Source organism: Shewanella sp. DW31, assembly GCF_015767295.1.
Classification (GTDB): Bacteria; Pseudomonadota; Gammaproteobacteria; order Enterobacterales; family Shewanellaceae; genus Shewanella; species Shewanella oncorhynchi.
This window is the reverse complement of sequence record NZ_JADWMP020000008.1, coordinates 115,344-173,014: the sequence shown is the minus strand read 5'-3', so window position 1 is coordinate 173,014 and position 57,671 is coordinate 115,344. Positions and strand designations below refer to the sequence as shown.

Below are 57,671 nucleotides of genomic sequence, written 5' to 3'. Positions count from 1 at the left end.
ATCTATCATTGGGAGGGAATAATAAGGAGCGTTAAATAAAAAATGAACACGAATAGCTTCAAAAAATGCAGCCATATACGCATATTGAAAACAACATTGAAGTGTAATCATAACGACAACGAGTTGGAGTACAATAATAATGCTTTAGATGACACCCTCCAAGAGGGTAAATACAAGCAAATAGCGAGTAAGCACTCAGAAATAAAGCTCAACCTAACAGAGAGTTTAAAAACACTTAGTTTGTCCATCAAAATGTAAGTCGTTATGCCATACAGATTTTCACTTTAACAGACGAAAACAATTCTGACGCGTAAAAAAAACGTAAAAAAATACGAAAATTAACTTTAGATAGACGAAATTAATAACATTATACGTTTGAAATCCCCAATCAATTTAACTGGGGATGGCTAGTATCAATATGCTTAAATGGCTAAGGCTTGCTCAAGATCGGCAATCAAATCTTGAGGATCTTCCACACCAATGCTCAATCTAATCAGGTTGTCATTCACCCCTGAAGCTAGCCGACTCGCAGCATCCATAGCAGCATGGGTGGTACTTGCTGGGTGACAGGCAAGGCTCTCTAAGTCACCTAAACTGACCGCTTGAGTAAACAAGTTCAAATGATCTAAAAACTGCGCCGCTCGATTAAAGCCCCCTTCGAGCTCAATACTCACCATACCGCCAAAGGCGTTGATTGTTTCACTCAGAACTTGGTGACCTTGATCCTCTGCGAGCCCAGGGTAATAGACTTTTGTAACGCTCGGATGGGTTGCAAGAAAAGCGGCGACCTTAGCCGCGCCCGCAAGATGGGCATCCATTCTAAGTGCTAAGGTACGTAAGCCTCGCTGTAATAAATAGGCTTCCTGTGGCCCAATCGCGGCGCCGATATGTTTAAGCGCTATAGTGCGAATAGGTTGCATTAATGCCTTAGGTCCAGCGACAACACCTGCAATTAAATCGCCATGGCCACTTAAATACTTAGTGGCACTGTGCATCACAATATCAATGCCATGTTCCAGCGGTTTGAATAAATACGGGGTTAAAAACGTATTATCACAAATGGTTATAGCGCCCACTTTTTCGGCGGCAAGCTTAACCTTACGGTAGTCACTGACTTTTAAGGTCGGATTGGTGATGGGCTCAAATAAAATCATTTTTGTTTCGGCGGTAATCTCTGCCAATAAATGATCATCATCTTGATAACGGCGCACAGTAATACCCGCGCGGGTTAACGTTTGGATTAAAAATGCCGCAGTGCCACCGTATACGGGGTCGATAAATGCGATTTCATCACCTTGACTCGCTAAGGCATAGAAAATACTGCTGATTGCCGCCATCCCACTCGCAACAACGAGTGCTTCATCAGCCCCTTCCAGTTGTGCTAATTGATATTCAAGCGCCTGCACTGTTGGATTCGCCATGCGACTGTAGATAAAGCCCGGTTGCTCACCTGCAAAACGGGCTCGACCATCCTCGGCACTACCGTAGGCGAAGGTGCTACTTTGATAGATAGGAGTTGTAAGCGCGCCCGTCGAGTTATCAGCGGCATAATGGGTGTGAAGTAATTTAGTTTTAAATTGCATAATAGATCCTAATAACCATTAAATGGCATGAGCGAATGAGGCGTAATGCGCTTGAGCAACGTCGGGATGAGAGCGTAAACGCCCTTTTAATACGTTCTGGCCCACTTGGTGGAAAAGTGGATTTAATGGATCGCTTGCCGGTCCTTGAGCTTGGTTCGCCAGATGCTTTGGCAAAGGTAACAAAGGGACTGTCGCATTCAACTGCGCCGCCATAAAAAAGGCGCACGAGTAGCGCTCGACCCCAGCAGGCGGGCTTGTCACCCTATGGTTGGTTGCCTTTAAATACCCATTAGAAGCCAACTCAAGTAATTCACCTATATTCACCACAAAGGCGTCTTCTAATGGCGGTATGCTTAACCAACCGTTGTCAGTCTGAACCTCTAAACCGGATTGCTTATCTTGCAGCACTAAGGTCAAATAGCCAGGATCTTTGTGTGCCCCTACGCCTTGGCCTGAAGTCTGTCCATCCGCGCTGGGATAGCGAATAAGCTTCATATGCTGATAAGGACCCGCTTCAATCGTGGCATCAAAGGCGCTTTCTGGCTGCTCCAACGCAACAGCTAAAGCCCTCAATAGTGTGACACTGGTATCGGCTAAATCCTGTTGCCATGCCAATAAAGTCGATTTCATCTGTGGTAATTGTGACGGCCATTGATTAGGCCCCTGTAGCAGCCACCATATAGGCACATCAGACTGCTGAGGGTTAGCCACTTCTTCTTGCATGATATCAAACTGTTCCCGCAAGTCCGGTTTCCCTAAGGTCAATTCACCTTGCAAACGGGTATAACCGCGAAAATGCGGTGTATTAGCCATTTTCACCGCAAGTTTATCTACGACGGGCAGCGCAAAGAAATCTGCTGCTAACTTAAGTACTTGCTGCTGTCTAGCAAGCTCAATGCCGTGGCCGGTGAGATAGAAAAACCCTATTCTTCTGGCTGCATCGGCAAGCTTAGTAATAAAAGCGTTACGACGTTGTCCACCGGCATGCCAATCACTTAAATTCAATATCGGTAATTGTTCCATCAATGACTCCCATTTAATGCATTGTCTGAGCCGGATTCTATGCCTTTATGGGTCGATGGATAATGAATTAATAACTATTTGATATATTAAACGGTAATAATAGATCATTTGGATATATAGACATCTAGGCTTCTATACTGCTAGATTTGAATTTCAAAGGTTAAAACAGCGCTAATTATTAGGCCAACTCAAACCGCACCACTCAGATAAACATCATAAGCCATACTGCTTAATGATATTTATCTAGTTACTTTTCAATATATTAGTAAAATTAAGATATAAAAATAAAAGCGAGTCCACTTTTGCGGCACTCGCTTTTTAAGGTTTCGAAGTTTTAACGTTTCTAAGTCATGTCAGTTATAAACCTAGATACTTCTACAAATGACATTATTGATCATGCCAAATCAGCACTTGGGCTGGCTCACCATTACTACGGGTGGCGCGGTACATACCTTCGGTATTAAATGGCGTAGCAATATTGCCACGCTGATCGACTGCAATCACACCACCTGAACCGCCAGCAGTGATAAGACGTTGATTAATAACTTCATCTGCTGCCTGAATGATAGATTTTTGCTGATATTTCACCTTGGCACAAATATCCCCCGCGACGAGGTAACGGATAAAGAATTCACCATGACCCGTTGCCGATACGGCACAAACACCGTTTTCAGCATAAGTGCCAGCACCGATGACAGGAGAGTCACCAATACGACCAAAGCGTTTTGCCGTCATACCACCGGTCGATGTACCTGCAGCTAAGTTACCCTTTTTATCTAAGGCGACAGCACCAACGGTACCAAATTTGTAATCGAGGTCCTTCATCTCAACATTAGCAACTTGTTCAGATTTAGCCGCAGCTTGCAGTTTTTGCCGTGCATCGAGTAATTGCTGATAACGCTCGTCAGTATCAAAATGACGGTTTGGCACTAAAGTAAAACCTTGAGTCAGTGCAAATTCTTCCGCTCCTGCGCCCGAGAGCATCACGTGCTCAGATTTATTCATCACGGCCAAGGCTAAGTCAATTGGATTGGCAATATGACGCACTCCAGCAACAGCACCGGCATTCATGGTTTTGCCATCCATAATGGAGGCATCTAATTCATGTCCGCCGTCATAGGTGTAAACCGCGCCTATACCTGCATTAAACAGAGCGCTATTTTCAAGGATATTAATTGCGGTTTGTACTGCCACTAAGCTGTCACCGCCCTCCTCTAAGACTTTTGAGCCTTTATCGACCGCTTCCTTTAACTTATCTTTGTAGGCTTGGCGTTGTTCAGGGGTGAGATTAGCTTTAGAAATCGTCCCCGCACCGCCATGGATCGCAATGGCGAACGGTTTATCATTGGCAAAGGTGTTATGTGACATAAAAAGTAGGCCCGAAATAATTAAACTAAAGGTGGCTAATTTTGTTTTCATTCTTTACATCCCCTTAAAAAGTAGCGTCCTTTGTAACCATTTCATCGTGTAATTTCAATCATCTCCTTGCCTGTTGGTTTTATTCTGGCGACAATGATGCCAAATCACAGGGACTATAAAGTGCAGCCATTTTTGCAAATCACCTCACATTACATTCGTCTTTGCTTGTTTCTGAGTCTGATTTCAGTCACATCAGTCGCGGCAGCAGATGATTTTATCAAATTATCTGTTACAGGCGTGAATGAAGCGCTTCGAAGCAACATAGTTGCTCACTTAGGCGCTTTACCTGAATCTGAGGTGCAGCGCCGTGCCTTTTTGTTTAATGTCGATGACAATATCAGCACCGCCTTAGAATCCATGGGCTACTATCACGGTGAAGTAGAAGAAAAGCTGATTGAGCATGACAAGGGACCGTGGGAATTAAAACTTGAAATCAGCCCCGGCGAGCCAACCATTGTTCAGTGGGTCGATATTAATTTTAGTGGTGAAATGCTTGATGACCGAGCCTTCGATCAATGGCTCGCAAAGGTCAACATTAAACCCGGCGATGTGTTAAATCACGGTGTTTACAGCGACGTAAAATCGCAACTGGTCACCTTAGCCTTGGCACGAGGTTACTTCGATGGCGAATTTACTGAATCACAAATTAAAGTTAACCGCGATATTAATACCGCACAGGTAAGTTTGCATTTTGATTCAGGCAAACGTTACCGATTTGGCCAAGTCAGTTTCGATGGCCATAACTTAGAACCCGATATATTAGAGGATCTTATCCCCTTTAAAGAAGGTGCTTCATACTCAACTCGCCGTGTAAGCGCCTTGAATCGTCAGTTATTAGATACTGGTTATTTCGCCAATATCAAAGTGATCCCGCAAATCGATAACGTCGAAGATAACCATATTCCAATGCGAGTCGAATTAACACCTAAGGCAAGTCACGCAATTGAACTCGGTTTTGGTGGTGATATTGGCAAAACAGATCAAGCCTTTGATCCGAGGGTGCGCGTGACTTGGCGTACACCACAAATCAATAAATACGGGCATTCCCAAGAAACCAGTCTCGAATGGTCGCCCGATAGACCAAAGTTATTAACCACTTATACGATTCCGCTCACGCATCCCTTAGACGATCAATTGAAGATCCGCCTCGGTTTGCTGCGGGACAAATACGGTGTGACTCAGGTATATGATGCCGAGAATCGTGATTTTAGTAACACAGGCCAGCTCGAGTCGACTAAGTACCTTCTGGGACTATTACGTCAGCAAAGACTAGAAAATCAATGGCTAATGAGTTATTCGTTGGAGGCCATACGCGAAGAATATACTCAGTCTGACGTCGATTATATGCCGTCGTTTTATCTGGCAGGAATTAACTTTTCTCGGACTAGCCGGGGTGATAACTCACTGGATCCTAAATCCGGGTTTAGACAAATTTACAGCCTAGACTATGCCGATCCCTATTTAGGATCAGAAACCCGCCTAGCCCGCTTGCAAGCTAAATTTAAATGGATTGATACCTTCTTCGATAACCACAGAATCGTCGCTCGTATTGATTTAGCTGCCAACTTAGCTAACGAGAATGATCTTGCCTCTATCCCACCATCACTACGCTATTTTGCCGGTGGCGATCAGAGTGTCCGAGGTTATGGTTATCAAGAACTCGGCCCCTATTTAGACTATGTTGCTGACGATGGAAAAACCAATCGCGAGGTTATCGGTGGCCGCTATTTAATGGTTGGTAGTTTGGAATATCAATATTATGTAACCCCCACTTGGCGGGTCGGCACATTTATCGATGCGGGTAACGCCTTCGATAATAATCAATTTGAACCTGTCGTCTCTGTCGGTGGCGGTATCCATTGGATCTCCCCGATTGGTCCAATCAAATTAGATTTAGGGGTCGGATTGAAAGAAACTGAGACCATTGAAAGATCATGGCGAATTCACCTAACCATGGGGACAGATCTATGAGCCAGCCCCCAGAGCATAATAAGCCAAGCGAACAAGATATCGTTGATAATCCCATCACTGAAGTCAATGAAGCCGAGGCCACTGAAACCATAGTGACCTCTGTCACCCCATCGGTGTCATTCATTCAAAGACTATGGCGGCAGTTCAAACTCTGGACTCGAATTATTATCTATGTGCCATTAGGGCTTTTAGTGTTAATCGCCCTATTACTCGGCACTGAATTTGGCTCGCGCATTACCGTGGGTTTAGCCGATCAATTTGTACCCGATCTTGAACTGACTTATACCTCTGGTTCCATTAACAAAGACTTAGCCCTATCTCACGCGGCTTGGTCTATGGCCGGAATGAACGTTCAACTTGAGGATCTGCATTTACTGTGGCAACCCGCCTGTTTTCTACAAAAACGCTTATGCATTAATAGCTTATCTGCGGCTAAAGTCGATGTCACTATTGATACCCTAGCGCTTTCTGCAGACTCAAACGAAGCGCCAGTCGCGCCACTTGATGAAGAACCCAGCGAGCTTCTATTACCCTTTGATATTGTTTTAGATTCTGCTGAACTCAATGGTGTTAATATCCAAGTGGATGATATGCAATTTACCGCTAATCGCCTTAACGCAGAAGCACAATGGTTTACCGAAGGTTTGTCGGTTAAACAGCTATCCAGCGAAGGATTATTCATACTGATCCCTGCATCAACCGATGTAGCAACGCAAGCCAGCACGGCAGCGGTAACGAATGCAGCAGATCCCAGCACTGCTACGAATACAACACCGACACCATCGGCCAGTCCGTCGCTAACAAAAGAGGCTGAGGCTGAATGGGCTTTAGCACAATTGCCACAAGTATTTATGCCTTTCCCTGTGACAGTCAATGCCCTAACGTTAGACAACACCACACTGCAAATCGGCGATCGTAAAGATGTTTTTGGCCATGCAGAACTACAAGGCAGTTTCCGTGAATACCAATTGACCTTAGACCATCTTGCCATCAGCCACACCGATGGCAGCGTCGATATCACTGGCAGCCTAACACTTGATAAAGATTATCCACTCGATTTAGAGGCAAATCTCACCCTTAACCAACTAGTCGAATTGCCAGATCTCACTCATCAAGTATTAACGTTAAAGCTGAGCCAAAGTTTAGGGCAACTTCAGGTGAATGCCGTCGCCAAGGGCGATACCGACTTTACGCTAGATGGCCAAATAACACTGCAAGACCCTAACCTGCCCTACAAGGTGAAACTTGAACAGACACGGCTTCAGTGGCCACTGAAGAACCCTGAATACTCGGTAAGCAATGCCACACTCGATAGCCAAGGCGACCTTAATCGGCAAGAGGCGAGTCTTACTGGCCAACTGATCACACCCTTTCACAAAGTGCTCGACATAGACACTGACATCCAACATCAAGATGCTAAGTTAACCATCAATAATCTTGATGTAATGGGCGCGATTGGTAAGGTCAAGCTCACGGGCGAACTCGATTATCAAAAAGCCATTAGCTGGAACGCCAATCTCTGGATCAATGACGTCAAATTACAAGAAATACAGCTGCCACAAACGGATACAGCGCAAAGTACAACGGGTTTACCGGACAGTTTGATTTCAGGAAAATTACGCACTAAAGGCTCATTTGCAGACCCCCGTTGGCAAGTATCCCTGAGCGATACTGAGCTCACTGGCACTTTGCAAGGTTATCCCTTCGACATTACAGGGGATATCAGTGTGAATGACTCCCTGTATGTCAGTGCTAAAGGGCTGAACGCCAAAGTACTAGGTTCAACTCTGGCACTCAAAGGCGAAGCCAATGCCAACTGGGATCTCCAAGGTGAATTACAAGTGCCCGACTTTGGCCTGTGGTTACCTAAGGCCAGCGGCCAACTACAGGCGCAGATCAATGTCACTGGTGACGAGAAACACCCCCAGGTCGAGCTTACAGCGCAGCTGGCAGAACTTTACTATCAAAACATTAAACTGCAGGAATCTAATTTAAAGGCCTATTACAAGCCGCTAGATCAACATGAATTTGCTATTTCGCTAAAATCAAAAACCTTACAGATTGCAGAACAAAATTTAGATACAGTGACACTCGGGGCGAAAGGTACCATTAACGCTCAAAAACTCACTCTCAACGCCACGGGCGATCTTGGGCTCGATGCAACGATGAGCAGCCAATACGATGTGAAGAAGTCACGACTACAGCTCGATGTTGATCGTTTAAATCTCAACACGCCCGTAGGCCTATGGCAGCTCGATAACACCATTAATCTGGCTTGGGACCAAATCAAGAATCAAGGCAGCATTACGCCCTTTTGCCTCATGAATCCCAATAGCCGTATCTGCCTAAACAGTAATACACCAATAGGTAAAAAAGGCAGCGCACAGGTGAGCTACTCAGGTAATCCAGGGCAATTACTTGTCCCAATATTACCAACGAATATGAGTTGGAACGGCCCTGCATCGCTATTAGCCAATGTTGCATGGGCTGCTGGCCGTAAGCCTACTGCAGATGTGAACTTTGATTTTGCTCCCGGCAGCATTATGCTCAAACGGGATAAAAATCGTGAAGTCACCATTAATTACCAAAACCTGTCATTAAAAGCGACCTTAGATGCAAAACGGCTGGCAACTGTTTTAGATTTTGAATCAGAAGGCGTGGCCAGTTGGCAGAGTGAGATTAACGTCAATGTCACACCTGATCGCACCCTGTCAGGTTATGCCAACATCAAGCAAATCAACTTGCAGCCACTTGGAGAGTTTTTCCCTCAATTAAATACAGTGCAAGGTTTACTGACGAGTCAACTTAACTTTGCGGGTAGTCTAGATGCGCCCGAAGTATCGGGGAGCATGGCCTTAACTGAGGGCGCCTTAGCCCTAACAGCAAACCCAACATTAATCGACAAAATTGACATGTCGATGTCATTTGCGGGTCAACAAGCGCAGCTTAAGGGACGCTGGATGATGGGCAATGGTTTAGGCAGAGTGAATGGTCAACTGCAATGGCCCCAAGGTCAATTTAGTGGCGAGTTAGCCCTCGAAGGCGATAAGCTCGCCGTGATCCAACCGCCACTGGCTATTCTCGATGTCTCCCCCGAGATCAACTTAACCTTCAACAGTAAGCAACTGGCAGTAAAAGGAAAAATAGCAGTACCTTCTGGCAACATTAAAATTGTGCCATTAGCGGAAGGCGGTGTCGCAGCCTCCGAAGACGTGGTATTTGACGACTCCATTGCCGCCACTCAGCCTAAAACTAGCCCCTACGCCATCGTTGCAGATCTGAATATCAGTGTGGGGAACGAACTCAGAATTGATGGTATGGGCCTCAAAGGTAAACTCCAAGGGACCTTAAAGCTACAGCAGCAAGCTTTCCGTCCTCCTTTGCTCTTCGGTAATATCAAAGTCAATCAAGGTAGCTACAAGTTTATGGGCCAAACCCTAAAAATCCGTACTGGTGAAGTGCAATTTGTGGGGCCAACGTCATTACCAAACCTGAATATTGAAGCGATACGGGAAATTAAGACTGAAGACTTAGTGGCAGGTGTACGCGTCACAGGCACGCCATCACGCCCAGTGGTGACCTTATTCTCCAATCCAGCCAAAGAGCAAGCCGAAATCTTGTCTTACATTATCAAAGGCAGTGGCTTTAACAGCGCCAACAATGAGCAAAATAACTCGCTGATGATGGGCGCGGCACTCGGTTTAGGCTCACAGGTGGGCGGCGGCGCAATTAACAACCTAGGGAATACTGCGACAGGACTCATTGAAGAATTTGGTTTCTCTAACGTGCAACTCGACACTAATGATGAAGGGCGTGTGGCGATCAGTGGCTTTATCGGCGATAACTTAATGGTGAAATACGGAGTAGGTGTATTTAACCCTGGTTACGAAATGACAGTCAGGTATTACTTGCTCTCACAACTCTATCTAGAAACCGTGTCAGGCACTTTAGGCCAATCACTTGATATCTATTACAACTTCAATATCAAGTAACCATATGAATACCAAGATATTGATACTAAAAAATTAGCATCCAATCACTCTAGCCAAACAATCTCAAAATACGCGTTACAGTATGTTGAGGTTGTTTGGGTAAAGCCTAAGTGTCTACCCATAAATACAAACAACTAAAAATCAGCCACAAAAAAAGCGCCCTTAGGCGCTTTTTGCTTCAGTTACGACAATTAAGCGTAAACGAAGTCAACATGTTCAATGATTGGCTTGAACACGTGGCGTTGCATAGCTTGTGCACGAACACCAACTTCTTTGCCATCAACAACGATAGTCAGAGTAGAAGTGTAGAAGTCAGCATTAGCTTGAATGTTAATGATATCTTTGTGATCAAAAACAATAGAAACTGGCTCTTTGCCTTGGCCATAAATAACAGCAGGTACTTTACCAGCATGGCGTAGGCGGCGGCTCGAACCTTTCCCTATTTCAGTGCGGGTTTGTGCTTGGATAGTGTAAGACATGTGTTTCTCACTTAAATTTAGAGTAAAAAGTTGCCGGCATTTTCGACCAATGACGGCTCATATAAAGCGCGCGAATACTAACATAGATACCCAAGGCACACAAGAATACCGCAAGCCCTCTATTTATCGGCGTCAGCGTTAGCAAAACAGACCGCTATTTATCAAATTGAGGAACTTGTATCTTGGCTGTTACGGCAGAGAAAAGGCTTTGATCTCAAACAAAAAACACGAGATCTAGATCACACTGGGAAATTGAGAAGCCTGTTAAGCTCGGGCAAATTTCGATAACTGCTGTGTCAAAAAATGCGTCATGCGCTATACCAGTTACAACAAGAAAATAGACTTTCATGCCAACTGGCCCGTGAACTCGTCTCTCTTATCGAAACCGTTCCTTATCAGCAAAATACCCTCGAATTAAAATTCTTAGAATTGCTTGCCTGCACCCAACAAAAAAACCGCAGCTTGATCTTACTTATGCAAATTATTGAGTCCGTCGATATTGAGTCGCAGAGGCAAAGACAATATCAATTTTCACAACGTCTCAGCCTATTGATCTGTGATTGGCAACAACATAGAGAAATGAACAAACTCAATCAACAATTTATCCCGCTGCTCAGACATTACTTGATCGAATCGCAAGCTTTGGAACAAGATTTTTATCAGCAGATCCAACAACAGATCATTGCTACCAGTGCCTTACCGGACCACAATCGACGTGCACAAAACCAGAATTAGGATAATAACCCACACCACCGAGTTTCAGGGATAAAGCCGCTTCTCTGAGGGTTTTTAGTTTAACGCTAGGGATCGCTATGTCCATCGCCATGCCGCGCATGTGATAACTCTTCTTAGCAACTCCGCCACTGTGGCTCACGAGCATGGCATTGGTTTTTGGTGAACGGTAACCTGAAATCACATGGATTTCATCGTTGGTATTCAAGGTTGTTTTGAGCGAGTGGAGTAAATCAAATAAGCGCTTATCCATAGGTGCTGCCACATTCTGACGATGATCCCGCAGCAAATGATTAAAATTGTCTAACACCTTGCTCTGATAATGACCATCTACCCAGTAACTACCATCATCGCGCTCGCCAGTATGACGATTAAACAAACTTAACTCGCGGATCCCTTTGGTTGAACGGCTGGCAACTGCTTTTGAGGGAATAAAGGAACATAATGCCACACCACTAAGGCCTAACAATAACTGCCTACGGGCAGGACATATTAAAGTCACATGATCACCTTTTGTATGCTTTTTGGTCACTAGTAAGGCAAATTATACTGAATAAGCCCTAAGATCAAGTTTTGCCAACCCCATTCTGAGTAGGATTTCAAAATGCCAAGCGAGTTCAGATGCTTATCTTGCTCAACTTTACAGCACAAAAACGTTAATGTTGTTCCAAAACCGTGGCAGGCACAGCATTCGTCAGCTCAGGTTCCAAATCATAAATGTCGCGACGGTATTGATCCTGCCCACTATCGTCTAACCATGCAGTCCAGTAAACCAGATGCACTGGCAACTTTTCGGAAAGTGAAAACCACTGAGGTTCAGTAATACCAGGGGCTAACTTGTCCCATAAACGTTTGTCTTTTACTAAATGCTCTTTAAACCACTGGGCTAATTCAGTGGCTTTTTCAATACGAATACACCCAGATGATAGTGCCCTATCGTCCTTTTTAAAGAGACTTGGCTCAGAAGTTCCATGTAAATAGACACTGAAACTGTTATCAAAGTGAAACTTATATTTACCTAATGCATTCTTCGCCCCAGGGCGTTGTACAAGCTGATAGGGAAACGAAGCGCTGGCTAAGGCCTGCCATTCCTCTGGCATGCGTTGCACCCGTTGACCGTTATAATCGTATACATCAAATTGACGTTCATTAAGATAATGACCATTTCGCTGAATTTGCGGCAGAATGTCCCGCCGTAAAATGCTGCTAGGCACTCGCCAACTAGGGTTAAGCACCACGCTAGAAATCTGACTGTCCAAAATCGGTGTTTGCCGAGAAGATTTACCCACAATGACCTTGGAACTTAACACTGGCGTACCATTATCGACCAACGTCATCTCAAAAGCGGGCACATTAATCAGCAAATAACTCGGCTCTAATTTACGTTCAAACACTCTTTGTCGAATAGTGTTTTTAGCTAATAGTACCGCCCTCGCCCTTGGCGATTGGTTCACCCAAAATAAGGTCTGCTTACCTATCACCCCGTCCTGTTTTAGCCCATGCTTTTGCTGAAAGCGCTTAATGCCAATCATAAGTTCTTCGGTATAAACTTGATTCACTCTAGGCTCAGTGGCTAAGTCTCCCAATATCCACACACGCTTTGCTATGGTATCAACGATCTGATGACTCATTCCTAAGGTTAGCTTTTCATCTAGCACTAAAGTTTCCCATGGTTCAATTGTGTCCAATTGCACTAAATGGGCGATTTGCTTAAGCACCTTTTGATATTGGGGATCCTCTGGAATAACGGATGAAACCGTCTCTGGGGAGACAGCGTTGTTACATTCTGCGGATGTCATCACATAATGCCAGTAACCAGTAACATCAGCTTGGATTTGTACTAAATCAGCAGTAGATAAGGTATTAGGAGAAAGTGTTAAGTCACGATAATGCTGGCCAAATACTGGATTAACGCCTGCGAGATCCAATAGCAACACCTGTGGCACTAAGGCCGCAAGCGGCAGCACAGCAGTAAGATCTTCAGCTTTACCCTCAAGATTTGGCTGCGCAGCAATACTCGAATTTGATGTTAAGGATTGAGCGCCATCAGCTGCACCTACCTTTGGCACTAAAATTATTGGAATACAGAAAAAAAAGCTGAGTAATAGTTGCGCGAGATTACGCCTCGTCGGCATCGGGTTAATCTGCAATGCTTTCAAGTTCGCGATGTGGAACTCCTGCTCTATCAATTTGAGTTCTCTCACGTTTAGCGTTACACGCATGGATGGGGGCAAATAGCGAATGATCTTTTTCAATATCATAAATACTCCCTTAGCTATTTTTAAGGTCACCTGAGAGCCAGCGGGTATATCAATCAACAACACTATGATATGACTATTCCATGGAGATCAATTAATTACTAGGGGTTAACTCCAGATAATGAAAAGAAAAATGCCACTGAGGTCGTCAGTGGCATTGATATCAAACAAACTCGCATAAATATGCTGATCAAGTATTCGTTAGCAAAAAGACACCAGATCTTCTTCGACAAATTGCTCTGGTAATTTCTGTAGGCTACGTAACATCAAAGGATTTGCCAACACCATCGCCATTTCTTGACGATTGAGTAAAGCTAATGCGCTCTGTTGACAACGAGCTTCATGCACCTTCACATGCACTATGGCTTCCATCGCTTCAATTGGTGTACCCGCAGCACGCAAAGGCTGTTTATCCACCATGGCTAAATGCAATTCCATCAACGCAGGGTCTTTAAGTACCTGTGCTAACGTCCAAGGCTCAGCAATGTGTCTTTGGTAAGCGGCGCGCGCCTCTTGCGCTTGCAGACAAATTTGCGCAGGGTTACGTTCTTCTGGTGTTGCAAGAATACCGGCACGCTTGAACACTTCGCCAATTTTGACTGAACCTGTCCATGCCGAAATTGGCACAGCAATCCACAGACCGATCAACGCCGGACTCATCCAAGCTAACAAAGTCAAAGAATCCAAAATAGCCGCATAACCTAACATCACACCTGCCAGCATATGCCAACGGTGACGATAAATTAACGTCATCCAAGGCATACTGCCGTCATCACGACGTTGCGGCGACCAACCACTGTCACGCCCCATCAGAATCGACATCACAGCACCACAATGGATAAACATCATGATAGGTGCAATCAGCGCTGAAAGTATGACCTCAAAGATCACACTGAATATCGCTTTAATTCGACCACCAACACTGCGAGCAAACTCACCGTCTTTAAGCAGCAACAAGACACCAAATACTTTAGGGCCAAACAAAACCCCCATAGTAATGTAGAACAATCTTAATGCCCTATCCGAGTCCATGATGGGCCAAGTCGGGAACAGTGAAAATTGATCGGTGAAATATTCAGGTCGAATAAAGTGTGCCTGCAAAGCCAACATCAAACCGGTCAAAATCAACATCAACCAGAAAGGAGATGACAAATAAGCCATGATACCCGTCAGTAAATGTAAACGGCTTACCCAGTGCAAACCTTTAGTCGGCAAAATACGCGAATGCTGCAAGTTACCTTGGCACCAGCGGCGATCACGCACGGCTAAGTCGATAATCGACGGTGGACATTCTTCGTATGAACCCGGTAAGTCATAGGCAATGACCACACTCCAACCCGCACGGCGGATCAGCGCAGCTTCAACAAAGTCATGGCTCATGATGTGACCACCAAAAGGTGGCTTACCCTTAAGGTTGGGTAATCCAGCCGCGGTCATAAAGGCTTCGGTGCGGATAATGGCGTTGTGGCCCCAGAAGTTTCCTTCTTTTTGTACCCACCAGCCTAACCCAGTACCAATTACGGGACCATAAATACGCGCCGCAAATTGCTGTAAACGGGCCATTAAAGTGGTGCCATTGATCAACGACGGAATCGTTTGGATCAAACCCGCATCAGGATCGGCCTGCATGCGCTGAGCTAAGCCAGTGATGGTTGAAGACTCCATCAAACTGTCGGCATCAAGCACTAACAAGTGATCATAGCGTGACCCCCAACGACGGCAAAAATCGGCTACGTTACCCGCTTTACGGGCGACGTTTTTACGACGGCGACGGTAATACACCCGCGAATGCTTATGGGTTTCTTGACGTAACACCAGAAATGCCTGCTCTTCGAGCAAAGCAATATCGGGATCGGTAGTATCACTTAAGATAAACCAATCAAAAGCATGACCATGACCCGTTTGCGACAAAGTTTCAGCCATTACTGAAACCGCCGAGAATACCCTATCAGGAGATTCGTTATAGGTCGGCATCAAAATCGCGGTTCGCGTATGCAGTTCAGTCACTTGCAAATCTTTTGCCCGCGGTTTTCGCAGTAAAATTAAAAAACCTGCAATACCGCTACAAAACGCCAAAGCAATCCAGCAGAAGTTAACCGCAAACAGCACTAGCACTAAATATTCCAGAGGAGTAATTCCGCCAATGCTAAATACCGCCCCCATTTCATAGATAGCAAACAAAGATAATAATAAAGCCCCACCCACCACAAACACACGACGGTAGGTACGCGAGCGTACCCCATCAGCCACAGTGCTACGGCGAGGGAATCCCTCTGGCATCTTACTTAAATTTTGGGGTTCCATAGCGCCAGGCCGTTCATTTGGCATAGCACTACCACCCACGAGGACTTCCGTCTCGAGTACCGAGTTATCGGATACAGTCATATCATGTTGCTCCGTCATGAACCTTAAAGCGTCCAGCGATAGAGCCAGGTTTCAACCTGACGAGGAGTTGGGAACTTAAGTTCAGCGCGCAGTTCGATAAGATCTTTATCTTCTGGCTCTAATTCAAAAGCTAAGCGATAGCCATTTTTAGCGGCATTACGGGCAATCACCACATTCGTGACCACACCACCAGAAGCTTCAACTTTAGCGACTGGCATTTCATCTGTCATCGGACCTTCAACTTGATAGTCGACCACAAATAAACGTCTTGGAGTCGCCTTAGCAATATCGGCACGACCACTGGCAGAGCGAGAAATATGTACGGCACCGACTTTCGCAGCAGGTTCTTCACCCCAACTCATGCGATAGGCAAAATGAAATTCACCGCCAGCAGGAATAGGCTGACGTGGTTTCCAATAACTAACAATGTTGTCATGAATTTCAGACTCTGTCGGAATTTCAGTCAACACCACTGAACCTTGCCCCCAATTACCCACAGGCTCAATCCATAGGCTTGGGCGACGTTCGTAATGGGCTTCTAAATCTTGATATGACGCATAGTCACGCTCACGTTGGATCAGACCAAATCCCTGAGGCGAGTTGTCAGAAAACGCACTGACTTGTAACTGACGTGGATTAGCTAATGGGCGCCATAAATGCTCACCACGACCATTTAACATCAATAAACCATCAGAATCATGTACTTCAGGTCTAAAATCATCGGTGTCGTGACGACCATTGAGTGAATGTAAGAACATGCTAGTGCTTGGTGCTAAACCGACTTTGCTCAGCTCAACACGAGGAAACAGTGTCGCTTCAACGTCAATCAAGGTGTTATCACCGGGACGGACAGAGAAAGTATAGGCACCTGCTACGCTTGGGCTATCTAACAAGGCATGCACAACAATCAAGTTGCTGTCATTGTGTGGACGCTCAACCCAGAAAGCGCGAAATATCGGGAATTCTTCCCCTTCAGCGTCAGCCGTTTTTAACGCCAAACCACGGGAAGATAAGCCATAGGCGTTACCTTTACCTAAAGCGCGGAAATAACTCGCACCTTGGAATACCATAAGCTCGTCAAATACACCGTTCGTATTCAGTTGGTTATGAATACGGAATCCTGAGTAACCAATGTCGTCATTCGGCAGCGCTTGAGTAATCACTTCACCCGCGGTGAAATATTTAGGCTCATAGGCTAAATGCGTTGCATTCTGACCTTCTACAATCGCAATCTCGATCAGATCTTGAAAATAGAAACCACGGTGGAACATTTGCATTTGAAATGGCACGCCCTGATCACGCCAAATAGACGCAGTCGGGTTAAAACGAATATCTCTATATTCATCGTATGACAGTTTAGCAAGGCCAGCTGGCAAAGGATCTTTGAGGGTCACATAAGGTTTCGCTGCCAAACGTTTTGCAATCTTCACGACAGTTTCGCTATCAAAAGCGCCTGTCTTAGTGAATCTGATTTGATTTTTTGTACTGGGCTGAGAAATCACTTTCGGTGGAGTAACCACAGGAACTGCCTCGGCGGGTTTTGTCTCTTCAGCGTACGCGACACCAGACAGGGCGACTACAGCGCCTAGCGTCAGTGAACATATGAGTGACGAATAAGGTTTGGACGATGGGCAACGCAACAAGCTAACCATAGATAGGTAACCTAAAAAATAAACTAAGAAATCAATGTTTTTTATGTATACAGTGAATTTTTTTCACTCTGATTTAGGGATGAAAAAAAACAGTTGCTTACATATCGCGAAAGATATCAGAAGGAGAAAAAAACTCATAAATAAAGATGCAGTTAACCCCTTCTACACAATACTATTTGAGAATAAGCTTATACCAAAAATGAATATTAAAATAACATTATCATGCTTATTTCTGTTTTCAAAGTTACAAAAACAAATTAAGTGATCCAAATGCTACATTATTGAAAGTAAAATGAGCCTTTTTACGCCTCAACTAAGTGTTGATGATCTTAGATGAAATATCACAATAAGCGAATCAATCTGTTGGTAAGCCTAAGGATTAATACTAAGACAGCAGGAAAGTTCAAAATTTTACCCGCTTAAATGTATCAAAACAACTGAGCTGATGTCACTGAAACTGCGGATCTATTTTAACATTTCATTGCCTGAACTATTTTGGCAGAAAAAGTGTCACAGATAATCCACCTTGATCCCTAGGCGCAATCACTAAACGACCTTGGTGCAATTCTATGATGTGATAGCAGATAGACAAACCTAATCCCGCGCCTATGCCTTCATTTTCATTCACACGATAAAAACGTTCTGTCGCATTGGCAATCTGCGGCTCTGTCATGCCTTGGCCTCGATCCGCGACACAAATACCGATTTCATCATCCAAAGCATGGGCCGACACTGAAATTTCCGATTCCTGTGGGCTGTATTTACAGGCATTTTCAATAATATTCTTCAGTACAAGCAGCAAATAAAAACGATCACAGGTCACCGTTAGATTGGATGCGATATCGATATTCCATTCATAATCTGTGATTTGTGGCATTAATTGATTAAGCGCATCTTCGACCATAGGCAAAATGGCGTGGGATGACACATTAAGCTCATTAATCGAGTCCACCCTTGCTAATACGAGTAATTGTTCAACGGTATGACTCATGTGCACTACGCCAGCATCTATCGCAGCTAAATGGAATTTCTGCTGCGGATCATCATCAATCAGACTCTCTAAGCCATGTTGATGTAATTTAATCACAGATAATGGCGTTTTAAGCTCATGGGCCGCATCGGCGCTAAAACGACGCTCACGGGCAATAAATCGCGCGATACTATTGATATATAAGTTCAATGCGCGCCGAACAGGGACTAATTCTTTAGGCAATGACATAGTCAACGGGGTCAAATCGTTGGGTGCCCGTCCAATTAATTCTCTTTCAAAGGTTTTTAATGGCCGAAACAAGAGATAAAACAAGAAGCTAACAATAATTAATGTTAAAGGCACTACCATCAAGGGCACGATAACGGCATTATGCATGATTTGCGATACAAGCTCTTGGCGTACTTCATCCTGTTGAGCAGTGACAATCCAAACATGATTTTTAACCGAAAAAAAACTGAACACATGCCAGAGTTCTCCTTCGAACACTTTCTTATGATAACCCTGTACGAATCGACTGATAGGTTGATGACCAATATTATCCGATAAAACTAAGGCTTCACCCGCCTCACTCCAGATTTGAAACGCCAATTTATGCTCATAGGCCAGTTTCAGCGCATCGGCCTTTTCGGCAAAGGAACTGATCTGGCTATCGGGAACGTGGAGCACTTGGGGTATGACGAGATCCTGAGCTGTTGCATCGGGCTCAGTATGATAGAACAACTCCAACATTTTAGCGGTTTGGAGCATTTGCGCATCGAAGAGTTCTTCTATTTGATGCTTAGAATCCCGAGTACTCAACCAACTAGACACAGCGACGGATACTGAAATACCTGACAAAATTAATAATGTCAGTACCAAACGCAGTGAATACACATCTAGCCCCTTTAATCGAATCACTTCTTTTTCCTAACGACTATACTTCAAGTCATCACTGCATTATCAGTACCCACAAAAGTGGAGCTTGTCACTTAACTCTTCAAATTAATTTATTTCAATCAAGGTATAGCCTATTCCACGCACGGTTTTGATTAATTCATTGGCAAGTTTTTTGCGCAGATGGTGGATATGCACTTCTATTGAATTACTGCCGACTTCATCCCAGCCATAGGTTAACTGTTCTAACTGGCTGCGGGTCAATACACGCCCTGCCGACTGAGCGAGTTCGAGCAGTAATTGAAATTCACGCCGTGAAAGCAGCACATTTTGATCGCGAAAGGTCACTTCACGGGTATTTAAATCAATGCAAAGCGCACCAATAATCAAACTGTTGTGATCGAGCCCATACTGACGTCTGACGATAGCACGAATGCGCGCGGCTAATTCACGCACATCAAAAGGTTTACCGAGATAATCATCGGCGCCCATGTCTAAACATTCGAGCTTAGTATCAAAATCCGTATTAGCGGTCAGGACTATTGTGGGAATTGACACTCCCTGCTGACGCCAAGCTTTAAGCAACTCTTTACCATTACCGTCAGGCAATCCCAGATCGAGCACTATGGCACTGAAGCTTTCATTTTTAACCCCCAGCAAGGCTTGCTGATAACTATTAAGGTGATCAACTTGCATGCCCAGCTTCGCCAAACTCAAGCAAATTCCTTGGGCTAATAACTCATTGTCTTCAACCAACATAATACGCATTCAATGTCCTTAACTGAGCCCTAACGGAAAATACTGAACTTAACACCTTGTTGCTGTAAAAAATCTTCCGCGTCTCGCCCCTGCAGCATAGCCATAGTGGCGAGCATACCTGCAGTCACGCAGTTTGGCCCTAACACAGTCACAGAGCGCGGCGCATGGATAACGGGATAGCCAGTGCGTGGGTCGACAATATGACCGTAACGCTTGCCATCGACTTCAAAAAAGCGCCGCGTATCGCCACTGGTCGCTAATGCACCCTGACTAATCGCCAGTACACTCGCAGCGTGGTCAAGGTGTCGTGGATCTTCAATTCCCACTTGCCATGGCGTCACTTTGGACACGGGACAAGCGATATCACCGCCAAAATTCACTAACACTGGAATGTCTGGATAACATTCGGCTAACTCATAGGCGACTCTGTCGACCGCATATTCTTTTGCGATACCACCAAAATCCAATTTCATTCCTGTTGGCATCTCAATATGGCGCGAATCAAACTCGATACGCTCAAACCCCACTAAGGCTTTCGCGACAAGTATGCGGCCATGTTCGGGTAATTGGGCTTTGGGATCAAAGCGCCACAGTTCCATTAACGGCCCAGCAGAAATATCAAAGAGTCCATCACTGAGCTGAAAACATTGTTTAGCAAAAGCTAATAACTGCCAGGTTTCTTCATCGATAAGCTGCTTATGACCATTGGCATGGTTTAATTGCCACAGACAATTCTGCGCGATAAAGCGACTGTACTTATGTTCGATACGCAGCGCCTCAGTGACTGCCATGTCCAACATATCGTCTGCAATATCAAGTTGATCGCACCCAATGAGTATTTCACAGGGATTCGCCATGGCCCTAAATTCACCCACATAACCCCAATCACGGCGCTGCAACGAATAAGGTGCGGTCTTTAGGGACGATGTCGACATCATAAATCACCTCTTCACATGGCATCCCACAGGGATTCCGATTGAATAAGTTCAGGGGTAAATTGAGTATGGGTAGCTAAGCTACCCATACAGTTTAACGCCTTGCTATCTGAGCCAGTAGCATTATTTCGTATTAAAAAGAATAACTAAACTGTGCTGTAATTGCCTTCTGAGTCGGAAATAGATCGAAGTTTTGCAGCTCTCCAGGAATCGTAGCGCCGTTATTTTTCGGATCCTGTTGGTAATACTCTAAGCGATACGACATTTCATGACCGCCCGATAATCTATGGCCAAATTTAACCCCAATCGTATAAGCCGACATATCACCGATACGATAATCGGCACTGGCAAACTCAGGCAATGGCGTATCAGCCATCAAGAAAGGTTGATAGAAGTTAGCCGCAGTTTGTTGGTAATAACGTAGATGTAATTGTCCATAGAAGTTGCCGGTAAAGTAATACCGATAATGGGTTTCTAAGGTATGTGATGTGAGGTCCCAGTCATCGGTATTATAACGATAGGAAAAATCCACCACACCCGCATCTAATGCGCCTTTGGTCATCACGTAAAAACTGTGCTTCAAGCGCGAATCGGGGCGGCTCTCATACAATAAATCCTGAGTAATGCCGTTGTTATCCACCACACTGAGCACCTTGTAGGGATCCGTTAAATAGCCATTCACACTCGACAAGCCGTAATTGGCTTGCAACAACCAGCGCTGACTAAGCACTTGGGTGATACCTAACATCACATCCGCGGTCTGCTTATTATCACTGCCACCTTGACGGGTCGCATCGAATGCGCTGCGATAAGCTTCCTCACTAGTGAAGTTATCGCGAATGACCATCGAAGATAAATCCACCGGACGACCGCCAACGGGGTCAACCACATCGAAACTATAAGCCGTACCTAAAAATAAAGTGGTGTTGTCTTTATTAAACCCTCGCTCAATTCCGGCATTGATGCCCATTGACATATAATCAAACTCTTTCGAGCCATATGCGCCAACATTGAGTTTCCAATCTGGTGTTAGCACTTCACTCCAACCGACATTGGCTTGTACGCGAGTATCGTGAAAGGTGTCATCTAACGGCGTTTCTCCCGCTGAAACATGATATTGACCATTACCAGATGGTCGAGTAAACGTTTGGCTGGTACTTTGGGCCACGGCGCCCGATGCTGAAGGCCCCGTTAGACTGTCAACCACGAGTTTGAGATCCAGCACACTGTCATCGCCAAAGGCTTTTTGCGCTGTGCCTATGGCTTCGATGGCTTGTACTCTATCTTGCTCACCGTAATACATTAACGCAGCATCGATCTTCCAGTCGTCAGCTTTTTTAGATAATTCAGTCGCATGGCCACTTGTTGCAAACAGTCCACAACTGGCTAATGCGAGAGCACCCGCTATCTGCTTCGATTGTTTTGTATTTATTGGGTTCTTTTTTTGAGTCATAGCTGACAACACCTGTAGGTCACTTCCATCTATTCAATACCGCGGGATTTCGCCCCAGATTTTAGAACATCTGCTCGTCACATTTGTTTTAGTACGTCTGTTCATTACATCTGTGCGTTACATTTATTCGTAACATCTAAAGGCAAATAACACCAACGGAGAGTTTAGTTACAGCCACATCCGCCACCGGCAAATGCACGACCGCCGCTACTGCCTTCTTTACTAAAATAAATATGATCATCGAGTGCTAGATCGAGCTTTTCACTGTCGAGCGCCATATCGCTGCGGGCCAACTGGCCTTTCTCCCACGGCTGCACTCCTAAACTTGAACATCCACTCAAACCTATGATGAGCGTTACTGCGACTAATGCGGGTTTAAGCATAAATTACTCCTTCAGTAAATTGACGAGCTCTTGCTCGTATTCAGCGGTTTTATCGGCATAAAAGCCAACATGATGCTGTACTAACTGACCTTGTCGATTGAACATAAAACTGCTCGGCATGCCCAGCAAATCGAAACTGCGCGCGACATCACCTTCTGGATTGAAACGCACTGAAAAATTGGCAGGGACTTGTTTTAAGAATTCTTGGGCTAACTCGTTATCTGTATCTAGATTGATTGCCACAACAGCTAATCCCTGATCTTGATACTTTTTTTGGATCTCATTCATCCAAGGAAACGATTTACGGCAAGGGCCACACCAGGATGCCCAAAAATCGACATAGACGACTTTGCCTTTAAACTCACTCAGGGAAACAGCTTGGTTTTGCGCGTTAAACACTTGATAGTCCAGCGATGGCGCGGCTTGTACGCCTGCGGCCAATAAACTGAGTAACAATAATATTTTCTTCATAGCATATTCCGCATTAACGATTACGTTCGAATCTATTAACTGAATCTTAAGGTTTTCTTAAACAAGCTTATATAAGTTTAATTAACCTGCTCGCCCAGACTCACCACGCGAATGAACCATAGTCATCTGCATCGCCTTAATCACATGAGCGCTGATTAAGTGACCGATTTCATCCAAAATGGCAAATGTGAGACATTTTGTCCCATTAGAAAAAGTGAAATCAGATCTGTGTCATGTTAATTAAATGTCAAAATCAGTTCGGTCACATCTCTTAAAAAATCTTGATATACATCAATAATCTTTACACTCCAACGGCCTAAACTGACACTGTCAATTATGTAAACCCTTACCAATTTACATTTAAATAACAAAAAAGGTTGACCCATGGACACACATGCAGCCCTATATGAACAGGGAAAGGCGCGCTTAGATGCGTTACGCCAATTCGCTCCCCGTCAACAACAATCGCTGATTGAGAAAATGCAACAGCACGGCATTAGCCGCCGTGATTTTATGAAGTGGAGTGCCATGGTGACGAGCATGCTCGCATTGCCGCTCCCCTTTAGTAACTTAGTAGCCGAAGCTGCCGAATTAGCCGACCGTGTACCCTTAATCTGGTTACACATGGCCGAATGTACTGGCTGCTCAGAATCCTTAATTCGTACCGATACCCCCAATCTAGATTCGCTGATTTTTGATCATATCTCCTTGGAATATCACGAAACCTTAATGGCTGCTGCGGGTTGGCAAGCCGAAGAAAACCTCGAAAATGCACTCGAAACCTACAAGGGCCGCTATTTACTGGCCGTTGAAGGGGCGATTCCGACCGCCAATAACGGCAGCTTCCTCACTGTGGGCTGTAAAGGTCACACAGGATTAGAAATCATCAAACATGCTGCAGAAGGCGCAGCCGCGATTATCTCTGTTGGCACTTGTGCGGCGTTTGGTGGGGTGCAAGCCGCTTATCCAAACCCAACGGGGGCTAAAGGCGTGCATGAAGTGGTCAGTAAACCCGTGATTAACTTAGGCGGTTGCCCACCGAGTGAAAAGAACATAGTCGGCACTTTGATGTACTTCATCATGTTCGGAAAATTACCTGCGCTGGATATGTTTAATAGACCTAAATGGGCTTACGGCGCACGGGTACACGATAACTGTGAACGCCGCGGCCGCTTCGATGCCGGTGAATTCGTTGAAGAATTTGGCGATCACAGTGCGAAAGAAGGTTACTGCCTTTATAAAGTCGGTTGTAAAGGTCCTTACACCTACAACAACTGCCCAACCGAGCGCTTTAACCATCACACTAGCTGGCCAGTACTCGCTGGACACGGTTGTATGGGTTGCTCAGAACCTAACTTCTGGGACGATATGGCTGACTTTGAAAAACCCCTTGGCCGTCAACTCCTCCATGGATTGGATGCGACCGCAGATACTATTGGTGCGGTGATTTTAGGCGCGACTGTGGTGGGCATTGGAGCCCATGCCGTTGCCAGTATTTTTGCCAAACCGCTGGAGGAATAACCCATGAGCAAGCGCGTTGTTATCGACCCTATCACACGTATCGAGGGTCACTTACGTATCGAAGTCGAAGTTGATGAAAATAACGTCATCAACAAGGCTTGGTCATCCTCCACACTTTGGCGCGGTATTGAAGTCATTCTCAAAGGCCGCACGCCTATGGATGTTGGCCTTATTGTGCAACGTATCTGTGGCGTATGTACTTATTCCCACTACCGCTGCGGTACTGAAGCGGTTGAAAATGCGCTAGGAATTCAAATTCCATTGAACGCGAGATACTTACGTTCATTAATGCAAACCTCTTTATACATGCATGACCATATTGTGCATTTCTACCATCTACACGGCTTAGATTGGGTTGATGTGGTTTCTGCACTGAGCGCCGATCCTGCTAAAGCGGCACAAGTTGCCCTGAAATACACAGACCATCCCATAGCGGCGGGTGAAGGTGATTTAAAAGCGGTACAAGAAAGAGTTAAAGGCTTTGTCGAAACGGGAAAATTAGGTCCATTTGCCAACGCTTATTGGGGCAACGGCACCTATAAATTTACCCCAGAGCAAAACCTTATCGCGCTATCTCACTACCTTAAAGCGCTTGAAGTACAACGTGTTGCGGCAGAAATGCTAGCCATTTTTGGTGGAAAATCACCACATCCACAATCCGTTGTTGTCGGTGGTGTGACTTCGGTGCGCGACATGCTCAGCCCTGCTCGCCTGCAGGAATGGAAGCAAAAACATGCGACCGTGACTGACTTTATCCTGCGTGCCTATCAAGCAGATATCGTGATGGCGGCCGAAGCCTTTGGTACTGAGCCTAGCGTGTTGGGCGGCGTAAACGTGAAAAACTTCATGGCGACCGATGACTTTGTGTTAGCCAATGGCGAATACATGTTTAATCAAGGCGTGATCATGAATGGCGACCTTGCTGGCGTCAGTGATGTGAATCCAGATCTGATTGCCGAAGACGTCAGCCACGCTTGGTATAGCGCCGATGCACCGCAACATCCCTATGACGGTACAACGATTCCTAATTACACGGGTTTTGTTGAACGCGACACTGTCTACGGCAAATTGCCAACACTGGATGGTGATGGCAAATACTCATGGGTGAAATCTCCTCGTTATCAAGGTGAACCTGTCGAAGTGGGTCCACTCGCCTGCCTATTGGTGAGTTATGCCCGCGGTAACAAGGTGGTCGTGGATTCGGTCAATGGCCTGCTCGCTCGCACAGGTCTACCCGTAGCGGCTCTATTTACCACTTTAGGTCGCACTGCAGCCCGTATGTTACAGACAGTCATCGTCGCCCAAGAAGGGTTAAAAACCTTTGATGCGCTGTTGACGAATATCCAGTCCGATGAATCTACCTATGTAAAACCCAATATTGATCCAAATAAAGAGTATGTAGGTCACGCCATGATCGAGGCGCCACGCGGCATGTTAAGCCACTGGATCCGCATTAAAAATGGAGTGATTGAGAACTATCAAGCCGTCGTACCAACGACCTGGAACGCAGGTCCTGTGGATGCCAACGGTAAAATGGGTCCCTATGAAGCCTCTTTAATTGGCTTGAAACTGGAAGATCCTACTAAGCCCCTTGAGGTGATACGTATTATTCACTCATTTGACCCTTGCATGGCGTGTTCTGTACACGTAATGGATTTCAAAGGCCAAGCATTGAGCGAGTTCCGTGTCAGTCCCAATGGTCAATAATCGAGGGAGGGAACGCAAAATGAACCATTCTGCAACCCGCATTCGGACACTGATTTTTAGTCCGGCAATACGGATTTTTCACTGGCTCAGGGCACTGTCAATTCTGGTGCTAGTGATCACCGGATTCTATATTGCTTGGCCGTTTCTGGTGGCGCCTGAAAGTACGGACGTACTCGTACAAGGCTGGATCCGCTTCGCTCATCTGATCTGCGGTTTTGTACTAACCGCAATCACTTTAGTGCGCTTCTACCTGTATTTTTTCAGCCGAAGCGACATTGAGCGGCGCTCATTTCGCGATGTCATGAGCGTAAAAAGCTGGATCACCCAGCTGAAATCTTACTTATGGATGGGGCACTTACATAAAGCCGGTGTCTATGGACCGCTGCAATTTGTGACTTATGTAGCAATCTCACTGGTCGCTCTTGTGATATGTATAACGGGTCTGGTGTTGTATGCCAATGTGTATCACCAAGGTTTAGGTGGCATGCTTTGGGGCAGCGCCGCTTGGATCACGGCACAAATGGGTGGGCTAGCACAAGTTAGGATTTGGCATCACTACCTCACTTGGGCATTTGTTATCTTTGTGGTTATCCACGTCTATATGGCGGTTTGGTCAGGGATACGCTTCAAACATAACTCAGTTGACTCGATTGTCTCTGGCTATGACTACCCAAAGCCAGACTCACACCACTAGGAGTCCAATGAAGATATTGCTACTCGGTATTGGCAATGTCCTGTACGCCGATGAAGGCATCGGCGTACATTTTGTCAATTATATAGCTGATAATTATCAGTTTACCCATGAGTCCCACCAGCTAACGCTGCTCGATGGCGGCACCTTGGCTCAGGGACTTATCCCTATTATTTGCCAATACGATTATTTAATCGTGGTCGATACTGTTAACGCCAATGGCGTAGAAGCCGGCGAAGTCTATTTCTTCGATTTTGATAAAGCGCCGAAGGAAATCGACTGGCAAGGCAGCGCCCATGAAGTCGAAATGCTGCAAACCCTCAATATGATGGAAATGGTCGGTGACAGGCCTAAAACCTTCGTGCTGGGCGTCACCCCAACAGTGCTCGAACCTATGGTGCTAGGCTTGACCCCTAAAGTCGCCGCCGCGGTACCTTTAATGGAATCAAGCTTGTTATCCCACTTAGCCTCCCTTGGGTTCACTGCGACGCGTGTTGCCGAGCATAGTATCGACTCGCTGATCCCTGACTCTTATAAACGTGGCGTTACTACTGGTGAAAGTATATAGAAGATGAAAAACATCAGATTTGATTTTACCTGCTCACGTCAGGTGCCTTTGTACGCGCATTTATGTAATCAATATCTAAATTATGATGAACTAAATATCAGCATAGGCTGTGATGGTCAACATAGCTCAGGTCAATATAGTGGCCAACATGACTTTGGCCCCCAAAGCTATTTTATTGAAGCTCAGGGCGAGCAAAACCAACTAGAACAATTGGCCGATGCCATTGCAGCGGACTTTTTGATTTCCGCTTGGTTGATTGACTCTAGTATTAAAGTCATCGACGAGCCCCAGGGCAGTAAAACCTTACTGCCCTTTCCACAGTCTGGATCAAGCCCTGCCATAGTGCCTTTTTGCCAGCATTGTTATCCGTTGATTGGCGATAATCAGTCGGCTAAGTTTGGCACACTCGATTTAATTTGCCCTTGCTGCAAGGGCGAAACACAATTAACGTCCGCACAAAAAGCGTTAACCTTGTCAGATATTAAAGCCATGGCACAGGGACTGCTGACACAAGGCCCGCTGATATTAGCGGCCGCCGATAATCTGCAACTTAGTCTGACACCGTTTGCTCAGCCCTTAGGCGAGCGGCCACAACTGTTAATTTGTAATCCCAATACGCTGAATGCCCATTTTTGTCTGAACGATGCGCAGGTACTCGCGCTTTCGAGTATTGAAAAGCCGCTTATCTGCGCGAGACCCACGCAAGAACACGACAAACTCAGTGCACCACTGTACGACATTTGCTTTGCCTACAGCCGAGTGATCTTAGTGCTCGGGGAAGTATTACGACAAAAAGGGGTCGATTGGGTTTACATTAAAGGGCCGCATAATAGGCCAAAGCTAGCGTGGGTCGATGGTGCTTGGGCACAAATCGCCAGTCACGATTTAAGCTCAACACAGGTTCAAACCAAGCACTTTATCGCTCCAGAACCCTTAAGGGAAAAAGTCAGTTTTCACGGCTATCAAGCCCAATGGCAAGCGTCGAAACGTTCACGATCGCACCAAGGCGAACTGAGTGTGGCAGTATTAACTCAAGTAGCGTCAAGTGAAGACAGTGATATTCATTGCACTAGTATGCTAAGCGATAATAATCAAAATACAGTCAACACAGAAAATCACACCCTTGCAGACGCTGCGCTATTTAGTGCGCTGCTCAACGGTAAGTTTACCAGTCATAAACAGGCAAAAAATGCCGCGGTCATTTACTTAAGCCATACCCACGCCAGTCAAATTGTCACCTGCGATAATAAGGGCGACACCGAACTCTTCTTTGCCCTGCCCGAGCTGCCCGATAACGGTTACGAAATCTTCCATCAACTGGACAGCAGTCCGCAAAAAGCCGTAGCGCAAAAATTTAAGAGCCTGTTCCCCGAAGATTACCTAAAACTTTTAAGCCTAAAGCTTCACGGCAGACGGGACAACTTACAAAGCCTGTGGGCGATTGCCGCCATATTAATTGGCCTTAATACACAAGAAGAGACTCAAAGCCAAGCAAGGCTCAGCGATGCACTCATGGCCGCCGCCATGCGCTACCACGGTGCCAATGCACCGCGTATCGATTATCCGCTGACCAAAGGTGAAGCCCACCGCAGCCTAAATTGGTGTAAAACCTTAGGCACAGTGTTAAGTTTTCGTATTGCGGGTAATGACGATCCGAGTCAGCTCGCCTTTGCGATGCAAGACTCGCTGGCGGACTATTTATCTAACTGGATCGAGCATATCGATTTAAATATCGGCGTGCACAATATAGCCTTAGCGGGCAATGAATTAATCAATGAAACCCTGTGCAAACGCATCAGCTTGCGCTTAGGCAAAAACTTTCCCTTAGTGGTCAATCGCAGCCTAGATTTAGACGGCGATAACTTAGCCGTTGGGGCACTTTACGTTAAGCAGCGACAACTAAATGCCCATGATTAGGAGGCCAAAAGTTAAGTCACAACGCATAAAGCCACATAGGCACAATAGTCGCCACAAAAAGCACAGTGACCTGCAGATAAAACGAAGGCTGGCGTTGGAATACCTTGTCCACAAGGGAGCCACGTTAAAACGCTGTCAGTTGCACGTCACTGGCATAGTACAAGGGGTGGGATTTCGCCCCTTTGTCTATCGTTATGCCCTTGAGTTTCAACTGACGGGCACTGTGCTCAACAATGCCAAGGGCGTGACCATTGAGCTGCAAGGTAATGATGAAAACCTCACTCGCTTTATCACTGCACTCAATACCACTCCACCGCCACTCGCCCGTATCGACAATATCAGCCAAATACCACTGCCGATTTTATTAAGCGAAACCACGTTTGAGATTATAAAAAGCGACAGCCATGAGGACGATGACCCAAGTTCACCGATAGGTGCACTGGTGGCGGTATCGGCAGATAAAAGTACCTGCCAAGATTGCTTGAACGACATGCATAATCCTGATGACCGCCACTTTGGCTATGCCTTTACCAACTGCACTAACTGTGGCCCTCGATACACGATTATCAATGCTTTACCCTATGATAGGCACAACACCGCTATGGCCGATTTTGACATGTGTCCCGAGTGCGCCAAAGAATATCAAAACCCACTCGACCGCCGCTACCATGCCCAGCCCATAAGTTGCCCCGCCTGTGGCCCCAGACTCAGTTTAAAAACACCGCAAGGGGAATACATCCTTCCCAGTGCCTCAAATGTCAGCGCACCTGAATTGAGTACGGACCTTGCGGTACTGACAGCAGCGGCTGACAGATTACGCCAAGGGCAGATTCTGGCAATTAAAGGATTGGGTGGATTTCACTTAATCTGTGATGCCCGAAGTGACAATGCCGTCAACGCACTCAGGCTGCGAAAACAGCGCCAGGCCAAGCCGCTAGCGGTGATGATGGCGGATATCACCATGGCGCAGCACTATGTCACAGGGACGGATGCCGAGTGGCGAGTGCTGAGTTCGCAGGAAAGGCCCATAGTGCTGATGAGCAGCCGAGCCGAACATGATCTCAGCTTAGCTGTCGCCCCCAATCTGAATAAACTCGGGGTATTTTTACCCTATACACCGCTACATCATTTGCTATTAGGTCTCTTCAAAGGGCCATTAGTTGCAACTAGCGCCAATGTTTCCGGTGAACCTATCATCACTGATTGTGATGAGCTTATTAGTCACTTAAGCCATGTGGTGGATGCGATAGTCGATCATAATCGGCCGATTATTAATGGCTGTGATGACAGTGTGGTGCAAGTGATCCAGCCGCAACTGGATTCCTCCGCAGAGGTGCAAGTATTGCGCCTCGCCCGCGGCTATGCACCGTTAAGTTTCCCCTTAGAGATACCGATGACCCCATCGATTTTGGCCGTGGGCGCACAGCAAAAAAATGCCATCGCCTTAGGCTTTGGCAATAATGTGTTTTTAAGTCCCCATATTGGCGACCTGTTCAGTGTCAGCGCCGAGCAGTATTTTGAGCGCACCTTAGCCACTTTTTCTCGGTTGTATCACTTTACGCCAAATCTTATTATTTGCGATAAACACCCAGATTATGCCCCTTCACGCTGGGCTGAAATGCACTCAAACTCGAGTGTAAAACTCAGCGATACCCGTCAAAATCAATGTTTATCGGTGCAACACCACCATGCCCATGTGCTCAGCGTAATGGCAGTTAACCAATATCGAGATCCCGTATTGGGCTTTAGTTTTGACGGTACTGGGCTTGGCGACGATGGCAGTTTATGGGGCGGTGAAGTGCTATTAACTACGCTCGATAAAGCGCAGCGACTGGTGCACTTTGAGCCTATAGCCCTGCTAGGCAGCGAGCAAGCCATTAAGCAACCCGTGAGGTTGTTACTGGCATTATTGTTCGAGCAAATGAGCCTCAATGCTGTGCTCGCATTGCAATTACCTATATTAAACAACATGCGCCCAAACACTCTGACTAACTTACATAAGATCTGGCAGAACGGCAGCGCGATAAAAACCTCCTCTGTCGGGCGACTGTTCGATGCCCTCGCCTGCGCCTTAGGCTTAATCGAAACAACACTGTTTGAAGGCCAAGCGGGCATGGCAATAGAAGCCGCGGCCAATCGCGCCGATGCATTAGCCCTTGAAGTCATTTCGCTTAACTTACCTCTTGACATCGACCAGTGGCGAAGCAGTGAGATGTTCAAGCAAATTGTTGAATTGATTACAGCACAACCGCTAACAGACAATAGATGCTATGCCATCGCCCGCGCCTTTTTACACACATTAGGTGATGCTATCTGTGATTATGCTGCCCAGTATCAACACCTCCCAACCGTGCTCTGCGGTGGCGTATTTCAAAATAAATATCTATTGGAATACTGCCTGAGCAAGCTCAGCGCCCAAGGAAATAAAGTGTTATCCAGTAAACAGATACCCATCAATGATGGCGGCATCGCCCTAGGCCAACTTTGGTATGGCATTCATCAGAGTCAATAACCTTACTTATTTGATAACCCCTGATGTTCGCTCGCCATTTTTATCCCCATAAACCTGACGAACATCAAAGATCCGTAGCGCAATTTGTATCACACTCAACATTAGCGTAACCAAATTAACGATTCGTACATCAATCATTATTTGTCAGGCAAAGTCCTCGTACTCTGCCGATACAAGGAGAGGTAAAATGTGTAAAGACTGCGGCTGCTCCCTTACCCGCCACGACCATGATCATCTAGGCGCGCATGCCCATAGCCATGAGCATAATCATGACCATTCACATACTCATGAGCATAGCCATCAAGAGTTACACACAAATCCTCAGTTAAACGATAAAAAAACCTTGTCAGTCATCCACAAAATTTTAGATAAAAATGATGTCGAAGCTGGACATAACCGCGCCCACTTTGAGGCACATAACATTACTGCCTTCAACATCATGAGTAGCCCGGGCAGTGGCAAAACCACCCTATTAGAAAATCTCAAAGAATACACTAAGCTCAACTATGCGGTGATCGAGGGCGACTTAGAAACCTCCCGCGATGCCGACCGCTTAATCGCTAAAGGCATTAAGGCCTATCAAATTCAAACGGGCAGCGCCTGTCACCTCGACGCCTTTATGGTGCACGGTGCCCTACATCATCTGCCGCTTGAAGGACTCGATATTTGCTTTGTCGAAAACGTCGGTAATCTCGTCTGCCCAGCCAGTTATGATGTGGGCACTCACAAAAATATCGTGCTGCTATCAGTGCCAGAAGGCGATGATAAGATTGAGAAATATCCTGTGATGTTCCGCCGCGCCGATGTAGTTTTTATCACAAAGTGCGATCTACTGCCCTATTTTGATTTCAAGATGGACGAAGCCAGAGCGCAGCTTAAAAAACTCAATCCAGCAACTCAAATTATTGAAGTCTCAATTAAAGATGGCGACTCCATGCAGGCTGTAGCCGCTTGGCTTAAAGACAATATTCGAGGTGCACAATAATGTGCTTGTCCATACCTTCCCAAGTGGTGGCGGTCGATATTGAGCGCCAGAGTGTCACCGTCGATACCTTAGGCGTGCGCCGCGATGTCAGCAGTCATTTAATGAATGAGCCACTGGAAATTGGCGACTATGTACTTATCCATATTGGTTTTGTGATGAACAAAATTGATAAGGAAGATGCGCAGCAAAGCATTGATCTATACAAAGAAATCGTCACTAAGCTTGAAAATGAAGCCATACACTGACCATCAGCAGTGCAGGATTAAATCGCAAGGCGCACCCCTATCGAGTGCACCGAGGAAAAAGCATGCTTGAACTAAAACACCTCTATCAAGGCTTTCGCGATCCCCAAACGATTGCCAATTTAGCACGGGATATTCAGTTAACCGCTAAATTGGTTAAGCAACAAATCAATATCATGGAAGTCTGTGGTGGCCATACTCATACGATTATGAAATACGGCTTGCTAGATTTACTGCCGGATAATATTGAATTTATCCATGGTCCTGGCTGCCCAGTGTGCATTATGCCTAAAGAGCGCATTGACCAAGCCGCGGCGCTTGCCTCCCAAGAAAATGTTATTCTTGTGACCCTGGGCGATATGATCCGCGTGCCCGGTTCTCAAGGCTCTTTAGCCAGTTTTAGGGCCAAGGGCTGCGATATTCGCCCAATTTACGATCCCTTAGATACGCTCAAAATTGCCCGCGACAATCCCGATAAAACCGTAGTGTTCTTCGCCATTGGCTTTGAAACCTCAACCCCAATGACAGCAATTTTGTTACAACTGGCCGAACAAGAAAAACTCGAAAATCTACTATTTCATATCAATCATGTATTAGTGCCCCCCGCAATTGATGCCGTGATGCACGACCCAAAAGCGAGGGTCAACGCCTTTATCGGCCCAGCCCATGTGAGCGTGATCAGTGGCGCAAAAATCTATCGCAGCACAGTCGAAAACTATGGCACGCCCGTAGTGGTCGCAGGATTTGAGCCCGTCGATGTGATGGAGTCGATTTTACGGATTGTGCGCCAAAAAGCCGCGGGCAAAGCGGAGCTCGATATCCAATACAGCCGCGCTGTATCGGAGGACGGCAACCTCACGGCGCAGGCCAAAGTAAATCAATTCTTCAATGTCAGACCGCAATTTCGCTGGCGTGGACTAGGCCCAATCCCCAATTCAGCGCTGCAGCTTAAACCCGAATATGCCCACAGAGACGCCGAACTGCGCTTTAAAGACCGCCTACCTGTGAAGGAAATTGACGATCATAAAGCCTGCCAGTGCGGCGATATACTTCGTGGGCTTGCTAAACCAAAGGACTGTAAAGTTTTTGGCCGCGGCTGCAATCCCGAAACGCCCTTAGGCAGTTGCATGGTCAGCTCCGAAGGTGCCTGCAATGCCTATTACCGCTATCAAGGTATCGATATCAAGGAGCCACATCATGGCTGATACGCTTAAAGATAAATCCATTCAACTCAGCCACGGCGGTGGCGGCAAAGAAATGAATAAACTGATCCGTGATCTGTTTTTTGCCGAGTTTGATAACCCAATTCTTCGCAGCGAAGAAGACGCTGCCAAACTCGATTTGCACGGTGCCAACGCCTTTACCACAGACTCTTTCACCGTATCCCCTTTATTTTTTGCCGGTGGTGATATAGGCAAGCTTGCCATCGCAGGCACAGTCAACGATCTCGCTATGATGGGCGCAGAACCTCAGTATTTGAGTTGTAGTGTGATCATCGAAGAAGGCTTTTCTATCAAGGATTTAACGACGATTGTCCGCAGTATGGCGAAAGAATTAAAACACAGTGGTGCACGGATAGTCTGCGGCGACACTAAAGTCGTACCCAAGGGGTGCGCCGATGGTTTATTTATTAATACCTCAGGCATTGGTCGTATCTTGCGTCCCAATATTTCCGCGGCGAATGTCACCGTAGGCGATGCCATTATTGTTTCCCGTGATATTGGTTGCCACGGTGCAGCGATTTTAATGGCGCGTGAAGGACTAACGCTCGAATCAGCATTACAAAGTGACTGCGCCACGCTCTGGCCCATAGTCGAGCAATTGATCGCCGCCAATATTCCCATTCATGCGATGCGCGATGCGACTCGCGGTGGCTTATCGGCAGTGCTCAACGAATGGGCCGTCGCCTCCAATGTCGGCATCACAGTGAATGAAGCCAGTATTCCCGTTAGCGATGAAGTCAAAGGTCTGTGCGAACTCTATGGTTTCGAAGCCATGGATCTTGCCAACGAAGGCACTTTCATTCTCGCCGTTCCCAACGACATCGCCTTAGGTGCGCTCGAGATCATGCAACGCTTTGGGCGCTGTGAGCATGCAGCGATAATCGGCACTGTGAGTGAAGATTTAGTGGGGAAAGTCGTACTAAGAACGCCTTGGAATACTAAGCGTTATCTCGATCTTCCCCAAGGTGAACTGCTGCCAAGGATTTGCTGATGCACGAATATTCGATTGTGAGTGCCCTGATTGAGCAATGCGAACAGCACGCGCAGGCCAATCATGCCGATAAAATCACCCGAGTGGATATCAAACTGGGAGTCATGAGCGGGGTTGAACCTAGCCTGCTACAAACGGCCTTCGATACCTTTAAGCTCGATGGGATTTGCAAAGAAGCCCTACTCAATATGCAAATTCAGCCGCTAGTGATACTTTGCCAAGACTGCCAGACTGAATCCGTACTGAGTGAGCGCACGGTCGTCTGCCCTGCGTGTCAAAGCTTTCGTACTCGCGTACTCGATGGCGAAGATATGTTACTGATGCAACTTGAGATGGAACAGAACGAGGATTAATCATCCACGATACGCATTGTTAACGACAACGCTATTGATAAAACGCTCTATAAATAAAGAATGCTATCAATAAAGAACGCTCTTCAACACAAAAATGGCTTCGAGCACTTCGCGCTCAAAGCCATTTTAAACCACACTATTTCAGTCACGCTATATCAGCCGTAAATAGAAGCTTCACCCTCTGGGCGCGTCTTGAGAACGCGCAGGAACCACATATACTGCTCTGGGTAAGCTAAGATCACTTGCTCGACCACTTTGTTCAGTGCCAACGCCTCGTTTTCTTTGCCCACCATCTCTTCAGGCGCAACGGCCGCCATCACGGTGAGATCAAATTGGCGTGTCGCTTGGTTGTAGCCAATCTTTACTGGCAGCACTTGGGCATTACCCGCCTGCGCTAAACGCCCAACAACAGGTAGCGTTGCCTTCACTGTGCCTAAAAAAGGCGCAAACACGCTTTGTTCAGGACCTAAGTCTTCATCGGGAAGATAAAAGAAACTGTTACCGCGCTTAAGCTCAGCCAATAACGCCCGAATGCCCGCCTCGCGCATATACACATGGCCACCACAAATGCTGCGTACACGATTACTAAACCAATTAAATAAGCCGTTTTTATGGGCTTTGGCCATAGTCACCATAGGCAACTCAAGGTTAAGGCGTAAACCAGCATAATCGATAGGCCACACATGGGGCATGATAAAAATGATCGGCTGCCCCGCAGCCTGCGCTTTAGTCACATGTTCAAAGCCGATTAAATTAACTCGACGACGTAAATGCGCTTTTGAGCGTACCAGCAATTCGCCCTGTGCTAACAACACCAAAACGAAGTTTTGCACGTTCTCACGGATTAACACTTCAATCTCGGCGGCAGATTGTTCAGGAAAGCACGCCCTTAAGTTGGCTCTCGCAACGCTAATAGGCTTTTTGGCAATTGGCATCACTATTTTTGCCAATAATCTTGCAATAGGATCACGCAGCCATGCGGGCATGAGTCCGAAAATTACTAATAGACCAATCACTAACCAAGTGGCCCAGTATCTAGGGTGTAATAAGGCGAGTTTAAAACGACGGTCAAAATGTTTGGGCTGTCTTGACAAAGAATTCACCTCAGACAGTGGATAAAAACAATGGAGATATTGCACGAAAAAATAAACAGGAAAGCCACTCTCTAAGGAGTGGCTTTCCCATCAAACAAACGAAATTACTTACCCGTGTTTGCTGCTTCTACACGAGTTTTCAGCTTTTGGCCGGGACGGAAAGTCACGACACGACGAGCAGAAATGGGGATATCTTCGCCTGTTTTTGGGTTCCTTCCCGGTCTTTGATTCTTGTCCCTAAGGTCAAAGTTGCCAAAGCCAGATAACTTGACCTGCTCACCACTTTCAAGTGCGCCCCGAATCTCTTCAAAGAACGACTCAACCATCTCTTTGGCGACACGTTTGTTCATTCCGAGTGTTTCAAAAAGATGTTCTGCCATTTCGGCTTTGGTAAGTGCCATACTTTAATCCCTCAACGATGCGTTGAACTCGGACTTAAGGGCAGAAACGACTGAACCAACGGTCTCAGCAATCTCTTTTTCCTCAAGCGTACGAGTAGTGTCTTGTAATGTAAGTGCTATCGCCAGGCTCTTCTTGCCGGGTTCAACACCTTTACCTAAGTATACATCGAACAAGTTTATGCCAACCAACTGATTTTCGCCAACTTTTCTTATCAATTTCATTACATCACCTGCAGATACACTCTCATCTACTACGACTGCGATGTCACGACGATTAGCTGGAAACTTAGATACAGCTTGGGCTAGCGGCAAACTGGTATGCAATAAAGCATCCAATTCCAACTCAAAAACGATGGTTTTACCATTGAGTCCAAAAGGCTTCTCCAAACTAGGATGGATTGCACCTATATGACCGATCACTCGATCATTTCTCAATATTTCAGCACATTGCCCCGGATGGAGAGCAGAATGCGTCGCTCCTCTAAAGCTAAATTCTGATGCGGAAACTGTCAAGCCGATAATTGCTTCTAAATCACCTTTAAGGTCGAAAAAATCAACAGTTTTCGATTCCATAGCCCAATGTTCATCATTTTGGAGCCCAGTAATGACACAAGCGAGCATTGCTTGCTGTCTTACACCGGATTCTGCATTGATATCAGGAACAAAGCGCAGGCCAGTTTCAAAAAGTCTCACGCGACTCTGTTGACGACTTTGGTTGTAGCCAACGGCGGCCAATAAACCGGTGAACATTGACAGGCGCATGGCCGACATTTCACTGGAAATTGGGTTTGGTAACACCATAGCGTCTAAACCAGGGTGAACCAGATTTTGCAGTTTTGGATCGACAAAGCTGTAGGTTACCGCTTCTTGGAAACCACGAGCGACCAATAAGGCACGCACGCGTTTTAGGCTTAAGTCAGATTCTTTATGATCTGACATACGCAGTGCGGCAACAGGCGCCGTATTCGGGATATTGTTATAACCGTAAATACGGGCAACTTCTTCGATCAAATCTTCTTCAATCGCCATATCAAAACGATAAGTCGCGGTAGTGACCTGCCAACTATCTTGGCCAACAACCACACTAAAACCTAAACGTTGTAGGATTTCAACGACATCGCTATCAGGTACATGGTGACCTAAAATTCGATCTAACTTGCTGCGACGTAAAACGATTTGTGCAGGTTTGGGTAAATCAGCCTCTGATTTAGCCTCAACTACAGGGCCAGCTTCACCGCCACAGATATCCAGAACTAAACGCGTAGCACGGTCGATAACCTTGTGTTGCATCTCAGGGTCAACACCACGCTCAAAGCGGTGTGATGAATCTGTATGCAAACCTAAACGACGTGACTTACCCATAATGGCAAGCGGCGCGAAGAAGGCACATTCAAGCAGTATGTCTTGGGTCGTGTCGCTCACGCCTGAATATTCGCCGCCAAACACACCAGCAAGGGCTAATGGACGCGCATCATCGGCGATCACTAAGGTATCGCTTGGGATGGTCACTTCGCTGCCATCAAGCAGGGTGATTTTCTCTTCGCCAGTGCCTAAACGCACTTGGATATCGCCTGTTAATTTGGCCAGATCGAAAGCGTGCATAGGTTGACCGAATTCAATCAACACAAAGTTAGTGATGTCTACGATAGGATCGATAGAGCGAATACCGCTACGACGCAGTTTTTCCTGCATCCATAATGGCGTAGGCGCTTTTACATTGACGTTTTTAACCACACGGCCTAAGTATCGTGGACACGCTGCAGGCGCGTTAACGTTAATCGTGACCTGTGCATCTGTCGTTGGCGTGACGGCTTGCCACTGTGGCTCAACCACTGTTTGGCGGTTTAACACGCCCACTTCACGGGCAAGACCTGCCATACCTAAGCAATCGGCACGGTTAGCCGTTAAATCCACATCGATAACGGCATCATTAAGTTGCAGATAATCACGGATGTCAGTGCCTAATGGCGCGTCCAATGGTAATTCGATGATGCCATCGCTTTCGACGTTGATGCCAAGTTCGCGGTACGAACACAACATGCCTTCTGATGGCATGCCACGCAGCTTGGCTTTCTTGATTTTGAAATCGCCAGGTAATACGGCGCCAACCATAGCCACGGCCACTTTAAGACCCTGACGGCAGTTTGGTGCACCGCAGACGATATCGATAAGTTCGCTACCACCAACGTTGATTTTGGTCACGCGCAGTTTATCGGCATCGGGATGCTGACCACACTCCACCACTTCACCAATCACGACACCGCTAAAATCGGCAGCCACGGCTTCAACGTCATCGACTTCGAGACCGGCCATAGTGATCTGGTGGGATAATGCTTCACGGCTGACTGAAGGGTTTACCCATTCACGAAGCCAAGATTCGCTAAATTTCATGCTATTACAGCTCCGTTATTTAAATTGCTTCAGGAAACGTAGGTCGTTTTCGAAAAACGCACGTAAATCGTTTACGCCGTAACGCAACATAGTTAAGCGCTCGACACCCATACCAAAAGCAAAACCAGAGTATTTTTCTGGATCTATGCCAACGCTACGCAGCACATTCGGATGTACCATACCGCAGCCAAGCACTTCTAGCCATTTACCATTTTTGCCCATCACGTCCACTTCCGCTGAAGGTTCAGTGAATGGGAAGTAAGATGGACGGAAACGCACTTGCAGATCTTCTTCGAAGAAGTTACGCAGGAAGTCATGCAAAATGCCTTTCAATTCGGCAAAGTTCACATGCTCATCAACCAACAACCCTTCCACTTGGTGGAACATAGGCGTGTGAGTTTGGTCGTAATCGTTACGATAAACACGACCCGGAGAAATAATGCGTAATGGTGGCTTTTCAGTTTCCATAGTACGGATTTGCACGCCCGAAGTTTGGGTACGCAGCATCAGTTTAGGATTGAAATAAAAGGTATCATGATCAGCACGCGCAGGATGGTGCTCAGAGATATTCAGTGCGTCGAAATTGTGGAAATCATCTTCAATTTCAGGCCCCTGCTTTACCGAGAACCCTAATTCCCCGAAAAAGGTTTCGATGCGCTCAATGGTTCGAGTCACAGGATGTAAGCCACCGATCTCTTGGGTGCGGCCTGGCAAAGTCACATCAATCTTTTCAGCGATTAATTTGGCTTCCAATTCCGAACTCTTCAGACCATCGATGCGCTCAGTTAATTTTTGTTGAATAGCCTGTTTAGCATCATTGACCGCTTGGCCAAAGGCTGGCTTTTCTTCAGGGCTTAAGCTACCCATCATTTTCATCATGTCGGTGATCTTACCCTTCTTACCAAGGTAATCGACACGGATATCATCCAGTGCTTTTAGATCACTGGCCTGGTCAATAATGACTAAGGCTTGTTCTACGATCTCAGTTAACTGCTGCATTTTCTCTTCCACTGCATAGTCGCGCTTGATAAACAAGTGCTATGGGCGCCAAACTTTCAGGCTATTTGGGTGCTCAGGTTATCGGGCGTTAATGCCAGACGCTTTGCTAGCTATAACGAAATAAAAGGATAGAAATTTTACGCGAGCGAGCGGCATATTACTAGGGCTTATTGGGGGTTTTTATCATGCAAATTCATGTGTTACCCCAGTTCAGAGCCTGAGTTTTGCTCAAGGGGAAACCCAAACCTCGATTCTGACGTAAACAACTTCCGCTTTCAGCCACTAGCAGCATTTGTAACTAAACTGTAAACTCACACCTGTACCTTGCCAAAGTTGCAGCAAACAACACAATAATGACTGCAATTAGACTACATTAACCATATAAATCATTACAAAACAGAAAACTATAAAGTCTATGGCAAACTGACCGATATAAATTCGGTTCATGGCCCATTTTATCGAGGCACTCATGAAAGAAGTAAAATTTCGCTGGATAGATCAATATCTTATCCATATGACCTTAAAAACTAAATTCGCTATTCTCTCTATCGTTCCTATGTTGATGATTGTTGGACTGGCGCTTTTCCTAGATAACCAATCCCAGCAAACCTTAATTCAAGGACAGCTCAACAGTCTGCAAAATGCTTCACAACAAATTAACCAAGTCACTGGCAGCTTATATAACAAACTACCAGAGCAAGAACGCCAAACTATCCTTAGCCAGCTAAGTCGCGAAATCAAAGGTAATGTCAGCATTGTTTTGGTAAATGAAGCCGACAGTAAAGCGCAATCCATCGCTCGCAGTGGCGGTGGTATCGATGATAGCGGTAAGCAACCTAGAGCTGTGAGTCGCGTTAACGATCAAAACCTGATCACGATTATTCCCCTAGACAGCAAAGAAATTGATGCCTTGCTCGCCAACGATAACCTGCTGGTTTATGGCCTAATGGCGGCACTCTTGTTTGTGCTATTTTTGTTCAGCTATTACATTTCAACCTTCGTAGGCGGCGCACTTTATACGACAGTGATGGCATTAAAACGGGCCGCATCGGGTGATTTAACGGGGCGTTTAAACTTCTTCGAAGTAAAAGACGAGTTCAGTATCTTAGCCATCAGCATAGATACCTTAGTAGAACGTCAACATACCTTAGTAAAGCAAATCGCAGAATCGACCGCTAAAATACGCGAAGTTGTATTATCGTTTCGTAGCACAGCGCAGCAAGGTCAATCCTTGGCGGTAAACCAGAGACAACATCTGGACTCCTTAGCGACGGCAATGGAAGAAATGACCGCCGCAGTGAAAGAAGTTGCCCGCAATGCCGAACAATCCTCAGCCGAAACCCAAGAAGCCAATCAACAGGTTAGCGCGGGCGGGAAAGATATTGAAACCACAGTCAAAGCTATTGACGTGTTATCGGATGAGATCTCCGCGGCCTCAAATGCGGTGGGTGTACTCAATGACAACGCCAGTAAAATTGATGAAGTGGTGTCAACCATTAATGCGATTTCCCAGCAAACCAACCTACTGGCACTCAACGCGGCAATTGAAGCGGCACGCGCCGGTGAACAAGGTCGTGGCTTTGCCGTGGTGGCCGATGAAGTACGTACTTTAGCGGGGAGAACTCAGGCCGCAACGGTTGAAATCAAAACCATGATCGAATCACTTCAATCGGGTACTCGCAATCTGACACAAGTGATGTCACGTACTGTGAATCAAGCTAATGAAGGTAAACAACACGTACTGCAAACGGGTAAAGACTTAGAGTTTATCGCCCACCACAGCAACAAAGTGTTTGAAATGAGTGTGCTAATTGCGACCTCGGCCGAAGAGCAATCGGCAGTGGCCAACGAGATTGCGACTAACTTAATGGAAATTCGCAACCAATCACACGATGTGGAGCAATCGGCCAACCAGTCGGTTTCAGGTTGTGATGAGCTGCAAGCAACAGCTGGTCAACTTGATCAGTTGATGGTGGGATTAAAAATCTAGTCGAGCATTATTTGATGGAATTTAAATTCACTTAACACCCAAAATGCACAAGGGAGCGAATCGCTCCCTTGTTGTTTTCATTCTGACGGTCACGTTCCAATCAACAAGTGTCGTTTCAATTAATAAGTTAATTTTCAATCGATAACGCTACAGCAAAATGAATTCACGTCTGTTAATCAACGTCTTTAAGTGGCCATAGCACGATATGATCTTCAATATCCTTCACGCGTCTTTCATCCACCACCTTGCCTTGGATCGACATACCCGCTAAATGCATCGCTTCTTTGGAGCCTGTGAGCAGCGGATGCCAACTCGGTAGCTCACGCCCTGCCGCTAGGCGGCGATAGGCACAACTGTCGGGCAACCAAGTTAACTCATGGATATTATCAATCGTGATCACTGTACATTGGGGGACATAGGTGAAACGGTCACTGTAATGCTGACAGCCTGCCGTTTGATGATCGAGCAAAAGGCAAGCTGCATTGGTGTAATACAAGTCTTCGGTTTCATCATCTATCAACTTGTTTAAACAACATTTACCACAACCGTCACACAGGGATTCCCACTCGGTTGTGCTCATCTGCGCTAATGTTTTACTCTGCCAAAATGCCATGATTAACTGTATCTTCTTAATAAAAAACCCGCTCAATGCGGGCTATTTTACACTAATTTGTCGTCAGATACGCAATGCCACTGAGATTAACGAGTGTGGTTTCACGCGCCTGAGCTCATTAGCAGCGTCTTGATGCTACCCAGTTAATCTTTGATCCCAAGGCTCAGCTTATGCTCAGCCAATAAATTCACCTGAGGTGGTGGAATTTGTAAATAAAAGCCATTTTCTGCCATTGCCGCTCTGACTTTATGTATATCTGCCATACCTAACGCATCGCGTTTAGCGATAGGAAACACCATCACCAACTTTGGCACGCCAAACATTTCCATCAAAGGCACTGGAACATCGTCAAAACAATCTCTTTTCTTCACAAATAAATAAGTATCAGCCTTTCGGCTACTTTTATAAACGGCACATAGCATAAGAATCAAATATCCAATAGTTCAAACTTGCCAGTCAATGGGGCACACTATAACATGGTCGCCTAGTAATTTAATTGTAAAATCAGCGAACCGACTGATGATTTCTGGAGAATAGTGCCGGGATGTCAAAACCTAGCTTAGAGTTAAAAGGCGCTTCTTTTACTCTTTCAGTGCTTCATATTAATAGCAGCGATTTACAAGCTGTCATGACTGAATTAGACCATAAATTGGCACAGGCTCCTCAGTTTTTTCTGGGTGCTCCTTTAGTCGTCAATCTGAGTGCCATTCAGCACGACAGCTTGAATTTAAGTGCGTTAAAGGATCTGCTGATCTCACGTCAATTAGTGATTGTTGGCATAACGGGCGCGACAACCGTACTCAGTAAACAAGCAAAAGACTTAGGCCTTGCCATAGTCAAAGCGGGAAAACAGAGCAGTACCCCGCCGCCGGCCCCGCGCCAAACTAAAATAGTGAAGCAAAATATTCGTTCAGGCCAACAAGTCTATGCAAAAAATGGTGATTTAATCATATTTGGTGCGGTAGGCAATGGCGCAGAAGTCATCGCAGATGGTAGCATTCATATCTATGGCGCATTACGAGGGAAAGCCATGGCAGGCGCCGCGGGCGATACCAGCGCCGTTATCATTGCCCACTCTCTGGAGGCCGAACTCGTTTCAATAGCAGGGCAATATTGGCTCGCTGAAAATCTACAACAACATAGCTCAGATAAAAGCGGCTGCATTCGCCTAAACGGTGAGTCGCTTATGGTTGAATCATTGCCCCTCTAAATGGCAGAACAAAGGATAGAGAGAAACATGGCACAAATTATTGTTGTCACTTCAGGTAAAGGCGGCGTAGGTAAAACCACATCGAGTGCTGCAATTGCGACCGGTCTTGCCATGCAAGGACACAAGACAGTCGTTATTGATTTCGATATAGGTTTACGAAACTTAGACTTGATCATGGGTTGCGAGCGTCGTGTTGTTTATGACTTCGTTAATGTGATCAATGGTGAAGCCAATTTAAATCAAGCGCTGATCAAAGATAAACGCTGCGATAAGTTATTCGTTTTACCCGCTTCACAGACCCGTGATAAAGATGCACTGACCAAAGAAGGCGTCGGCCGTGTTCTAGACGATTTGGCCAAAGACTTTGAATTTATTCTGTGTGACTCTCCCGCAGGGATTGAGCAAGGCGCTATGATGGCATTGTATTTTGCCGATATCGCCATTGTGACCACTAACCCAGAAGTCAGCTCAGTGCGCGACTCAGACCGTATTTTAGGCATGTTGCAAAGCAAATCACGCCGCGCAGAACTGAATCTAGAGCCGATAAAAGAATATTTACTCTTGACTCGTTATTCACCGAGCCGTGTAAAATCGGGCGAAATGTTGAGTGTTGACGATGTTCAAGAAATTCTGGCCATTGAGTTACTCGGCGTTATTCCTGAGTCACAATCTGTACTGAAAGCCTCTAACTCAGGCGTACCTGTGATTATCGACCAAGAAAGTGATGCAGGTTTAGCCTACAGTGATACAGTCGCACGCTTACTGGGTGAAGATGTACCAGTACGCTTTATTACGGAAGAAAAGAAAGGTTTCTTACAACGGATATTTGGTAGCTAATTATGTCTTTACTCGACTATTTCAAAAGCAAGAAAAAGCCTAGCACTGCGGTAATGGCAAAAGAGCGCCTACAGATCATCGTGGCTCATCAACGTGGACAAAGGGACACTCCCGATTATTTCCCACAGATGAAACAAGAGATCATTGCCGTTATTCGCAAATATGTGCCGATTTCTGATGATCAAGTTTCTGTGCAGTTAGATCAAAACGACGCCAACCTGTCGGTACTCGAGCTTAACGTCACTTTGCCTGACAGATAAGTCGATGACACAAAAAATGTCATCTTCAATTGAAGATGACATTTTGATGTGGATGTTTTTCAGCGATAGCTTCAAGTACGAAATATTAAGCACTAGACCTCAAGCTTTGCTAAAGCCTCAGTTGCTAATTCCCCTCGCCAACCGCATAACACTGCCGGTAAATCCCCTTGTTGCTTATCCCAACGCCATTGCAAAAACTCATGGATATGACGTTTAGAACCGAGCATTTCCTGCGGCACATCATGCTTTTCACATAATTCGACCAAACAGCTTTTAATCGCTTTAAAGGCCGATTTGTAGCCTGATTTTAACGCCAATACATCCACTAACTCGGGTAAATTAACCAAATCCGCAGTTTGTAGCACACGTAATAAATCTTTGCCGTGAATGCGTTTTTCCTGTTCGGTCAAGTCATTGAGCTTAAACAAATCAGCCGAAGTTTTAGGTTGCTTCTTCGCTAATGCGATAAGACCATGATCTTTGATCACAAAACCTAAAGCTAAATCACGGACTAAGGCTTTTTCAAGGCGCCATTTGGCGAGCACTTTAAGGTAAGCCAATTGAATTTCAGTGAGTTGAAAAGCATTTTTCACTTTCAAATAGGCTGTATCGAGATCAGGATCGGCAAGCCTGCCCTGAGTCATCCTTTCCCCTTCCTCGTATAACCAAGCTAAACGCCCTTGGGCGCTGAGTTTCGCTTCAAGTTGAGGATAGAGCTGATACAAATACAGGACGTCATTGGCGGCGTAGCTTAACTGGGCTTCCGTTAAAGGACGACGGATCCAATCTGTACGCGATTCACCTTTATCGATTACTTCACCAAGGCAAGTTTCAACTAACTTGGCATAACCCACACCGTGGCCCATACCACACAAAGAGGCGGCAATTTGGCTATCAAACAAAGGCGTAGGCTGACATTTGCCATAGTGCGCAAAAACTTCTAAGTCTTCACTGCAGGAATGCACTAGCTTAACGATATTCGGGTCCGATAACAGCGCCCAAAACTGGGCTAAATCAGGTAAAGCGACCGGATCAATCAAAGCTAAGGTTTTACCATCATAGGCTTGAATCAAACCTAACTTGGCATAATAAGTACGAGTACGAACAAACTCGGTATCTAACACGAGTATCTTACTCTGTTTATATTGGGCAACGAGGGCATTAAGGCTTGCTTCATCACTCACATATTGAAACGCTGACAAATTCTTCTCCAGATCCTGTGGGTCAATCACAGTCCATAAAAACAAAAGCCGGCAAATGCCGGCTTCAATCTTACGCGCGCTTAGCTTCGTCTCTAAGCTCTCGTCGCAAGATTTTACCCACGTTGGTTTTAGGTAACTCGTCCCTAAATTCTACCAGCTTCGGCACTTTATATCCCGTTAAATGAATACGGCAGTGCTTAATGATGTCTTCAGCGGTTAAAGATTTATCTTTTGCCACCACAAATACCTTCACTAACTCACCACTGGCGTCGTTTGGCACACCAACGGCAGCCACTTCAATCACTTTGGGATGAAGTGCGACCACTTCTTCGACTTCGTTAGGGAATACGTTAAAGCCTGAGACTAAGATCATGTCTTTCTTACGGTCGACAATATAGAAGAAACCTTTCTCATCCATATAACCAATATCGCCCGTAGCTAACCAACCGTCAGTGTCGATCACTTTGGCGGTTTCTTCAGGACGTTGCCAATAGCCTTTCATCACCTGAGGACCTTTACCAAACAGCTCGCCGGTTTCGCCTTGGGCTAATACCTTGCCGTCATCATTACGGATTTGGATCAGTGTCGAAGGTGCAGGAAAACCAATTGAACCGTTATAACCGTCTAAGTTATATGGACAACAGGTTAATAAGGGTGAGGCTTCCGTCAGACCATAACCTTCAAGTAAACGGGTTTTAGTAATGGTTTGCCATTTATCCGCCACGGCTTTTTGTACCGCCATGCCGCCACCGATAGAGAGTTTTAAGCGTGAGAAATCCAACTGGGAAAAATCATCACTATTCACTAAAGCGTTAAATAAGGTATTCACCCCAGTTAATGCGGTAAAAGGATACTTTTTCAACTCAGCCACAAATCCTGGGATATCGCGAGGATTGGTGATGAGTAAATTCTGACTTCCTTTGTGCAAAAACAGCAGGCAATTCACGGTCAAGGCGAAGATGTGATACAGCGGCAAGGCCGTTACGACAAACTCACTGCCATCGTTTAAAGCGGGAGAATATGCACCATCGGCCTGCAATACGTTTGCGACAATATTGCCATGGGTCAACATAGCGCCTTTAGAGACCCCAGTGGTGCCACCTGTGTATTGTAAAAACGCTAAATCATCATTAGTGACTTCAGGTTTGATGTATTGCATGCGACGACCCGTTGATAAGGTATCGCGCATTGATAAGGCATGGGGTAAATCGTATTTTGGCACTAACTTCTTGATGTACTTCACCACAAAGTTCACTAAGGTGCGTTTTGGTGCACTTAATTGATCACCTAAACTGGTGATAATCACGCTTTCAACGGGAGTTTGATCGACCACTTCTTCTAAAGTGCGGGCGAAGTTTGACACCACCACAATGGCTTTGGCGCCAGAGTCAATCAACTGATGTTTAAGTTCGCGCGGTGTATAAAGTGGGTTAACGTTAACAACCACCATACCTGCACGCAAAACACCAAACAGTGCAATGGGATACTGCAACAGGTTTGGCATCATCAAAGCGACACGGTCGCCCTTTTCAAGCTTTAATTCATTTTGTAAATACGCAGCGAATGCTCGGCTGCGTTCTTCTAATTTACGATAGGTTAGCGTGGCACCCATGTTGATAAATGCAGGTTGATCTTCATACTTAGCCACCGCTGTCTCGAACATATCGACAAGCGATGAGTATTGTTCCACATTAATTTCAGCAGGCACATCTTCTGGCAAATGATTAATCCAAGGCTGATCCACTACTCTCTCCTAAATCCCCACAACTGCGGAAACAATATCCATACAAGCGTCAAGACTCGATAAATACCGAGTTAAAATACCGGCTTACATTTTATAGTTATTAATTTACTCGTCATAAATCATACGAGCGTTTTAATTTTGATCATCATCACATAAAAAAAACAAAAAACCTAGCGTCTTTTTTATACCCATATAAGCAACCTATTAAACGAATTTGCGGATCAAACGTGCAACGCCTTCGGCATTGTCCATATGCACATGATGATCACCCTCAATTATGTGCTCAGACAAATGCTTGAACCACGTTCTGGCCTTAGGTATCGCGCTCTGCAACTGGCTGAATCCCTGTTTGCCACAAATTAATAAGGTTTCAACATTAATGTCCTGCATCAAGGCATCAACTTGGGCGAAGGTTAATCGTTGGGGTGAATCTAATCTTAATCGAGGATCACTACGCCAACCTATGCCATCACCTTCGGGCTGCATATTACGATCGAGCAACAAACGACACCAAGGTTCGGCAAGTCCTGTTAAATGTGCCCTCGCCCGCACCGCAGTATCTATACTGTCGTAAATCTTTGCCTGCCCATGCTTCTGAGTTAAATACTTCTCATGCTGATAGAAGCTTTTTTTCAATCGCGCCTTAGCTTGCGTTGGCAACTCAGACAAGGGGCTTAACGCTTCGATCAATACCAGCTTGTTAACCTTTTCGGGAAACGTCGCCGTATAAGCAGAGGCAATAATACCGCCAAGCGAATGCCCAATCATTGCCGCTGGCTTTTGCGGTAATACCGTTAACAACGCGTCTAAATCATACAAATAATCAATCCAATGCAGTGGATAGTGTCCCGGCCTATGTGCAGAAAAGCCGTGTCCCGGCCAATCAATGGCGAGCACTTGATAATCGAGTAAATGCGCTGCTAAGGGTTCAAAACTGTTGGCGTTATCTAACCAACCATGTAAGGCAAGCAATAAAGGTTTATCCTTCGCCCCCCATAATCGGCCCGCGACCGTAATATGAGGTAATACAAATTCGATTTGATTTTTGGGGGCGAAAGATTGCCACATAATGCCTCTGATGTCAGGTAATTAAGATGATTTTTTGACAAATTTAAGTGTCATACGGTCACTTTCACCGATAGCTTGGTATTTTTCTTTATCGGTATCACCCAAGGCAAAAGAGGGCGGTAGCGTCCAAACACCTTTGGCATAATCCTTAGTATCTTTGGGGTTCGCATTGATTTCTGCACTTTCAACTAAGGTAAAACCTGCTTTTTTGGCTAAAGCAACCATAGCAGCTTGATCCATATAGCCAGTGCTGAAGTTCATTCCTTCGTTAGCTCTATGCTCTACCACGCCAAAGATACCGCCGTCCTTCAACACTTTATAAGACGCGGCAAACACGTTTTCCAACTGATCTGTTGATGCCCAGTTATGTAGATTTCGGAAGGTTAATACCAGATCAGCACTGCCATCAGCGCCTAAATCCATCTTATGTGGAGGATCGAAGGTAACAATCTTAGCATTGCCCATGACGTCTTTATTGGCCGTCATCCACGCAGCATACTTAGTACCCGCGTTCGCGCGATAACGATTTCCGGGAGTATCTGTCGCAGGAGCCGTTTCGAAACTGGCTGCGATATATTGGCCCTCTTTAGCAAGATAAGGCCCTAATATTTCACTGTACCAGCCATTGCCCGGCCAGAGTTCAATCACAGTCTGTTTTGGGGTAATGCCAAAAAAAGTTAAGGTTTCAGCGGGATGACGATAAACGTCACGACTGGCATTTTTAGCCTGACGAAAATCGCTTTTTAAGACTTTATCTAAGCTTTCATCGGCATAGGTAACACTCGAACATAAACCAGCAAGCAGCAGACTGGCAACTAAGGTGACTTTTTTCATTGTAATTCTCCATGGATACCGAAGGCTTAACCTAGCAGCCAATGGCCAAAAATCCAAGGAATAGAAGTCGGAAAACTAAGCTTTAAGCGACATAAGTGGTTATAGCTCAAAGTGATGAGCAAAATCACCTTTACCTAAATCAACAAAGTTCAAAGCAGAAAAACGATGGGGAAAACACTAGACGACTGAGGCCTTAAACAAGCTTGAGAACTAACGACTTGCGGCATTATCTACACGGCGCCACGCAAAATACAAAGCGCAGGCACTGGTTAATAACCATAATCCCACCCAAATCCACGCGGGGATCCAAGAACGCTCGGCCAACATCACTGCATCACCTTGACCATCAAGCCCGAGCAACACTGTCGGACTCGCAAGTGCATTAAGCATGATAATCAAGCCAATAATACGCAAAAACTGAGTCAACATTTTGTTTTGACTGAGTTTAAGCGGTAACAACAAAATAATAGTCAGCACAGCTAAAATCGCTAACGTGAGAATATCCCTGCCCCAAAGCAAGCCGCTTAGCACAACTAAGGCACCTAGCAAGGCAAAACTCACGCGGATCCCCTTTGGCCAAGTCGCTAATAAATAGATTAAATATCCCCAACAGGCTGCACCAAAATACCCAGCAAAGCCAATAAACATCGGCGAGCCGCCTTGGCTAAAACAAAATCCTGCGCCGTTCGGAAACAACTGAATATGACTGACCACGCCCGAGCTTAAAATCGTTGCAATGGCATGGGACAGTTCATGAAAATAGCTTTCAAGCCATTTAAACGGCACGCTCAAATAGGGAATTCGAGTTATCAATAAAGCTAAAACTAGCTCGATAATAAACAAACCACGGCTTGGTACACCGCTTGTGGCTAAGCCTGTCAGTTTAGAAGAGGAAAATCGCGAGGTTGAACTAGAAGACGTTTTTTGATGCTCAAGCATACAAGTCCACACCCACCATTTGCTGAATTTCATCGCGTTTGGCGGCATGTTGGGTTTGTAAATATTGGGCAATCGCTCCCTGATGGCCGCGAGTATCTTGCTCATACTCGAGGTGCGCACCAAGCCTTGACTGTAAATTTCCTGCTGCGCTTTTACTTTTAGGCTGAGTATCTAAACTAAGGGCTTCGACGGCATCTTGCTCAATCACTGGGCGTGACGATTCAGGCGCAGTCAGCCCCTGAGCGATAGCGGGTCTATTACTCGCTACAGCATTCGTCAAACTCATTTGATTCACATTAACTTGCATCAAGAAGCCTTAAGTTTGCACTATTCATCGTTAAGCCATTCATCGTAAAGAATGCTTAGCATTAATTGCCTGAGATTCTATCGCAGATACTCAGGCAAAGAACAGCTTATTCACGACCGGGTAACTTTTTCCATGTGACTGTATCACGTAAGTACACAGGTTCAAGCTCATCGACCGAGGTTGTCAGTCCAGCTTTTATGCCTGCTTCAGCCAATATCAGCATAGCCTTTGCATCGGGATATTTCACGGCCTCGAGAGCTAAAATCCCCTTGCCGAGTGCCAGCAAATCGGGATAAGCATCAAAACCTGTGCCGCAGCCCACAATTGGCGCTTGAGTATCGAGCTGAAGTTGTACGTCCGCAGGTGAACTGACCACTTCTTTACCGACAAGCGTTGCAATACCGTCAACGGCCACAAACTGGCCCCAATACACTTCGCCCATGCGCGCATCAATGGTGCACAAAACTTGCTCGGCTTGATGCTCGCTAATCGCCATTTGTGCCATTGCCGCTAAGGTTGAAATACCAATCACAGGCAAATCTAACCCCAGTGCCAGACCTTGCGTCATGCTAGTGCAGATGCGGATCCCCGTAAAACTGCCAGGGCCTCGTCCGTAAGCAATCGCAGTCACTTTATCTAAGCGAATGCCCGCTTGCTTGAGCACTGAATCGACCATAGGCAGCAGACGTTGACTGTGTTCACGCGGTGCATCGGCAAGTTCAGCATAAATCTGACCTTGGTATTGCAGCGCAGCTGAGCAGGATTCGGTACAAGTGTCTAAGGCAAGAATACAAGCAGAGTGTTCATGTGTTATTGTCATTTCAAAACCGGATTAGCGGGCAAGATTTCGCATCAAATTTACATAATCTGTATTGCGCGAATATGCCATGAGAAAACTGGCGCAAATAATAACATCAAATGCCCGAAAACAAAGGGCTAAGCAAGCAACTCAGCTAAAATAGCGCTCGCATGATATTCAGTCGCAAATCTGGACGAGATGGATTTATGTGATCTAAGTCAATGATCAATAAACTCATTAATGAATATAGCTCGCTTGGGGAAACTTTTTCAACTTTGATTGTCAGAGCAGAAAAGTAAGGGGCGAATTTATCCCTTGCCATTCCCTTAGTATTGTACGATTGCTTTAACCCGCCTTCGATAAGGACATTTCATGTTAAACACGCCTCCATTGCGTCGCTTAAGACGCTTACGTAATTCAGAAGCAATGCGCGATCTGCTGCGCGAAACCCATATTTCGCTAAGCGATCTTATCCATCCCCTGTTCATTGAAGAGCACATCACCCATGCTGTGCCTATCTCCACGCTACCTGGCATCAGCCGTTTACCTGAGAGCGCACTGGCGAATGAAGTTCGCGAGCTTTACGCCCTTGGGATCCGTTATGTGATGCCCTTTGGGATTTCCCACACTAAGGATGATAAGGGCAGCGATACATGGGACGACAATGGTTTACTCGCCCGTATGGTTCGCACCATTAAAGCTACCGTGCCTGAGATGATGGTAATCCCCGACATTTGTTTTTGTGAATACACAGATCACGGCCATTGCGGCGTCGTACACAATAATGAAGTCTGCAACGACCTCACAGTCGAAAATTTAGTTAAACAATCAGTCACTGCTGCTAGAGCGGGCGCCGATATGTTAGCACCATCGGCCATGATGGACGGTCAAGTGAAAGCCATTCGCCAAGGGCTCGATGCCGCAGGTTTTGAACATGTGGCGATTCTGGCCCACTCAGCAAAATTCGCCTCTTCCTTCTACGGTCCTTTTAGAGCGGCGGTAGATTGTGAACTCAGCGGAAATCGCAAGGGATATCAACTGGATTATGCTAATGGTCGTCAAGCCCTGTTAGAAGCCTCATTAGATGAAGCCGAAGGCGCCGATATCCTGATGGTTAAACCCGGCACACCCTACTTAGATGTGCTCAGCCGTTTAAGACAAGAAACCCACTTGCCACTCGCCGCCTATCAAGTCGGCGGTGAATATGCGGGCATTAAATTTGCCGCCCTTGCGGGCGCGTTGGATGAGCGTGCTGTGGTGACTGAAACGTTTATCGGCTTAAAGCGGGCGGGTGCAGATTTGATTGTCAGCTATTACACCAAACAATACGCCCAATGGTTAACTGAAAGCCGATAGTTGCGTCGGTAGCTAATCAAAAGTTACGCTAACCGTTAAACCGATAGCTAAGCGGCTTGTTAAGAAAACAACTAGGTTTTGCATTTTAGAAACCCCATAAAAAACGCCACCTTTATTGGTGGCGTCTTTGTATTTAACACCCTGTGCTAAATCGCTTAAGCCTTCTGCAATCTTGCAAACAAGGCTTTCACTTTTTCCACTTTAGGACGCACGACCATCTGACAATAGGGCTGCTCACCGTGTAAAGCGAAGTAGTCGTTGTGATAATTTTCAGCGGGATAAAAAGTATCAAACGCTGAAACTTGGGTCACTATCGGCGCATCAAAAACCTTGGCTGCTGCTAACTGAGTCAGCATAGCGGTAGTTTGCTCTATCTGCTCAGCATTATGGGTAAACACCACGGAACGATATTGTGGCCCCTTATCATTACCTTGGCGATTAAGCGTAGTCGGATCATGACTCTCAAAAAAGACCTGCAACAGCGTCGTAAAATCAATTTCCTCAGGGTTGAACTCGATATGCACAACCTCTGCGTGGCTGGTTTGGCCTGAGCAAACAGATTTATAATCGGCATCATGGGCATCACCGCCAGCATAGCCAGAAGTGACATTCACCACGCCCTTTAGGCTTTTAAAAATCGCTTCGACGCACCAAAAACACCCAGCACCAAAAGTCGCAAAGTGATTCGGTGCTTGTTCAACAGCATCATCCATCCCTTTGAAAACCATAGAAACTGAGTTAACACAGTGACGGATATTGTTAGGTGTTAACATTTCACCTTCAAAAACATGCCCCAAGTGACCACCGCACTGGCTACAAACAATTTCAGTTCTGCGGCCGTCGGCGTCTATGTGGCGGGTTACAGCGCCAGCAATTTCATCATCGAAGGCTGGCCAGCCACAATGAGCATTAAATTTATGCTCAGAGCGATACAAGGGAGCATGGCATTTTTTGCATAAATACAACCCCTTAGCATCGTGCTCATAATACTCACCACTAAAGGGGCGTTCAGTGCCTTTCTCTTCGATAACATAGCGTTCAAAATCGGTCAGTTTATTCATATTAATGCCCTTTCGACTCACGTCGTTGTGTATTTCGATATTCTTTGATTAAGAAGCTGATTTATAAGGAAGCCAACATAAGACCCACTCCAAGCAAGATTTCTTGCACTCGGCTTCAAAATGCGGCTGACATCAATCCAATCACAACAAATCTAATGCCCATACTAACGGATTTAGTGACTAAAATCTTACCACTCAAGTAAGTACTAATATAAGTGCTCATATTAAGTACTCATATAAGCGACTGCATAAATGACGGAAAATACGGCAGTTGATCCAGATCACAGTCGCTGAGTATTTGCACCCACATCAGCGCACGGCTACACTTGCTGCGGGTCAAATTACAACTAAATATAACAAGTAGAAACCAAAATGAAATTAGAAACCATTGATTACCGCGCTGAAAACAGTGCCCAGCAATTCGTTGAATCACTTCGGGAAACTGGCTTTGGTGTTTTATCTAATCATCCGATTGATAAGCGCTTAGTTGAAGACATCTACACCGAGTGGCAAGCCTTTTTTAATTCAGAAGCCAAAAACGACTATATGTTTAAAAAAGAAACCCACGACGGTTTCTTCCCTGCGTCGATTTCTGAAACCGCCAAAGGCAACACAGTCAAAGACATTAAAGAGTACTACCACGTGTACCCTTGGGGCCGGATCCCCGATTCACTACGTGCCAATATTCTCGCCTATTACGACAAAGCCAACGCGCTGGCCGCTGAGCTTTTAGAGTGGATTGAAACCTACTCACCAGAAGACGTAAAAGCCAAGTTTTCGATGCCATTGCCAGAAATGATCGCCAACAGCCAAAAAACCTTACTGCGTATTCTGCATTACCCACCGATGACAGGCAGTGAAGAAATGGGCGCCATTCGTGCCGCCGCCCACGAAGATATCAACCTTATCACAGTGTTACCTGCGGCCAATGAGCCTGGATTACAAGTGAAAGCCAAAGATGGCACTTGGTTAGATGTCCCCAGCGATTTTGGCAACATTATTATCAATATCGGTGACATGTTACAGGAAGCCTCTGGCGGCTATTTCCCATCGACGTCACACCGCGTCATCAATCCTGAAGGTACGGATAAAACTAAGTCACGGATCTCTTTGCCGTTATTTTTACATCCAAACCCTGCTGTAGTGCTATCGGATCGCTATACCGCCGACAGTTATCTGATGGAAAGATTGCGCGAACTCGGGGTGATCTAAGCCTTAATTCAGCCTATTAATCCAAGCAACAATCGCAAGAGACTGTCAAGGATTAAGCGATTAAAGCGCCTTAGGGCGCTTTTTTTATGACATTCGCCACCTTCAAGGTAGAATAGCCGTTCTTTAAGTTATTTAGGACAAGGCGTTATCATGGCAATTCAGTGGTATCCGGGGCATATGCACAAGGCACGCAAGGAGATTGAAGAGGCAATGCCTCAGGTCGATCTTGTTATCGAAGTGCTGGACGCGCGTATTCCCTACAGTAGCGAAAATCCCATGGTGGCTCAGCTTCGAGGCGACAAACCTTGTATCAAACTGCTCAATAAATCTGATCTGGCCGATCCAGAGATCACCGCACAATGGATTGAATACTTAGAGCGTGAGCAAGGCGTCAAAGCCACAGCGATCACGACACTGCAAGCGGCAATGGTGAAAAAAATCCCTGATCTCTGCCGCAAGCTAGTGCCAAGTCGCGATAAAACCGAAAAAGACATTCGCACTATGATCATGGGGATACCCAATGTTGGGAAATCTACCATCATCAATACCTTAGCTGGCCGTGTTATCGCCAAAACCGGTAACGAACCTGCGGTAACCAAAACCCAGCAACGGATCAATTTACGTAACGGTATCGTGCTGTCGGACACCCCGGGTATTTTATGGCCCAAAGTGGATAACGAAGCGAGCAGCTATCGCCTTGCCGTCACTGGCGCCATTAAAGATACGGCGATGGAATATGAAGATGTGGCCCTGTTCGCCGCCAAGTATTTCTTAACCGCTTATCCAAAAGAGATTTGTGAGCGCTATAACTTAAGTGAATTACCCAAGGATGATGTCGCACTTCTCGAGAAAATCGGCCGTAAACGTGGTGCACTGCGTCCCGGTGGTCGCATCGATATGCACAAGGTATCAGAGTTATTACTGCATGAATATCGCTCGGGCAAAATAGGCTTACTCTCGCTAGAAACGCCTGCGATGGCAGAGCTTGAAAAGATTGAAGTCGCCCGTATCATGGCCGAAAAAGAAGCAGAGAAAGAAGCCAAATTGGCAGCAGAGAGACTTAAACGTTCAGGCAAACGTCATAACGACTAGTCACTCTGCATTTGGAATATAAGGCGCATAGTTTGTTAAAGACAAGATGCTGATGACTTTTATATTCCAGCTTATAGTGCTCATTAATCAAGTTTAAAGTTAAAGCCAGTATATTGAATATACTGGCTTTTTTATTAACAGAAACGGAAAGCTTGTGCTAAAAAACACTTTTACGCCAATGACTTCTGCGTGC

At 45.8% G+C, this 57,671-nt stretch carries 49 protein-coding genes; 21 read left to right on the top strand and 28 right to left on the bottom strand.

What is annotated here, in order from left to right:
• Window positions 1-422 precede the first annotated feature (422 nt).
• The 3 genes from GWI56_RS09380 to GWI56_RS09370 all read right to left on the bottom strand — a co-directional run bounded on the left by GWI56_RS09380 (window position 423) and on the right by GWI56_RS09370 (window position 4,025).
• Window positions 423-1,583, bottom strand: a complete 1,161-nt coding sequence (locus GWI56_RS09380; protein ID WP_198572743.1) for a PLP-dependent aspartate aminotransferase family protein — start codon at window positions 1,581-1,583, stop codon at window positions 423-425.
• Between the two features lie 18 nt (window positions 1,584-1,601).
• Window positions 1,602-2,606 (bottom strand): isopenicillin N synthase family oxygenase, encoded by a 1,005-nt coding sequence (locus GWI56_RS09375; protein WP_198572742.1) that lies wholly within the window; start codon window positions 2,604-2,606, stop codon window positions 1,602-1,604.
• 387 nt (window positions 2,607-2,993) lie between these two features.
• Window positions 2,994-4,025 (bottom strand): isoaspartyl peptidase/L-asparaginase, encoded by a 1,032-nt coding sequence (locus GWI56_RS09370; RefSeq protein WP_028760160.1) that lies wholly within the window; start codon window positions 4,023-4,025, stop codon window positions 2,994-2,996.
• Window positions 4,026-4,145: 120 nt separating this feature from the next.
• On the opposite strand from GWI56_RS09370, the gene GWI56_RS09365 reads away from it, so the two are divergent.
• Together GWI56_RS09365 and GWI56_RS09360 are read left to right on the top strand one after the other, a co-directional pair.
• Window positions 4,146-5,996 (top strand): autotransporter assembly complex family protein, encoded by a 1,851-nt coding sequence (locus tag GWI56_RS09365; RefSeq protein WP_028760161.1) that lies wholly within the window; start codon window positions 4,146-4,148, stop codon window positions 5,994-5,996.
• Entirely contained in the window at window positions 5,993-9,988 is a 3,996-nt protein-coding gene (locus tag GWI56_RS09360; RefSeq protein WP_198572741.1) for a translocation/assembly module TamB domain-containing protein, read from the top strand. The genes GWI56_RS09365 and GWI56_RS09360 overlap by 4 nt, the downstream gene beginning before the upstream one ends.
• A 191-nt stretch (window positions 9,989-10,179) precedes the next feature.
• Here GWI56_RS09360 and rplY read toward each other — a convergent pair whose 3' ends face one another.
• Window positions 10,180-10,467 (bottom strand): 50S ribosomal protein L25, encoded by a 288-nt coding sequence (gene rplY / locus GWI56_RS09355; protein WP_028760163.1) that lies wholly within the window; start codon window positions 10,465-10,467, stop codon window positions 10,180-10,182.
• Between the two features lie 303 nt (window positions 10,468-10,770).
• Here rplY and GWI56_RS09350 point away from each other — a divergent pair, with 303 nt between their 5' ends.
• On the top strand, window positions 10,771-11,202 hold the full coding sequence (locus GWI56_RS09350; RefSeq protein ID WP_028760164.1) for a hypothetical protein: 432 nt from the start codon (window positions 10,771-10,773) through the stop codon (window positions 11,200-11,202).
• Here GWI56_RS09350 and GWI56_RS09345 read toward each other — a convergent pair.
• From GWI56_RS09345 to GWI56_RS09300, 10 genes are all read right to left on the bottom strand, one after another.
• Complete coding sequence (locus GWI56_RS09345; protein WP_028760165.1) at window positions 11,153-11,701, bottom strand: DUF882 domain-containing protein; 549 nt, start codon at window positions 11,699-11,701, stop codon at window positions 11,153-11,155. The genes GWI56_RS09350 and GWI56_RS09345 overlap by 50 nt on opposite strands.
• 154 nt (window positions 11,702-11,855) lie before the next feature.
• Entirely contained in the window at window positions 11,856-13,460 is a 1,605-nt protein-coding gene (locus GWI56_RS09340) for a L,D-transpeptidase family protein (RefSeq protein ID WP_242068382.1), read from the bottom strand.
• A gap of 198 nt (window positions 13,461-13,658) precedes the next feature.
• Window positions 13,659-15,842, bottom strand: coding sequence for a glucans biosynthesis glucosyltransferase MdoH (mdoH, locus tag GWI56_RS09335; RefSeq protein WP_105252289.1), 2,184 nt, complete (start codon window positions 15,840-15,842; stop codon window positions 13,659-13,661).
• 23 nt (window positions 15,843-15,865) lie between these two features.
• Window positions 15,866-17,494, bottom strand: a complete 1,629-nt coding sequence (locus tag GWI56_RS09330; RefSeq protein WP_049821716.1) for a glucan biosynthesis protein G — start codon at window positions 17,492-17,494, stop codon at window positions 15,866-15,868.
• Window positions 17,495-17,984: 490 nt separating this feature from the next.
• Window positions 17,985-19,382, bottom strand: coding sequence for an ATP-binding protein (locus GWI56_RS09325; protein ID WP_198572740.1), 1,398 nt, complete (start codon window positions 19,380-19,382; stop codon window positions 17,985-17,987).
• A gap of 84 nt (window positions 19,383-19,466) precedes the next feature.
• A complete protein-coding gene (locus GWI56_RS09320) occupies window positions 19,467-20,126 on the bottom strand; it encodes a response regulator transcription factor (RefSeq protein WP_028760171.1) in 660 nt (219 codons plus the stop codon).
• Window positions 20,127-20,146: 20 nt separating this feature from the next.
• Window positions 20,147-21,055: an FAD:protein FMN transferase gene (locus tag GWI56_RS09315; RefSeq protein WP_198572739.1), complete on the bottom strand. Its 909-nt coding sequence runs from the start codon at window positions 21,053-21,055 to the stop codon at window positions 20,147-20,149.
• A gap of 130 nt (window positions 21,056-21,185) precedes the next feature.
• Entirely contained in the window at window positions 21,186-22,505 is a 1,320-nt protein-coding gene (locus tag GWI56_RS09310; RefSeq protein WP_198572738.1) for a DUF3570 domain-containing protein, read from the bottom strand.
• A gap of 164 nt (window positions 22,506-22,669) precedes the next feature.
• Entirely contained in the window at window positions 22,670-22,888 is a 219-nt protein-coding gene (locus GWI56_RS09305; protein ID WP_028760174.1) for a DUF4266 domain-containing protein, read from the bottom strand.
• A gap of 3 nt (window positions 22,889-22,891) precedes the next feature.
• A complete protein-coding gene (locus tag GWI56_RS09300) occupies window positions 22,892-23,359 on the bottom strand; it encodes a TlpA disulfide reductase family protein (RefSeq protein ID WP_028760175.1) in 468 nt (155 codons plus the stop codon).
• A gap of 384 nt (window positions 23,360-23,743) precedes the next feature.
• Here GWI56_RS09300 and hyaA point away from each other — a divergent pair, with 384 nt between their 5' ends.
• From hyaA to hypA, 11 genes are all read left to right on the top strand, one after another.
• Window positions 23,744-24,880 (top strand): nickel-dependent hydrogenase small subunit, encoded by a 1,137-nt coding sequence (gene hyaA, locus GWI56_RS09295; RefSeq protein WP_198572737.1) that lies wholly within the window; start codon window positions 23,744-23,746, stop codon window positions 24,878-24,880.
• A gap of 3 nt (window positions 24,881-24,883) precedes the next feature.
• On the top strand, window positions 24,884-26,587 hold the full coding sequence (gene hyaB, locus GWI56_RS09290; protein ID WP_028760177.1) for a nickel-dependent hydrogenase large subunit: 1,704 nt from the start codon (window positions 24,884-24,886) through the stop codon (window positions 26,585-26,587).
• A gap of 19 nt (window positions 26,588-26,606) precedes the next feature.
• Window positions 26,607-27,281 (top strand): Ni/Fe-hydrogenase, b-type cytochrome subunit, encoded by a 675-nt coding sequence (gene cybH, locus GWI56_RS09285; protein ID WP_028760178.1) that lies wholly within the window; start codon window positions 26,607-26,609, stop codon window positions 27,279-27,281.
• 7 nt (window positions 27,282-27,288) lie between these two features.
• Complete coding sequence (locus tag GWI56_RS09280; protein ID WP_105252281.1) at window positions 27,289-27,846, top strand: HyaD/HybD family hydrogenase maturation endopeptidase; 558 nt, start codon at window positions 27,289-27,291, stop codon at window positions 27,844-27,846.
• A gap of 3 nt (window positions 27,847-27,849) precedes the next feature.
• Window positions 27,850-29,763 carry a NiFe hydrogenase gene (locus GWI56_RS09275; RefSeq protein WP_198572736.1) on the top strand — a complete coding sequence of 638 codons (1,914 nt, stop codon included), beginning with the start codon at window positions 27,850-27,852 and terminating at the stop codon, window positions 29,761-29,763.
• A gap of 94 nt (window positions 29,764-29,857) precedes the next feature.
• Complete coding sequence (hypF, locus tag GWI56_RS09270) at window positions 29,858-32,275, top strand: carbamoyltransferase HypF (protein WP_198572735.1); 2,418 nt, start codon at window positions 29,858-29,860, stop codon at window positions 32,273-32,275.
• Between the two features lie 187 nt (window positions 32,276-32,462).
• The gene (gene hypB, locus GWI56_RS09265; protein ID WP_113939527.1) at window positions 32,463-33,260 is read left to right on the top strand and encodes a hydrogenase nickel incorporation protein HypB; all 798 of its coding nucleotides are present in this window, start codon (window positions 32,463-32,465) and stop codon (window positions 33,258-33,260) included.
• Window positions 33,260-33,505, top strand: a complete 246-nt coding sequence (locus GWI56_RS09260; protein ID WP_028760183.1) for a HypC/HybG/HupF family hydrogenase formation chaperone — start codon at window positions 33,260-33,262, stop codon at window positions 33,503-33,505. Before hypB ends, GWI56_RS09260 begins: the two co-directional genes overlap by 1 nt.
• A gap of 62 nt (window positions 33,506-33,567) precedes the next feature.
• The gene (hypD, locus tag GWI56_RS09255) at window positions 33,568-34,707 is read left to right on the top strand and encodes a hydrogenase formation protein HypD (RefSeq protein WP_131525472.1); all 1,140 of its coding nucleotides are present in this window, start codon (window positions 33,568-33,570) and stop codon (window positions 34,705-34,707) included.
• Window positions 34,700-35,716, top strand: coding sequence for a hydrogenase expression/formation protein HypE (gene hypE / locus GWI56_RS09250; protein WP_028760185.1), 1,017 nt, complete (start codon window positions 34,700-34,702; stop codon window positions 35,714-35,716). Before hypD ends, hypE begins: the two co-directional genes overlap by 8 nt.
• On the top strand, window positions 35,716-36,069 hold the full coding sequence (gene hypA, locus GWI56_RS09245; protein ID WP_168824038.1) for a hydrogenase maturation nickel metallochaperone HypA: 354 nt from the start codon (window positions 35,716-35,718) through the stop codon (window positions 36,067-36,069). Before hypE ends, hypA begins: the two co-directional genes overlap by 1 nt.
• A gap of 155 nt (window positions 36,070-36,224) precedes the next feature.
• On the opposite strand, the gene lpxM is transcribed toward hypA, so the two are convergent.
• The 4 genes from lpxM to pheS all read right to left on the bottom strand — a co-directional run bounded on the left by lpxM (window position 36,225) and on the right by pheS (window position 40,954).
• Window positions 36,225-37,163 carry a lauroyl-Kdo(2)-lipid IV(A) myristoyltransferase gene (lpxM, locus tag GWI56_RS09240; RefSeq protein WP_198572734.1) on the bottom strand — a complete coding sequence of 313 codons (939 nt, stop codon included), beginning with the start codon at window positions 37,161-37,163 and terminating at the stop codon, window positions 36,225-36,227.
• A 104-nt stretch (window positions 37,164-37,267) separates the two neighbouring features.
• The gene (ihfA, locus tag GWI56_RS09235; RefSeq protein WP_006081370.1) at window positions 37,268-37,564 is read right to left on the bottom strand and encodes an integration host factor subunit alpha; all 297 of its coding nucleotides are present in this window, start codon (window positions 37,562-37,564) and stop codon (window positions 37,268-37,270) included.
• Window positions 37,565-37,567: 3 nt separating this feature from the next.
• A complete protein-coding gene (gene pheT / locus GWI56_RS09230) occupies window positions 37,568-39,955 on the bottom strand; it encodes a phenylalanine--tRNA ligase subunit beta (RefSeq protein WP_198572733.1) in 2,388 nt (795 codons plus the stop codon).
• A gap of 15 nt (window positions 39,956-39,970) precedes the next feature.
• Window positions 39,971-40,954 carry a phenylalanine--tRNA ligase subunit alpha gene (gene pheS / locus GWI56_RS09225; RefSeq protein WP_006081368.1) on the bottom strand — a complete coding sequence of 328 codons (984 nt, stop codon included), beginning with the start codon at window positions 40,952-40,954 and terminating at the stop codon, window positions 39,971-39,973.
• A gap of 469 nt (window positions 40,955-41,423) precedes the next feature.
• Here pheS and GWI56_RS09220 point away from each other — a divergent pair, with 469 nt between their 5' ends.
• Entirely contained in the window at window positions 41,424-42,944 is a 1,521-nt protein-coding gene (locus tag GWI56_RS09220) for a methyl-accepting chemotaxis protein (protein ID WP_198572732.1), read from the top strand.
• A gap of 172 nt (window positions 42,945-43,116) precedes the next feature.
• Here GWI56_RS09220 and GWI56_RS09215 read toward each other — a convergent pair whose 3' ends face one another.
• Window positions 43,117-43,557, bottom strand: a complete 441-nt coding sequence (locus GWI56_RS09215) for a YcgN family cysteine cluster protein (protein ID WP_028760190.1) — start codon at window positions 43,555-43,557, stop codon at window positions 43,117-43,119.
• A gap of 143 nt (window positions 43,558-43,700) precedes the next feature.
• Window positions 43,701-43,979 carry a YcgL domain-containing protein gene (locus tag GWI56_RS09210; protein ID WP_028760191.1) on the bottom strand — a complete coding sequence of 93 codons (279 nt, stop codon included), beginning with the start codon at window positions 43,977-43,979 and terminating at the stop codon, window positions 43,701-43,703.
• 122 nt (window positions 43,980-44,101) lie between these two features.
• Here GWI56_RS09210 and minC point away from each other — a divergent pair, with 122 nt between their 5' ends.
• The 3 genes from minC to minE are packed head-to-tail and all read left to right on the top strand — an operon-like array spanning window position 44,102 to window position 45,864.
• Window positions 44,102-44,767 (top strand): septum site-determining protein MinC, encoded by a 666-nt coding sequence (gene minC / locus GWI56_RS09205; protein ID WP_006086392.1) that lies wholly within the window; start codon window positions 44,102-44,104, stop codon window positions 44,765-44,767.
• 27 nt (window positions 44,768-44,794) lie between these two features.
• Window positions 44,795-45,604 carry a septum site-determining protein MinD gene (gene minD / locus GWI56_RS09200; RefSeq protein ID WP_006086391.1) on the top strand — a complete coding sequence of 270 codons (810 nt, stop codon included), beginning with the start codon at window positions 44,795-44,797 and terminating at the stop codon, window positions 45,602-45,604.
• Between the two features lie 2 nt (window positions 45,605-45,606).
• Window positions 45,607-45,864, top strand: coding sequence for a cell division topological specificity factor MinE (minE, locus tag GWI56_RS09195; RefSeq protein ID WP_028760193.1), 258 nt, complete (start codon window positions 45,607-45,609; stop codon window positions 45,862-45,864).
• 92 nt (window positions 45,865-45,956) lie between these two features.
• Here the strand turns inward: minE and rnd are convergent, their stop codons facing one another.
• The 7 genes from rnd to tsaB all read right to left on the bottom strand — a co-directional run bounded on the left by rnd (window position 45,957) and on the right by tsaB (window position 52,778).
• Complete coding sequence (rnd, locus tag GWI56_RS09190; protein ID WP_028760194.1) at window positions 45,957-47,066, bottom strand: ribonuclease D; 1,110 nt, start codon at window positions 47,064-47,066, stop codon at window positions 45,957-45,959.
• A gap of 70 nt (window positions 47,067-47,136) precedes the next feature.
• On the bottom strand, window positions 47,137-48,810 hold the full coding sequence (gene fadD, locus GWI56_RS09185) for a long-chain-fatty-acid--CoA ligase FadD (protein WP_028760195.1): 1,674 nt from the start codon (window positions 48,808-48,810) through the stop codon (window positions 47,137-47,139).
• Window positions 48,811-49,014: 204 nt separating this feature from the next.
• Window positions 49,015-49,878, bottom strand: coding sequence for an alpha/beta hydrolase (locus GWI56_RS09180; RefSeq protein WP_198572731.1), 864 nt, complete (start codon window positions 49,876-49,878; stop codon window positions 49,015-49,017).
• A 21-nt stretch (window positions 49,879-49,899) separates the two neighbouring features.
• Entirely contained in the window at window positions 49,900-50,712 is an 813-nt protein-coding gene (locus tag GWI56_RS09175) for a class I SAM-dependent methyltransferase (protein WP_028760197.1), read from the bottom strand.
• Between the two features lie 210 nt (window positions 50,713-50,922).
• Window positions 50,923-51,651: a M50 family metallopeptidase gene (locus GWI56_RS09170; RefSeq protein WP_198572730.1), complete on the bottom strand. Its 729-nt coding sequence runs from the start codon at window positions 51,649-51,651 to the stop codon at window positions 50,923-50,925.
• Window positions 51,644-51,958 carry a hypothetical protein gene (locus GWI56_RS09165; RefSeq protein ID WP_131525917.1) on the bottom strand — a complete coding sequence of 105 codons (315 nt, stop codon included), beginning with the start codon at window positions 51,956-51,958 and terminating at the stop codon, window positions 51,644-51,646. The genes GWI56_RS09170 and GWI56_RS09165 overlap by 8 nt, the downstream gene beginning before the upstream one ends.
• A 106-nt stretch (window positions 51,959-52,064) precedes the next feature.
• Complete coding sequence (gene tsaB / locus GWI56_RS09160; protein ID WP_131525918.1) at window positions 52,065-52,778, bottom strand: tRNA (adenosine(37)-N6)-threonylcarbamoyltransferase complex dimerization subunit type 1 TsaB; 714 nt, start codon at window positions 52,776-52,778, stop codon at window positions 52,065-52,067.
• A 351-nt stretch (window positions 52,779-53,129) separates the two neighbouring features.
• Here tsaB and hemB point away from each other — a divergent pair, with 351 nt between their 5' ends.
• Window positions 53,130-54,113, top strand: coding sequence for a porphobilinogen synthase (gene hemB, locus GWI56_RS09155; RefSeq protein WP_198572729.1), 984 nt, complete (start codon window positions 53,130-53,132; stop codon window positions 54,111-54,113).
• Between the two features lie 155 nt (window positions 54,114-54,268).
• Here hemB and GWI56_RS09150 read toward each other — a convergent pair whose 3' ends face one another.
• Window positions 54,269-55,174, bottom strand: coding sequence for a bifunctional methionine sulfoxide reductase B/A protein (locus GWI56_RS09150; RefSeq protein ID WP_198572728.1), 906 nt, complete (start codon window positions 55,172-55,174; stop codon window positions 54,269-54,271).
• A 372-nt stretch (window positions 55,175-55,546) separates the two neighbouring features.
• On the opposite strand from GWI56_RS09150, the gene GWI56_RS09145 reads away from it, so the two are divergent.
• Window positions 55,547-56,386: a 2OG-Fe(II) oxygenase family protein gene (locus tag GWI56_RS09145; RefSeq protein WP_113939512.1), complete on the top strand. Its 840-nt coding sequence runs from the start codon at window positions 55,547-55,549 to the stop codon at window positions 56,384-56,386.
• Between the two features lie 150 nt (window positions 56,387-56,536).
• The gene (gene ylqF / locus GWI56_RS09140; protein ID WP_198572727.1) at window positions 56,537-57,478 is read left to right on the top strand and encodes a ribosome biogenesis GTPase YlqF; all 942 of its coding nucleotides are present in this window, start codon (window positions 56,537-56,539) and stop codon (window positions 57,476-57,478) included.
• Window positions 57,479-57,671: the final 193 nt, after the last annotated feature.

Bases quoted from the DNA above. Each gene is read 5' to 3' on its own strand.
- GWI56_RS09340 (WP_242068382.1), bottom strand. From the start codon at position 13,460: ATGATATTGAAAAAGATCATTCGCTATTTGCCCCCATCCATGCGTGTA.
- hemB (WP_198572729.1), top strand. From the start codon at position 53,130: ATGTTAAACACGCCTCCATTGCGTCGCTTAAGACGCTTACGTAATTCA.
- hypB (WP_113939527.1), top strand. From the start codon at position 32,463: ATGTGTAAAGACTGCGGCTGCTCCCTTACCCGCCACGACCATGATCAT.
- GWI56_RS09220 (WP_198572732.1), top strand. From the start codon at position 41,424: ATGAAAGAAGTAAAATTTCGCTGGATAGATCAATATCTTATCCATATG.
- GWI56_RS09215 (WP_028760190.1), bottom strand. From the start codon at position 43,557: ATGGCATTTTGGCAGAGTAAAACATTAGCGCAGATGAGCACAACCGAG.
- GWI56_RS09370 (WP_028760160.1), bottom strand. From the start codon at position 4,025: ATGAAAACAAAATTAGCCACCTTTAGTTTAATTATTTCGGGCCTACTT.
- minE (WP_028760193.1), top strand. From the start codon at position 45,607: ATGTCTTTACTCGACTATTTCAAAAGCAAGAAAAAGCCTAGCACTGCG.
- GWI56_RS09360 (WP_198572741.1), top strand. From the start codon at position 5,993: ATGAGCCAGCCCCCAGAGCATAATAAGCCAAGCGAACAAGATATCGTT.
- GWI56_RS09310 (WP_198572738.1), bottom strand. From the start codon at position 22,505: ATGACTCAAAAAAAGAACCCAATAAATACAAAACAATCGAAGCAGATA.
- GWI56_RS09380 (WP_198572743.1), bottom strand. From the start codon at position 1,583: ATGCAATTTAAAACTAAATTACTTCACACCCATTATGCCGCTGATAAC.
- GWI56_RS09165 (WP_131525917.1), bottom strand. From the start codon at position 51,958: ATGCAAGTTAATGTGAATCAAATGAGTTTGACGAATGCTGTAGCGAGT.
- GWI56_RS09175 (WP_028760197.1), bottom strand. From the start codon at position 50,712: ATGAAAAAAGTCACCTTAGTTGCCAGTCTGCTGCTTGCTGGTTTATGT.
- mdoH (WP_105252289.1), bottom strand. From the start codon at position 15,842: ATGACTGTATCCGATAACTCGGTACTCGAGACGGAAGTCCTCGTGGGT.
- pheT (WP_198572733.1), bottom strand. From the start codon at position 39,955: ATGAAATTTAGCGAATCTTGGCTTCGTGAATGGGTAAACCCTTCAGTC.
- GWI56_RS09145 (WP_113939512.1), top strand. From the start codon at position 55,547: ATGAAATTAGAAACCATTGATTACCGCGCTGAAAACAGTGCCCAGCAA.
- hyaA (WP_198572737.1), top strand. From the start codon at position 23,744: ATGGACACACATGCAGCCCTATATGAACAGGGAAAGGCGCGCTTAGAT.
- hypA (WP_168824038.1), top strand. From the start codon at position 35,716: ATGCACGAATATTCGATTGTGAGTGCCCTGATTGAGCAATGCGAACAG.
- hypD (WP_131525472.1), top strand. From the start codon at position 33,568: ATGCTTGAACTAAAACACCTCTATCAAGGCTTTCGCGATCCCCAAACG.
- GWI56_RS09330 (WP_049821716.1), bottom strand. From the start codon at position 17,494: ATGGTTAGCTTGTTGCGTTGCCCATCGTCCAAACCTTATTCGTCACTC.
- GWI56_RS09260 (WP_028760183.1), top strand. From the start codon at position 33,260: ATGTGCTTGTCCATACCTTCCCAAGTGGTGGCGGTCGATATTGAGCGC.
- minD (WP_006086391.1), top strand. From the start codon at position 44,795: ATGGCACAAATTATTGTTGTCACTTCAGGTAAAGGCGGCGTAGGTAAA.
- GWI56_RS09305 (WP_028760174.1), bottom strand. From the start codon at position 22,888: ATGCTTAAACCCGCATTAGTCGCAGTAACGCTCATCATAGGTTTGAGT.
- GWI56_RS09320 (WP_028760171.1), bottom strand. From the start codon at position 20,126: ATGCGTATTATGTTGGTTGAAGACAATGAGTTATTAGCCCAAGGAATT.
- GWI56_RS09315 (WP_198572739.1), bottom strand. From the start codon at position 21,055: ATGATGTCGACATCGTCCCTAAAGACCGCACCTTATTCGTTGCAGCGC.
- tsaB (WP_131525918.1), bottom strand. From the start codon at position 52,778: ATGACAATAACACATGAACACTCTGCTTGTATTCTTGCCTTAGACACT.
- rplY (WP_028760163.1), bottom strand. From the start codon at position 10,467: ATGTCTTACACTATCCAAGCACAAACCCGCACTGAAATAGGGAAAGGT.
- ylqF (WP_198572727.1), top strand. From the start codon at position 56,537: ATGGCAATTCAGTGGTATCCGGGGCATATGCACAAGGCACGCAAGGAG.
- minC (WP_006086392.1), top strand. From the start codon at position 44,102: ATGTCAAAACCTAGCTTAGAGTTAAAAGGCGCTTCTTTTACTCTTTCA.
- cybH (WP_028760178.1), top strand. From the start codon at position 26,607: ATGAACCATTCTGCAACCCGCATTCGGACACTGATTTTTAGTCCGGCA.
- hyaB (WP_028760177.1), top strand. From the start codon at position 24,884: ATGAGCAAGCGCGTTGTTATCGACCCTATCACACGTATCGAGGGTCAC.
- GWI56_RS09280 (WP_105252281.1), top strand. From the start codon at position 27,289: ATGAAGATATTGCTACTCGGTATTGGCAATGTCCTGTACGCCGATGAA.
- hypE (WP_028760185.1), top strand. From the start codon at position 34,700: ATGGCTGATACGCTTAAAGATAAATCCATTCAACTCAGCCACGGCGGT.
- GWI56_RS09300 (WP_028760175.1), bottom strand. From the start codon at position 23,359: ATGAAGAAAATATTATTGTTACTCAGTTTATTGGCCGCAGGCGTACAA.
- GWI56_RS09170 (WP_198572730.1), bottom strand. From the start codon at position 51,651: ATGCTTGAGCATCAAAAAACGTCTTCTAGTTCAACCTCGCGATTTTCC.
- GWI56_RS09210 (WP_028760191.1), bottom strand. From the start codon at position 43,979: ATGCTATGTGCCGTTTATAAAAGTAGCCGAAAGGCTGATACTTATTTA.
- GWI56_RS09180 (WP_198572731.1), bottom strand. From the start codon at position 49,878: ATGTGGCAATCTTTCGCCCCCAAAAATCAAATCGAATTTGTATTACCT.
- GWI56_RS09350 (WP_028760164.1), top strand. From the start codon at position 10,771: ATGCGTCATGCGCTATACCAGTTACAACAAGAAAATAGACTTTCATGC.
- GWI56_RS09275 (WP_198572736.1), top strand. From the start codon at position 27,850: ATGAAAAACATCAGATTTGATTTTACCTGCTCACGTCAGGTGCCTTTG.
- ihfA (WP_006081370.1), bottom strand. From the start codon at position 37,564: ATGGCACTTACCAAAGCCGAAATGGCAGAACATCTTTTTGAAACACTC.
- pheS (WP_006081368.1), bottom strand. From the start codon at position 40,954: ATGCAGCAGTTAACTGAGATCGTAGAACAAGCCTTAGTCATTATTGAC.
- GWI56_RS09375 (WP_198572742.1), bottom strand. From the start codon at position 2,606: ATGGAACAATTACCGATATTGAATTTAAGTGATTGGCATGCCGGTGGA.
- GWI56_RS09150 (WP_198572728.1), bottom strand. From the start codon at position 55,174: ATGAATAAACTGACCGATTTTGAACGCTATGTTATCGAAGAGAAAGGC.